General features: G+C 63.3%; 54 protein-coding genes and 3 pseudogenes. 32 read left to right on the top strand and 25 right to left on the bottom strand.

Annotation, left to right across the window (positions count from 1 at the left end):
* Positions 1-175: 175 nt before the first annotated feature.
* Entirely contained in the window at positions 176-541 is a 366-nt protein-coding gene (locus tag JT360_RS27415) for a winged helix-turn-helix transcriptional regulator (RefSeq protein WP_214475649.1), read from the bottom strand.
* Positions 542-653: 112 nt separating this feature from the next.
* On the opposite strand from JT360_RS27415, the gene JT360_RS27420 reads away from it, so the two are divergent.
* On the top strand, positions 654-1400 hold the full coding sequence (locus JT360_RS27420) for an SDR family NAD(P)-dependent oxidoreductase (RefSeq protein WP_214475651.1): 747 nt from the start codon (positions 654-656) through the stop codon (positions 1398-1400).
* Positions 1401-1960: 560 nt separating this feature from the next.
* Here JT360_RS27420 and JT360_RS27425 read toward each other — a convergent pair.
* The 3 genes from JT360_RS27425 to JT360_RS27435 all read right to left on the bottom strand — a co-directional run bounded on the left by JT360_RS27425 (position 1961) and on the right by JT360_RS27435 (position 4709).
* Positions 1961-2977 carry a zinc-dependent alcohol dehydrogenase family protein gene (locus JT360_RS27425; RefSeq protein ID WP_214475652.1) on the bottom strand — a complete coding sequence of 339 codons (1017 nt, stop codon included), beginning with the start codon at positions 2975-2977 and terminating at the stop codon, positions 1961-1963.
* A 78-nt stretch (positions 2978-3055) separates the two neighbouring features.
* Positions 3056-3526, bottom strand: a complete 471-nt coding sequence (locus tag JT360_RS27430) for a cyclophilin-like fold protein (protein ID WP_214475654.1) — start codon at positions 3524-3526, stop codon at positions 3056-3058.
* 4 nt (positions 3527-3530) lie between these two features.
* Positions 3531-4709 carry an MFS transporter gene (locus tag JT360_RS27435; protein ID WP_214475656.1) on the bottom strand — a complete coding sequence of 393 codons (1179 nt, stop codon included), beginning with the start codon at positions 4707-4709 and terminating at the stop codon, positions 3531-3533.
* Positions 4710-4871: 162 nt separating this feature from the next.
* Between JT360_RS27435 and JT360_RS27440 the strand changes: the two genes are divergently transcribed.
* Positions 4872-5765 carry a LysR family transcriptional regulator gene (locus JT360_RS27440; RefSeq protein WP_214475658.1) on the top strand — a complete coding sequence of 298 codons (894 nt, stop codon included), beginning with the start codon at positions 4872-4874 and terminating at the stop codon, positions 5763-5765.
* Positions 5766-5860: 95 nt separating this feature from the next.
* Here JT360_RS27440 and JT360_RS27445 read toward each other — a convergent pair whose 3' ends face one another.
* Both JT360_RS27445 and JT360_RS27450 read right to left on the bottom strand, forming a co-directional pair.
* Positions 5861-7120, bottom strand: a complete 1260-nt coding sequence (locus JT360_RS27445) for an RNA polymerase sigma factor (protein ID WP_214475660.1) — start codon at positions 7118-7120, stop codon at positions 5861-5863.
* Complete coding sequence (locus JT360_RS27450; RefSeq protein WP_214475662.1) at positions 7117-7521, bottom strand: YciI family protein; 405 nt, start codon at positions 7519-7521, stop codon at positions 7117-7119. Before JT360_RS27450 ends, JT360_RS27445 begins: the two co-directional genes overlap by 4 nt.
* A 234-nt stretch (positions 7522-7755) precedes the next feature.
* Between JT360_RS27450 and JT360_RS27455 the strand changes: the two genes are divergently transcribed.
* From JT360_RS27455 to JT360_RS27470, 4 genes are all read left to right on the top strand, one after another.
* A complete protein-coding gene (locus tag JT360_RS27455; RefSeq protein ID WP_214475740.1) occupies positions 7756-8634 on the top strand; it encodes a DMT family transporter in 879 nt (292 codons plus the stop codon).
* A gap of 367 nt (positions 8635-9001) precedes the next feature.
* Positions 9002-10426, top strand: a complete 1425-nt coding sequence (gene eglC / locus JT360_RS27460) for an endo-1,3-1,4-beta-glycanase EglC (protein WP_284731981.1) — start codon at positions 9002-9004, stop codon at positions 10424-10426.
* 47 nt (positions 10427-10473) lie between these two features.
* On the top strand, positions 10474-12231 hold the full coding sequence (locus tag JT360_RS27465; protein ID WP_214475664.1) for a type I secretion system permease/ATPase: 1758 nt from the start codon (positions 10474-10476) through the stop codon (positions 12229-12231).
* Between the two features lie 3 nt (positions 12232-12234).
* The gene (locus tag JT360_RS27470) at positions 12235-13554 is read left to right on the top strand and encodes an HlyD family type I secretion periplasmic adaptor subunit (protein ID WP_214475666.1); all 1320 of its coding nucleotides are present in this window, start codon (positions 12235-12237) and stop codon (positions 13552-13554) included.
* A 71-nt stretch (positions 13555-13625) separates the two neighbouring features.
* Here the strand turns inward: JT360_RS27470 and JT360_RS27475 are convergent, their stop codons facing one another.
* Positions 13626-14936: a hemolysin family protein gene (locus JT360_RS27475; protein ID WP_214475668.1), complete on the bottom strand. Its 1311-nt coding sequence runs from the start codon at positions 14934-14936 to the stop codon at positions 13626-13628.
* 75 nt (positions 14937-15011) lie between these two features.
* Positions 15012-15926 carry a LysR family transcriptional regulator gene (locus tag JT360_RS27480; protein ID WP_214475670.1) on the bottom strand — a complete coding sequence of 305 codons (915 nt, stop codon included), beginning with the start codon at positions 15924-15926 and terminating at the stop codon, positions 15012-15014.
* A 127-nt stretch (positions 15927-16053) separates the two neighbouring features.
* Here JT360_RS27480 and JT360_RS27485 point away from each other — a divergent pair, with 127 nt between their 5' ends.
* The gene (locus JT360_RS27485; RefSeq protein ID WP_214475672.1) at positions 16054-17076 is read left to right on the top strand and encodes a zinc-dependent alcohol dehydrogenase family protein; all 1023 of its coding nucleotides are present in this window, start codon (positions 16054-16056) and stop codon (positions 17074-17076) included.
* 18 nt (positions 17077-17094) lie between these two features.
* Here the strand turns inward: JT360_RS27485 and JT360_RS27490 are convergent.
* The 4 genes and pseudogenes from JT360_RS27490 to JT360_RS27505 all read right to left on the bottom strand — a co-directional run.
* A pseudogene (locus JT360_RS27490) lies at positions 17095-17793 on the bottom strand (LssY C-terminal domain-containing protein); the annotation flags it as partial.
* A 70-nt stretch (positions 17794-17863) separates the two neighbouring features.
* Complete coding sequence (locus JT360_RS27495; RefSeq protein ID WP_214475673.1) at positions 17864-18670, bottom strand: extensin-like domain-containing protein; 807 nt, start codon at positions 18668-18670, stop codon at positions 17864-17866.
* 197 nt (positions 18671-18867) lie between these two features.
* Positions 18868-19986, bottom strand: coding sequence for an extensin family protein (locus tag JT360_RS27500; RefSeq protein WP_250889120.1), 1119 nt, complete (start codon positions 19984-19986; stop codon positions 18868-18870).
* Positions 19987-20101: 115 nt separating this feature from the next.
* Complete coding sequence (locus JT360_RS27505) at positions 20102-20527, bottom strand: DUF3775 domain-containing protein (RefSeq protein ID WP_214475677.1); 426 nt, start codon at positions 20525-20527, stop codon at positions 20102-20104.
* Positions 20528-20706: 179 nt separating this feature from the next.
* On the opposite strand from JT360_RS27505, the gene JT360_RS27510 reads away from it, so the two are divergent.
* Positions 20707-21246, top strand: a complete 540-nt coding sequence (locus JT360_RS27510) for a tetratricopeptide repeat protein (RefSeq protein WP_214475679.1) — start codon at positions 20707-20709, stop codon at positions 21244-21246.
* 261 nt (positions 21247-21507) lie between these two features.
* Complete coding sequence (gene greA, locus JT360_RS27515) at positions 21508-21981, top strand: transcription elongation factor GreA (protein WP_214475681.1); 474 nt, start codon at positions 21508-21510, stop codon at positions 21979-21981.
* 247 nt (positions 21982-22228) lie between these two features.
* On the opposite strand, the gene waaC is transcribed toward greA, so the two are convergent.
* The 3 genes from waaC to rfaD are packed head-to-tail and all read right to left on the bottom strand — an operon-like array spanning position 22229 to position 25136.
* Positions 22229-23209, bottom strand: a complete 981-nt coding sequence (gene waaC / locus JT360_RS27520; protein WP_214475683.1) for a lipopolysaccharide heptosyltransferase I — start codon at positions 23207-23209, stop codon at positions 22229-22231.
* Positions 23206-24213, bottom strand: coding sequence for a lipopolysaccharide heptosyltransferase II (waaF, locus tag JT360_RS27525; protein ID WP_214475685.1), 1008 nt, complete (start codon positions 24211-24213; stop codon positions 23206-23208). The genes waaC and waaF overlap by 4 nt, the downstream gene beginning before the upstream one ends.
* Positions 24186-25136, bottom strand: a complete 951-nt coding sequence (rfaD, locus tag JT360_RS27530; RefSeq protein ID WP_214475687.1) for an ADP-glyceromanno-heptose 6-epimerase — start codon at positions 25134-25136, stop codon at positions 24186-24188. The genes waaF and rfaD overlap by 28 nt, the downstream gene beginning before the upstream one ends.
* 143 nt (positions 25137-25279) lie before the next feature.
* Between rfaD and JT360_RS27535 the strand changes: the two genes are divergently transcribed.
* The 4 genes from JT360_RS27535 to gmhB all read left to right on the top strand — a co-directional run bounded on the left by JT360_RS27535 (position 25280) and on the right by gmhB (position 28749).
* Positions 25280-25912, top strand: coding sequence for a LysE family translocator (locus tag JT360_RS27535; protein ID WP_214475689.1), 633 nt, complete (start codon positions 25280-25282; stop codon positions 25910-25912).
* Between the two features lie 117 nt (positions 25913-26029).
* Positions 26030-27523, top strand: coding sequence for a D-glycero-beta-D-manno-heptose-7-phosphate kinase (gene rfaE1 / locus JT360_RS27540; protein ID WP_214475691.1), 1494 nt, complete (start codon positions 26030-26032; stop codon positions 27521-27523).
* Between the two features lie 7 nt (positions 27524-27530).
* Entirely contained in the window at positions 27531-28103 is a 573-nt protein-coding gene (locus JT360_RS27545; RefSeq protein ID WP_214475692.1) for a D-sedoheptulose-7-phosphate isomerase, read from the top strand.
* Complete coding sequence (gmhB, locus tag JT360_RS27550) at positions 28096-28749, top strand: D-glycero-beta-D-manno-heptose 1,7-bisphosphate 7-phosphatase (protein WP_214475694.1); 654 nt, start codon at positions 28096-28098, stop codon at positions 28747-28749. Before JT360_RS27545 ends, gmhB begins: the two co-directional genes overlap by 8 nt.
* A gap of 15 nt (positions 28750-28764) precedes the next feature.
* On the opposite strand, the gene JT360_RS27555 is transcribed toward gmhB, so the two are convergent.
* Together JT360_RS27555 and JT360_RS27560 are read right to left on the bottom strand one after the other, a co-directional pair.
* Positions 28765-29559 (bottom strand): glycosyltransferase family 2 protein, encoded by a 795-nt coding sequence (locus JT360_RS27555; protein WP_214475696.1) that lies wholly within the window; start codon positions 29557-29559, stop codon positions 28765-28767.
* A 182-nt stretch (positions 29560-29741) separates the two neighbouring features.
* Positions 29742-30221 (bottom strand): Lrp/AsnC family transcriptional regulator, encoded by a 480-nt coding sequence (locus JT360_RS27560; RefSeq protein ID WP_214475698.1) that lies wholly within the window; start codon positions 30219-30221, stop codon positions 29742-29744.
* 261 nt (positions 30222-30482) lie between these two features.
* Here JT360_RS27560 and trxB point away from each other — a divergent pair, with 261 nt between their 5' ends.
* The gene (trxB, locus tag JT360_RS27565) at positions 30483-31457 is read left to right on the top strand and encodes a thioredoxin-disulfide reductase (protein ID WP_214475699.1); all 975 of its coding nucleotides are present in this window, start codon (positions 30483-30485) and stop codon (positions 31455-31457) included.
* 90 nt (positions 31458-31547) lie between these two features.
* Positions 31548-32444 (top strand): LysR family transcriptional regulator, encoded by an 897-nt coding sequence (locus JT360_RS27570; protein WP_013893578.1) that lies wholly within the window; start codon positions 31548-31550, stop codon positions 32442-32444.
* A gap of 295 nt (positions 32445-32739) precedes the next feature.
* Here JT360_RS27570 and JT360_RS27575 read toward each other — a convergent pair.
* Together JT360_RS27575 and JT360_RS27580 are read right to left on the bottom strand one after the other, a co-directional pair.
* Positions 32740-33247: pseudogene (locus tag JT360_RS27575) on the bottom strand (methyltransferase family protein).
* Positions 33248-34021: 774 nt separating this feature from the next.
* Positions 34022-36073 (bottom strand): elongation factor G, encoded by a 2052-nt coding sequence (locus JT360_RS27580; RefSeq protein ID WP_214475701.1) that lies wholly within the window; start codon positions 36071-36073, stop codon positions 34022-34024.
* A 325-nt stretch (positions 36074-36398) separates the two neighbouring features.
* Between JT360_RS27580 and JT360_RS27585 the strand changes: the two genes are divergently transcribed.
* Positions 36399-36794 carry a (R)-mandelonitrile lyase gene (locus JT360_RS27585; RefSeq protein WP_214475703.1) on the top strand — a complete coding sequence of 132 codons (396 nt, stop codon included), beginning with the start codon at positions 36399-36401 and terminating at the stop codon, positions 36792-36794.
* Positions 36795-36863: 69 nt separating this feature from the next.
* Here the strand turns inward: JT360_RS27585 and JT360_RS27590 are convergent, their stop codons facing one another.
* Complete coding sequence (locus tag JT360_RS27590) at positions 36864-38066, bottom strand: pyridoxal phosphate-dependent aminotransferase (RefSeq protein WP_214475705.1); 1203 nt, start codon at positions 38064-38066, stop codon at positions 36864-36866.
* Between the two features lie 217 nt (positions 38067-38283).
* Here JT360_RS27590 and JT360_RS27595 point away from each other — a divergent pair, with 217 nt between their 5' ends.
* The 3 genes from JT360_RS27595 (at position 38284) to JT360_RS27605 (ending at position 40742) form a co-directional block, all read left to right on the top strand.
* Positions 38284-39180: an EAL domain-containing protein gene (locus JT360_RS27595; protein WP_214475707.1), complete on the top strand. Its 897-nt coding sequence runs from the start codon at positions 38284-38286 to the stop codon at positions 39178-39180.
* Complete coding sequence (locus JT360_RS27600; protein WP_214475709.1) at positions 39177-40025, top strand: EAL domain-containing protein; 849 nt, start codon at positions 39177-39179, stop codon at positions 40023-40025. Before JT360_RS27595 ends, JT360_RS27600 begins: the two co-directional genes overlap by 4 nt.
* Before the next feature lie 108 nt (positions 40026-40133).
* Positions 40134-40742: a glutathione S-transferase family protein gene (locus JT360_RS27605; RefSeq protein WP_214475710.1), complete on the top strand. Its 609-nt coding sequence runs from the start codon at positions 40134-40136 to the stop codon at positions 40740-40742.
* A 97-nt stretch (positions 40743-40839) separates the two neighbouring features.
* Here the strand turns inward: JT360_RS27605 and JT360_RS33780 are convergent.
* From JT360_RS33780 to JT360_RS27615, 3 genes and pseudogenes are all read right to left on the bottom strand, one after another.
* Positions 40840-41082, bottom strand: a pseudogene (locus JT360_RS33780) (type II toxin-antitoxin system RelE family toxin); the annotation flags it as partial.
* Entirely contained in the window at positions 41079-41279 is a 201-nt protein-coding gene (locus tag JT360_RS27610) for a hypothetical protein (protein ID WP_214475712.1), read from the bottom strand. The pseudogene JT360_RS33780 and the gene JT360_RS27610, both read right to left, overlap by 4 nt.
* 270 nt (positions 41280-41549) lie before the next feature.
* Positions 41550-41762: a cold-shock protein gene (locus JT360_RS27615; RefSeq protein WP_010910991.1), complete on the bottom strand. Its 213-nt coding sequence runs from the start codon at positions 41760-41762 to the stop codon at positions 41550-41552.
* Positions 41763-42038: 276 nt separating this feature from the next.
* Here JT360_RS27615 and JT360_RS27620 point away from each other — a divergent pair, with 276 nt between their 5' ends.
* The gene (locus tag JT360_RS27620; protein WP_214475714.1) at positions 42039-42365 is read left to right on the top strand and encodes a hypothetical protein; all 327 of its coding nucleotides are present in this window, start codon (positions 42039-42041) and stop codon (positions 42363-42365) included.
* Between the two features lie 69 nt (positions 42366-42434).
* Here JT360_RS27620 and JT360_RS27625 read toward each other — a convergent pair whose 3' ends face one another.
* Positions 42435-43325: a LysR family transcriptional regulator gene (locus JT360_RS27625; RefSeq protein WP_214475716.1), complete on the bottom strand. Its 891-nt coding sequence runs from the start codon at positions 43323-43325 to the stop codon at positions 42435-42437.
* A gap of 166 nt (positions 43326-43491) precedes the next feature.
* Here JT360_RS27625 and JT360_RS27630 point away from each other — a divergent pair, with 166 nt between their 5' ends.
* Both JT360_RS27630 and JT360_RS27635 read left to right on the top strand, forming a co-directional pair.
* Positions 43492-44397, top strand: coding sequence for an MBL fold metallo-hydrolase (locus tag JT360_RS27630; protein ID WP_214475718.1), 906 nt, complete (start codon positions 43492-43494; stop codon positions 44395-44397).
* Between the two features lie 188 nt (positions 44398-44585).
* Positions 44586-45074, top strand: a complete 489-nt coding sequence (locus JT360_RS27635; RefSeq protein WP_214475720.1) for a nuclear transport factor 2 family protein — start codon at positions 44586-44588, stop codon at positions 45072-45074.
* A 24-nt stretch (positions 45075-45098) separates the two neighbouring features.
* Here the strand turns inward: JT360_RS27635 and JT360_RS27640 are convergent, their stop codons facing one another.
* Entirely contained in the window at positions 45099-45668 is a 570-nt protein-coding gene (locus tag JT360_RS27640; RefSeq protein WP_214475722.1) for a methylated-DNA--[protein]-cysteine S-methyltransferase, read from the bottom strand.
* Between the two features lie 180 nt (positions 45669-45848).
* On the opposite strand from JT360_RS27640, the gene JT360_RS27645 reads away from it, so the two are divergent.
* The 10 genes from JT360_RS27645 (at position 45849) to JT360_RS27690 (ending at position 54370) form a co-directional block, all read left to right on the top strand.
* The gene (locus JT360_RS27645) at positions 45849-46778 is read left to right on the top strand and encodes a lytic transglycosylase domain-containing protein (protein ID WP_214475723.1); all 930 of its coding nucleotides are present in this window, start codon (positions 45849-45851) and stop codon (positions 46776-46778) included.
* Positions 46779-46783: 5 nt separating this feature from the next.
* Positions 46784-47272, top strand: coding sequence for a GNAT family N-acetyltransferase (locus JT360_RS27650; RefSeq protein ID WP_214475725.1), 489 nt, complete (start codon positions 46784-46786; stop codon positions 47270-47272).
* 152 nt (positions 47273-47424) lie between these two features.
* Positions 47425-48693, top strand: coding sequence for an ABC transporter substrate-binding protein (locus JT360_RS27655; RefSeq protein ID WP_214475727.1), 1269 nt, complete (start codon positions 47425-47427; stop codon positions 48691-48693).
* 47 nt (positions 48694-48740) lie between these two features.
* Positions 48741-49655 carry a carbohydrate ABC transporter permease gene (locus tag JT360_RS27660; RefSeq protein ID WP_214475745.1) on the top strand — a complete coding sequence of 305 codons (915 nt, stop codon included), beginning with the start codon at positions 48741-48743 and terminating at the stop codon, positions 49653-49655.
* A gap of 1 nt (position 49656) precedes the next feature.
* A complete protein-coding gene (locus JT360_RS27665) occupies positions 49657-50481 on the top strand; it encodes a carbohydrate ABC transporter permease (protein ID WP_214475729.1) in 825 nt (274 codons plus the stop codon).
* 239 nt (positions 50482-50720) lie between these two features.
* A complete protein-coding gene (locus tag JT360_RS27670) occupies positions 50721-51284 on the top strand; it encodes a DUF4142 domain-containing protein (protein WP_214475731.1) in 564 nt (187 codons plus the stop codon).
* Between the two features lie 141 nt (positions 51285-51425).
* Positions 51426-52169, top strand: coding sequence for a DUF899 family protein (locus tag JT360_RS27675; protein WP_214475732.1), 744 nt, complete (start codon positions 51426-51428; stop codon positions 52167-52169).
* Positions 52170-52497: 328 nt separating this feature from the next.
* A complete protein-coding gene (locus JT360_RS27680) occupies positions 52498-52962 on the top strand; it encodes a cupin domain-containing protein (RefSeq protein ID WP_214475734.1) in 465 nt (154 codons plus the stop codon).
* Between the two features lie 145 nt (positions 52963-53107).
* On the top strand, positions 53108-53500 hold the full coding sequence (locus JT360_RS27685; protein WP_214475736.1) for a RidA family protein: 393 nt from the start codon (positions 53108-53110) through the stop codon (positions 53498-53500).
* A gap of 81 nt (positions 53501-53581) precedes the next feature.
* On the top strand, positions 53582-54370 hold the full coding sequence (locus tag JT360_RS27690) for a type I restriction enzyme HsdR N-terminal domain-containing protein (protein ID WP_214475737.1): 789 nt from the start codon (positions 53582-53584) through the stop codon (positions 54368-54370).
* Positions 54371-54473: the final 103 nt, after the last annotated feature.

The raw sequence follows: 54473 nt of genomic DNA on the forward strand, positions 1-54473 counted from the left end.
CACCAGACCGTCCGCTTCTGGAGAGCGATGGCAAGAAAGTGGACTTACGTGTGATTTGGAGACACGCGGCTACGGTTCAATCGTCCAGCCGGCCGGGAAAGATGCAGATAGGCACTATTCCCACGCTGTAGCCACCTCAGGCGCCCCATAGCTTGCCGTCAGGATACTCGGAAATTCAGGCGACCTTCTCCACCTCGGGAGTGCCGCGGCGTGACATGAGTTTCTCGACTTCGATCGTATGTTCCGTTCCCCAGACGCAGAGCGGCTTTAAGGCTTCGGCGAGAGTCTGACCGAACTCAGTAAGGGAATACTCGACTTTCGGCGGAATCTCCTTGAAGTCGAGCCGATCGACGATTCCATCAGCCTCAAGTTCCTTGAGTTGCTGAATGAGCATCTTGTCACTGACATTGCCGATGGCGCGCCTCAGGTCACCATAGCGTCGGGCTTCGTGGGCAAGGTGGAACAGGATCAAGGGCTTCCACTTGCCACCAATGACAGCCAACGCCGCGTCCAGGCCGCAGATGAAGCCAGATGTCGCCATTTCGTATGCTCCAATTAGTGCTCGCCAGCAGATACTTACTAAAAGGTGCATACTGGAAGAAAGAAAAGCAAGCCTCTAAGTCGAAGCGGTCATCATTTTCCAGGAGATAGAGATGGGCAGGCTTGAAGGTAAAATCGCCGTCATAACCGGTGGCAACAGTGGCATCGGTCTGGCCACCGCCAAACGGTTTGTGGCTGAAGGCGCCGAGGTTTTTGTTACCGGTCGTCGTCAGGAGGAACTGGACAGGGCGGTGGAGGAGATCGGCTCCGGAGTGACAGCGGTGCAGGGCGACGTTTCGCACCTGGATGATCTTGATCGGCTGTTCGACGGGGTGCGTTCGAAGAGCGGACGAATAGACGTTCTCTTCGCCAATGCCGGGCTCGGAACGCTGGCTGCGCTTGGCGCTATCGACGAAGCGTCGTTCGATTTAACGTTCGATGTCAACGTCAAAGGAACGCTATTCACGGTGCAAAAGGCGCTGCCGCTTATGCAGGCCGGCGGATCCATCATCCTCACCGGCTCGACCACCGGCTCGACGGGAACACCTGCATTCAGCGTCTACAGCGCGACCAAGGCTGCAATCCGCAATTTTGCCCGAAGCTGGGCGTTAGACCTGAGGGGGGCAGGCATCCGCGTGAACGTGCTCTCTCCCGGCGCCACTGAGACGCCTGGCCTTATGGGCCTGGCAAAGGCCGGAGAGGAGGATGCGTTGATGGAGGGCTTTGCCACGCAGATACCGCTCGGTCGTGTCGGGCACCCAGAGGAGACGGCGGCTGTGGCGCTCTTCCTTGCCTCGGACGAGAGCAGCTTCATGACCGGTAGCGAGGTCTTCGTTGACGGCGGAGCCGCACAAGTTTGACGGCCGATCGAACCTCGGCCCCGAGCTTTCTTGCTCGGGGCCTTTTCTCTGCTCCGCTACAGCTTGATGACGGACCGGCGGGATTCGAATGCGTACACCGAATAAGGGCTGGCACTTGGATGGCTCATAAGCAACGTCAACTTTTGGACGTTGGACAATGCAGCTTTGATGTCCGATTTGAAGGCGCAAAGCTGCCATTCCTTCCGCACGGGAAACTGAACGGATCCGCGTCAAACGGCGACCCATTGCCGGCGGATGATCCATGCTGATGTTGTGACCGCCAGGCTGGCTTCGCCCAGAGATCAAAAACCGATCTGTCATGTCGCGATTGACGAGGCCGATGTTGATGTCACGTGCTGGCATCAGCATCTTCGGCGCGATGGCAAAATCCAATCATTCAAATCTCCGGGCGGATATCGCCAACTGAAGGAACAGACCTGGCCCGGCGGTTCTCTTGCTAGGCAGGTATATGGTTGATTTGTTCCCGCCCATGAAACAGGCATCGCTCCTGATACGCTGAACGCGCACCGACGCCGAGGCGGTCGCCGGAAGCTGGTCGATCAGACGCGAAGCAGCGTCTTGATCGCGCGCCGCTCGTCCATCGCGCGGTAGCCTTCCGCGACCTCGGCCAGCGGCAATTGCAGATCGAAAACCTTGCCGGGCTTGATCTTGCCCTTCAGCACGCGATCCATCAGGTCGGGCAGGAACCGCCGCACGGGAGCCGGTCCGCCGAGCATGCGCTTTTGCCCAAAGAAGAGGCTCTGGCCATCGAAACTGACGCCATGCGGTACGCCGACATAACCGATCGTGCCGCCGGGGCGGGAGCAGGCCAGCGCCTGGTCGAATGACTCTTTCGTGCCGACGCATTCCAGAACCGAGTCCGCGCCGATGCCCTTGGTGAGGTCCTTGATGCGCGCCACGCCTTCTTCGCCGCGTTCGGGGACGATGTCGGTCGCGCCGAAGTCGCGGGCGAGTTTCTGGCGGCTCGCGTGGCGGCTCATGGCGATGATGCGCTCGGCGCCCATCTCGCTTGCCGCGAGAACGCCCATCAGCCCGACGGCGCCATCCCCGACCACGACGACAGTCGATCCTTCCCGCACCTCGGCTGCATCGGCGGCGTACCAGCCGGTGCCGAGCACATCCGACACGGCGAGCAGATCAGGCACGAGTTCGGCCGGCGGAACCTCGGCCGTGGCCACCAGCGTGCCGTCCGCCAGCGGGACGCGGGCATAGGGCGCCTGCGCGCCCGACATGAACTCGCGCTGCACACAGGAGGATTGGAAGCCGAAGCGGCAGTGCGGGCAGGTGTTGTCGGAGATGCAGAAGGAGCCAACGACGAACTGGCCGCAGCGGATTGTGCGCACCTCTGCGCCGACCTCGACGACGATGCCGCAATATTCGTGACCCATATGCATGGGACCGTCGACATTCTGGAGCCCTCGGTAGGGCCACAGATCCGATCCGCAGATGCAACTGGCCGACAGCTTGATGATGGCATCAGTCGGATGAATGATTTTGGGATCGGCGACTTCCTCGCAGCGGATGTCGCCGGGCTTGTGGAGAATGGTTGCCAGCATTTTGCTTTCCTTTCGTTTGATGTCTGGAAGAGGCGAGGCGCATGTGGCATGTGTGACCCGCGCCCACACCCGCGGCTGTCAGATGCGTTCGATGTGGAGCGGGAATTTGCCGGGCACGTGCAAGGCCCCGTGGCCGCCGTCGAAGCGGCCGAGCCTGATCAGCCCGGGATGCCGGTATTCGGCGTAGAACATCGCGAGATTGCCCCATGGGACGAAGTAACAGAGGTCGTAGGGCCGCTCGTTGCCGAAGGCGCCGCTTCCCTCCTCGGTGAGCTTGCGCGGCAGGTAGGCGATCTTTTCATTGTGGGCGTAGTTCTCGATGGTGAGATCGAGCGGCAGCATTGCGAAGAAATCGCGCGCCGACGGATTGTCGTAGAGGGTGGCGGTCATGGTCCGGCCGTCAAAGGTCATGGTGATCCTCATGTCGGTGGGCTCCTGGCTGGCTGGATCCTTGCGCTGCTGGCTGCTGGCGGGACGCGGCAAGACCGTCGCCGCGAGCGCGGCGCCGAGCAATGTCCTGCGGGTGAGCGGATTGCTTTGCGAAACCATGCCTTCATCCTTCCATTATACGCCATGCCGCCAGAGCGAGCACGGATGATCCGCACAGCAGGGCCGCACCGAACGCGAACGCGCCCCACCAGCCGATCGTGTCGAACAGCAGGCCGCCGATCGCGGCGCCGCCGGTGATGGCGAGCTGTATCGTGGCCACCTGAAGCCCGCCGCCGGCCTCGGCATCATGGGGCAGCATGCGGCTCAGCCATGTGCCCCAGCCGACCGGTGCGGCGGTGCCGAAGAAGCCCCAGGCGACGAGCAGCAGACATGCGGGGACCGGCATCGCTCCAAACCCTATGAGCCCGACCGCCAGGGCGGCCATGACCAGCGGGATGACGATCAGGATGCTGAACAGGCGGGTCTGCAGCAGCCAGCCGATGCACCAGGTGCCGAGCACGCCCGCCAGCCCCATCAGAAGCAGAATTGTCGAGAGCGCCGTTATCTCGACCTGGGTGACGTTTTCGAGGAACGGCCGCAAATAGGTGAAGAGCGCGAACTGTCCCATGAACAACATCATGACCGATGCCATGCCCATCGCGACCGGAGGGCGCATGAGCAGCGCCAATGGATTGCCTGAGCGCCTCCTTGCGCGGGAGGGAAGCGGCGGCAGGCTGATCCACTGCCAGACAAGCGCCAGCAGGCCGAGCGGGACGACGAGAAAGAAGGCGCCCCGCCAGCCCGCATAGGCGCCCAGGAAGCTTCCCAAAGGGGCCGCGATCGTGGCGGCGACGGCATTGCCGGCGTTCAGTATGGTAAGTCCCCTTGGCACCATGTCCTCGGATAAGAGCCGCATGATGATCGACGTCGACATCGACCAGAAACCACCGATCGCTATCCCCAGCAGCGCGCGGCCGACCATCAGGAATGCGTAGTTCGGGGCAAAGGTGACGGCTAGGCCGGAGACGATGAGGAGGACGGTGAATCCTGTCACGACGATGCGCCGGTCGATCCGGCGCGTGAGGCCGGCGACAAGCAGGCTGGTCAGCACCGCGAACGCGCCCGAGATCGATATGGCCTGGCCTGTCTGGCCTTCGGTGATGCCGAGATCCGTCGCGATTGGGGACAGGAGACTGACAGGCATGAATTCGGAGGCGATCAGGACGACCACGCACAGCGCCATCGAAAGCACCGCGCCCCATGCGCGCGCATCGACAAGCCGTGTGTCGTAGGTTGTTTCCATTGTCCGATATCCTTGCTGGGGCGACGCTTGCCCCAATGGCGGGTCATGACCGGTGGCCGCCGCCGCCATGCCGGGAAGATATCGCCGAGGGGCTTTTCTGATTAGTGGGGTTAATCCGCATGGACTTATCGACCTGTGATATGAATGAGTTTGGAGGCATCCATGCAGCGCGAAGACATGAAGGATTTGCTCTGGTTCCTGGCCGTCGCCAGAGAGCGGAGCTTCACCAAGGCGGCAGCCAAGCTCGGAACGTCGCAATCGACGCTCAGCCACACCATCAAGCAGATGGAAGCACGTCTTGGGGTGCGCCTGCTTACGCGCACCACGCGAAGCGTAGCGCCCACCGAGGCGGGCGAGAGGCTGTTCCGGTCTCTCGCGCCGCGCATCGAGGAAATCGAAGCCGACCTCGCGAGCCTGGTGGCGTTCCGCGACAAGCCCTCGGGAACGGTGCGCATAACGCTGTCGGATCATGCGCTGCAAATGACGGTCTGGCCAAAGCTGCGACCCGTCCTGCTCGACTATCCCGACCTGCGCGTCGAACTCTACAGCGACAACGGCATGAGAAACATCGTGGAGGAGCGCTTCGACGCCGGCGTGCGGCTCGGCGAAAGCATCGACAGGGACATGATCGCCGTCCGGATCGGCCCGGACTGGCGGCTCGTGGCCGTGGCGTCCCCCGATTACTTTCGACGCCGCCCCGCCCCGAAGGCGCCGCAGGACCTCGTCGGGCATGACTGCATCAACATGCGCCAGACCACGTTTGGCGGACTTTATGCCTGGGAATTCGCGAAGGACGGCCGCGACCTCAGGGTCCGGGTGGAAGGCCAACTCACCTTCAACTCGTCTATTGCCATGATCGACGCCGCTATCAGCGGCTATGGCATCGCCTATGTGCCGGAGAACCTCGTCAGCCATCACCTCTCGGAAGGGCGCCTGGAGCTGGCACTGGACGACTGGAGCCCGCCCTTCCCAGGCTATCACCTCTACTACCCAAGCAGGCGGCAGGTCTCTCCAGCGATGACGGTTATCGTCGATGCGCTTCGCCATCGCTCCTGAGGCCGGACCGAAGCATCATCAATCTGGGAATCGTTCGTCAACCATGGACCCGGAGGCGCCGTACCCGTGCTGCCGCTGGCGCTCAGGTGAAAGCGTCAGGAGCGGATGCCTGAGGGTGCGCCTGCGCGGGCGAGCAGCAGGGCGCGCTCCCTGTCATTGCCGGTCAGTTGCGCGGCCTGGCGGAACGCGGCGCGGGCTTCCGCCGGTCGTCCCAGTTTCTCCAGAAGGTCGCCGCGCACCGTGGGCAAGAGGTGCGAGTCCTTCAGGCGCGGCTCGTCTTGCAGCGCCTCGACGATGGCGAGGCCCTGCGCCGGTCCGAACGCCATGCCGACTGCCACCGCCCGGTTGATTTCGAAAATCGGCGAGGGGGCCGCCAAGGCAAGGGCCTGATAATAGGCTGATATCGCGACCCAGTCGGTGTCGGCGGCGGTCATCGCGCGGGCATGGCAGGCCGCGATCATCGCCTGCAGCAAATAGGCACCAGGTGTCGATGTCAGGCTCATGGCGCGGTTCAGGCCGTCGAGGCCGCGCCGGATAAGCGACCAGTCCCATCGGCTGCGGTCCTGGTCGAGCAGCAGGATCGGATCGCCCGCTTTGCCGGTGCGGGCGGCAAAGCGCGAGGCGTTGAATTCCATCAGCGACACCAGTCCCTGCACCTCGGGCTCGTCAGGCATCAGCGCCGCCAGTGAGCGGCCAAGGCGCAGCGCTTCGCCGCACAGATCGGGGCGCAGCCAGTCCGGCCCTGCGGTCGCCACATAGCCCTCGTTGAATGTGAGGTAGACCACCTCCAGCACGGCGGCGAGGCGTTCGCGCCGCTCCTCGCCGCGCGGCGTCTCGAATGGGATGCCGGTGTCGCGAAGCGTCCGCTTGGCGCGCACGATGCGCTGCGCGGCGGTGGCTTCGGGCACCAGGAAGGCGCGGGCGATCTCCGGCGTCGACAACCCGCCCAGCAGCCGCAGGGCCAGTGCCGCGCGCTGCTCGGCCGGCAATACGGGATGGCAAGCGGTGAAGATCAGCCGCAAAAGGTCATCGTCAATATCCTCGTCGAGTGCTGCCTCGATGTCGGGCACCTCGCGCTCCAGCTCGGCGAGGTCGATGGCGAGTTCTCGATGCTTGCCGTCGATCATGGTGGTGCGGCGCAGCCGGTCGAGCGCCCGGTTCCTGGCGACTTCAGTCAGCCAGGCGGCCGGGTTGCGCGGGATGCCGTCCCGGGGCCAGCGCTCCAGCGCCAGCAAGAAGGCATCGCCGGCGATCTCCTCGGCCAGCCCGACATCCCTCAAATAGCGGGCGAGCCTGGCGGTGAGCTTCGGCTGCTCGATCCGCCAGACCGCTTCGATGGTGGCTGTCGCCGTCAACCCTTCAGCTCGCCAAAACCTTCCGCCGCCTTCTGGACGTCCTCGGGGAAATCGCTCATCTCAAAGACGCGGCGGACCTCGATCACGTCATTCTCCCCGGCGGGGCAGCGGCGGGCCCATTCGATGGCCTCCTCACGAGAGCGTACGTCGATCACCCAATAGCCGCCAAGCACTTCCTTGACCTCCGCGAAAGGGCCGTCGGTGACGACGGGCTTGCCGCCCTTGAAGCTGACCCGCGCCCCCTCGGACGGCGGATGCAGCCCATCGAGCGCCAGCAGCACGCCAGCTTTCTTGAGCTCCTCATTGTATTTCATCATCCCCTCCACCGCCTCGGCGCCGAGCCTGACATCGGGCGCTGCCTCTGCGTAGCCGCCGGGTATCATCAGCATCATGAACCGCATTGTCTTTCTCCTTGGTTGGTTGGTTCGATCATACGACGAACGGGCAATGGCGGAATCGACAGACGCGGCAAAAAATAACACCAGGATCGCGCCACGGGCCGAAATCATTGGACCGCCATATGGACGGCGCTGCCATCTGGCCGCGACGACTTGCCCTGATATATCCGGCTGCAAATCCGTCACCTTGAGTAAGCCCGCGTGAAGTCATCCAGCCTGGCCGGCGCCGTTTCCCCTATGATGCCGGTGCTCGTCTGCGCGCTTGGCATCTTCCTTTTGTCCGGCATGGATGCGGCGATGAAGGTGCTGGTCATCGCGGTCGGCGTCTACAACACGGTGCTGTGGCGCAGCATGCTGGCGACCGTAGTCGCGGGCGCGGGCTGGCTGGCGGGGCCGCGCTCTGTTCCTGCCCCCTCGGTGCTGAGGCTGCATGCGCTGCGCGCGGTGGTTGTCGGCATGGTCCTGTTGTCTTTCTTCTGGGGTCTTGCGAGGCTGCCGCTCGCGGAGGCGATCGGGCTCAGTTTCGTGGCGCCGCTGTTTGCGCTCCTGCTGGCAGCGCTGCTTTTGGGCGAAAGGATACAGCGCAAGGCGATCTGGGCCTCGCTGGCCGGTATTGCCGGGGTCGCAATCATCGTGGGCGGACAGTTCGGCCAGAAAACCTATGCCGGGGATGCCCTGCTCGGCACGGCCGCGGTGCTCGTATCGACTGTGTTCTATGCCTACAATTTGATCCTTGCGCGGCAACAGGCGCTGGTGGCCAAGCCAGTCGAGATCATGCTGTTCCAGAACCTTTGCGTTGCGCTCACCCTCGGTCTTGCAGCCCCTTGGCTCGCCACTGCCCTGCCGGGCAATCTCTGGCTTCCCCTTGCCGGGGTGACGGCGCTGTCGCTCGCCGGCCAATTCCTGATGAGCTGGGCCTATGCGCGCGCCGAAGCGCAATATCTGATCCCGACGGAATACTCGGCCTTCATCTGGGCGATGGCGCTTGGTTTCTTTTTCTTCGACGAGGCGGTGACGTGGACCACGCTAGCGGGAGCCGGCCTCATCGTGGCGAGCTGCCTGATCGCCGCACGCTCGAATCCCAGACTTGCCGAACCGATCGAGGCCGCGGTTTGAGGGTGCGGGTTCTCGTGCCGACGGCCGAGATCGGACGATTGAGGGCTCGACCGAACAGCCCGCATTGAAATAGCCGCCGGAAGTCCGGTTTTGGGCTCGGCGCCCTTCATCTAAGTAGATCGTTTTGATGGTTAATATCTATATAAAAAGTTTATTAAACATTTCTCTGTTTGAGCGCTATTTTGTCGCGTTGTGCAACACTTTTGCCTCATATTCAGTATATGTCTTCCGAGTGATCGATGTTATGTTGGATTTTAGGATGGTCCGCCGGAACGATATCGATACTTGCAACGTTGCTAAGGAAGCTGGGCGCAGGAATTTGTATCGTTAATTTGGGTGGGCGCGGCACCGCGAGGAAGGATTTCTGATGAGCACCGTGGTGAACGCCAAAGGCATCCCGCTCCCCTACACGGGCACGTCCACGCATTGGTTCTCGGCAACCGGGTCCGGACCGGAACTGCACGGCACGTCTGGCAACGACTCCTTTTGGGGAGACGCCAGCGTCAATGTCACAATCTATGGCGGGGCGGGCGATGACTACTATCATCTCTATTCCACCAACAACAAGGTGGTCGAAAACCCCGGCGAAGGGGTCGACACGATCGACACCTGGATGAGCTACAAGCTCCCCGACAATTTCGAGAACCTCGTCGTCACCGGCGATAATCGCTATGCGTTCGGGAATGCGTTGGACAACATCATCAAGGGCGGCTCCGGCCATCAGACGCTGGATGGCGGCAAGGGCAATGATGTCCTGATCGGCGGCGGTGGCGCCGACACCTTCATCATCTCCAAGGGCAATGGAAGCGACCTGATCTTCGATTTCGATGCATCCGACACCGTCCGCCTCAACGGCTATGACTTCACGTCGTTCGACGCCGTGCGGGCGCACATGGTGCAGGTGGAATCGAACGTGATGCTGAACCTCGGATCGAACGAGATCCTGGTGTTCAAGAACACGACCATCGACAAGCTGCAGCCCACCCAGTTCGAACTGCCGATCGACAAGTCGGGAATGACGCTGTCCTTCTCCGACGACTTCAACACGCTGAGCCTCCACAACAGCCAGGGCGGAACATGGGATACCAACTTCTCGTGGGGAGCGCCGAACGGGAGCACGTTGACCGGCAATAGCGAGCTGCAGTGGTATATCGACGCCAATTACGGGCCGACGAGTTCCGTTCACCCGTTCAGCGTGCAAAACGGTGTCCTCACCATCACCGCGGCGCCGACCCCCGCAGACATCAAGCCCCTGATCAACAATTATGAATACACGTCGGGGTTGCTGACCACCCACGACACCTTCTCGCAGACCTATGGCTATTTCGAAATGCGGGCCGATCTGCCCGAGCACGCCGGCGCCTGGCCGGCGTTCTGGCTGCTGCCGGAAGACGGGTCGTGGCCGCCGGAACTGGATGTCATGGAAATGCGCGGGCAGGACCCGAACTCGTTGGTCATGACGGCGCATACGAATGAGACGGGAACGCACACCAAGGTCGCGTCGACGGTAAATGTCTCGGATACCGATGGCTTCCATACCTACGGTGTGCTGTGGACGCCGGACAAGCTAGTCTGGACTTATGACGGCGTGCAGGTCGCGCAAGCCGCGACGCCGTCCGACATGCACAAGCCCATGTATATGCTGGCAAATCTCGCGGTGGGTGGCTTTGCCGGCACGCCTCCGGATCATCTCGCCACGCCGGCGGAGATGAAGATCGACTATATCCACGCCTATACGCTGAACGAACTGCAGCTACACCCCCTGGACGTCGCGGGCGAGCACTCGGTCTAGGCGACGGCCTCGATGGGTGGGACCATGTGCCGTCAGGGAGTGCGTGAATGATCGGACAGTCGGGCCTGCGGGCGGTCTTGGGGCGCGCCATCGCCGATGTCGGCGTTTTCTCGTTGCTGATCAACATCCTGCTGCTGGTGATCCCGCTATATCTGTTGCAGGTCTATGACCGGGTCCTGCCTTCCTCCAGTGTCGAGACGCTGCTCTATTTGTCCGCCATCGCGGTTCTCGCGCTGGCTTTTCTCGGCTTGCTGGACGCGGTCCGCTCCATTTACACGCAACGCGTGGCAGCGACCGTCGACAGCAAACTGGGCGCGAAGACGTTCGCCACCTCGCTCGCGCCCAGTCATGCCGCCGCGGGCCTGTCGCCGTTGCGCGACCTCGCCTCGGTATGCGCCTTCATCAGGTCGCGCGGCGTGGCGGTCCTATTCGACCTGCCGTTTGCTCCCGTCTTCCTCGGCCTGCTCTACCTGATCCATCCGGTGCTGTTCTGGCTGACGCTGGCCGGCGCGGCGCTGCTGGTTGGACTGGTGGTGGCAACCCAGCTTGCCGTCGGCAGGAACGACGCCTTGTCATCGCAGCGTTCGGCTGTCGCCAGCCTGGCCGAACAGGCCTTTGCCCGCAATGCCGAGACGCTGCGGGCCATGGGCATGGTGGGGAACGCCGCGCGGGTGTGGCAAAGGCACGTCGCCGAGGCGCTGATCCTTCATGACCGTTCGTCGACAGCCAACGCGATTTTCAGCGGAACGTCTCGCGCCGTCCGCATGATGCTTCAGCTGGCCATATTGGGTGTCGGAGCATGGCTCGTCCTGCAAGGCAAGATGACGGCCGGGATGATCTTCGCGTCCTCCCTGGTGTCGTCCCGCGCGCTGCAGCCGCTCGACCAACTGATCGGCTCTTGGCGGCAGATCGTTGACGCCAGGCGATCCTGGAAACGGTTGGAGAAAGTGCTTTCGGCGCAGCCGCAACAGGCGCGGAAACTGGCTTTGCCGGATCCTTCGGGCGAGATCTCCGCGCAGGGCCTGATCTTGGTCGCGCCGAATGCAGCGGCCGGCACGGAACCGATCATCAGAAGGCTGAATTTCCAAATCGCCGCCGGCGAAGCGGTGGCGATCGTCGGCCCGAGCGGGGCCGGCAAATCAACGCTGGCGAGGTTGCTTGTCGGTGCGGTGCAACCGACCGGCGGCTCGGTCAGGATCGATGGCGCCGACCTCCGGACCTGGGACGAAAATCAACTCGGCAGGCATATCGGATACCTGGCGCAGGAGGTGGAGCTCTTTCCCGGATCGATCGCGGAAAATGTCGCCCGCTTCGACCCCGATGCGGATGACGCCTCGATCGTCGAGGCAGCAAGGCGGGCTGAGGCGCACGAGCTGATCCTGGCGCAGCCGGATGGCTACCAGACCGTGATAGGTCCCTCGGACAGAACGCTGTCGGGCGGCGAGCGCCAGAGGATCGGGCTGGCGCGCGCCTTCTACGGCGCTCCCAGAATTCTGGTCCTGGACGAGCCCAGCACGCATCTCGACGGCACGGGCGAAGCGGCGCTCGAAGCGGTGCTTTCCGCCGCGAAAGCGGCCGGCGTCACCATGATCGTGATCACGCATCGCCCATCGATTGCCGCGTCCTGCGACCGCGTGATGCTTCTGCGCAGCGGCGTGATCGAAGCCTTTGGCCCAAGCGGCGAGGTGTTGCGGCAGTCTGGGGCCGGCACGGGCGCCGGCAAGGGCCTTCCCAGGCAGAATCCGGCGGTGACAGCCTCGTTCGCCACGACCATCCGCACCCACAACATTCGCTTTGGATCATAGGCGATGAAAGCGCAAAGCCTCGCCTGGGAAGGCAACCCGCGCACCGACATAGGGCGCGTGGCATTCGTCGGATACGCGTCGATAGCGCTGCTGGTGGGTTGCTTTGGCTACTGGGCCGTCAGCGCGCCCCTGGCCGGAGCGGTGATGACGCAAGGCACGATCTCGGCGACGGGCGGAAACATCCTGATCCAGCATCGCGAGGGCGGTATCATCCAGCAATTGCTGGTCCATGAAGGCGATCGCGTGCAGCGGGCCCAGGATTTGATCGTACTGGATCCAACAGCCGCGCAGGCCGAGTTTAACCGGCTGACGAGACAGTCGATCGCGCTCAGAGCGGGTGCGGCGCGGCTGGAGGCGGAGCGCGACGGGTTGGACAGGCTGGCGCCGATCACCGAAGCGGCGCCGGCGCCATTCCAGCACGATTTCGAGATCCTGGTTCGAGAACAGCAGAAGGAATTCGACGCCAGGCTCGCCCGGTTCCGGTCGGAGCAATCGATCCTGGCGCAACGGGTTGCCATGCATCGGCAGTCGGTGGTGGGATTGCAGGCCCAGAAACAGGCCATTCAGCAGCAGGCTGAAGTCGTTAAGAAAGAACTCGGCATCAAGACCAGCCTGCTGGACAAAGGCCTCACCAATCGTACCGAATACTCGCAGCTTTTGCGCAGCGAGGCCGATCTCGTCGGGCAAGCCGGGGCGCTGGAGGCCAATCTCGCCGCGGCCAACACCCAGATCGTCGAAGCCCAGGTGCAGATCGAGCGCCTGACCACGCAGCGCGTGGAGGAGGCGCTGACCAAGCTGGACGAGGTTCGTTCCAACCTGGCCGATGTCGAGGAACAGATCAGGGCGGCCGAGGCGGTGCTGCGGCGGACGACGATCAAGGCGCCGGCGGCAGGCATAGTCGTCTCGTCGACCTATAATTCCAGAGGCAGCGTGATTGCCCCTGGCGAAAAGATCATGGAGATCCTGCCCACGGCAGAGGGCCTGATCGTGGATGCCAAGCTGCGGCCGAAAGACCTCGATCAGGTCCGCGTCGGCCAGCCGGCAAAACTGCGGCTGTCCGCCTTGAACATGCGGCTCACCCCCGAAGTGTCAGCCACCGTGACACAAATTTCGGCGGACCGTCTCATCGACGAGGCGACGCACGAGCCCTATTTCCGCGCCAGGCTGAAGATTACAGCCGACCTGCCGCCTGGCGTTAAGCCCGAGCAGCTCTATCCCGGAACGCCGGTCGAGGCGTTCATCAGCACCGGCGACCGGACTTTCTTCGAGTATCTGGCACGGCCGATGATCGATTCCTTCGCACGTGCCTTCACTGAACGGTAGTGATCGCGGGCGGGGGCGATGGCTCGACCCGCGGCCAATGACTGCCGGCGCCGAAAGCCGATACCGAACAATCAGCGCACCGCCTCGCGGTGAGTGCCGGGCAGGCGGGTGGCGATCAGCTTGTCGATGCGGCGGCCGTCGAGATCGACCACCTCGAAGCGCCAGCCTTGGGCGTCGACGCATTCGCCGGTCGCCGGCAAATGGTGCATGTGCGACAGCACATAGCCGGCGACGGTCTCGTAGTCGCGGTTTTCGGGCAGGTCGACGCCCAGGACCTCGGCCATCTCGTCGGCCTGCATGTAGCCGGCGAGCAGCCATGAGCCGTCCTCGCGCTTGACGGCGTTCTCCTCCTCGCCGGCATCGAGGTCCGAGCGGAACACGCCGGTGATGGCTTCCAGAATGTCGGCCGGCGTGACGATGCCTTCGAAATGGCCGTATTCGTCATGCACCAGCGCCATCGGCACGTCGGATTCCTTCAGCTTCTGCAGCACATCAAGCGCGTCTGCCTGATCATAGACGATCGGAGCGGCACGCACATGCTTGCGCGGGTCGAGCGTGCGGCCGGCCAGCAGTGCGGCCAGCACATCGCGCGTCTGGACGACGCCGATCATGACGTCGACGCCGCCGTCGCCCGCCGGCAGGCGTGAATGCTGGGTTTCCATCAAGAGTTTGCGGATCGTCGTGTCGTCGGACTGCAGATTGATCCAGTCGACCTCGGTGCGCGGCGTCATCACGGCGCGCACGGCGCGGTCGCCAAGCCGCATGACGCCGGCGATCATGCGCCGCTCGTCGGACTCGATGGTGCCGTGATGCTCGGCCTCGGCGACCAGCATCCTGATCTCCTCGTCGGTGACCTTGTCCTCGCTTTCGCCGTGCTGGCCAAGCAGCCACAATATGGCGCGACCGGAAATGTCGAGCAGGAACACCAAGGGGGCCGAGACGGTGGCCAGGATGGTCATCGCCGGCGCCGCGCGGGTGGCAACGCGCTCGGGATCGCGCAGCGCGATCTGCTTGGGCACCAGCTCGCCGACGATCAGCGAGAAATAGGTGATGATGGCGACGACGATGCCGACGCCGATCGGGTCGGCGACGCTTTCGCGGATGCCGGTCGAGGCCAGGTACACGGACAGCCGCTCGCCGAGCGTGGCGCCGGAGAAGGCACCGGAAAGCACGCCGACCAGCGTGATGCCAATCTGCACGGAGGACAGGAACTTGCCGGGGTTCGAGCCGAGCGCAAGGGCGCGTCCGGCGCCATTGACGCCGCGGTCGATCATCGCTTTCAGCCGCGCCGGGCGCGAGGAAACGATGGCGAGCTCGGACATCGACAAAAGGCCGTTCACGCAGATGAGGACGACCACGATAGCAATTTCAACGTATAACATGAGGCTCAATAGCATTGCGGCGGGCCGCTCGAAAATAGTCCGCCATCTTTTTTAGAAAGATGACAATCGCGTCTTTCAGGCACGGTTCCAGGCTGGCGCCGAAAAATGTTCGACGAGGGCGTCGACGACAACCCGCACCTTTGGCGTCAGTGCGCGCGTTACCGGCCAGACGGCGTGCGCGACAGTGTTTTCCACTGGGCAGTCAGACAGGACCATTTCCAAATCGCCACGCCTGAGGCTGTCGGCCGCCAGCCAGGTCGGCAGAAAGGCGATGCCGCAGCCGGCCAAAGCTGCGTCGAGCAGGGGCTCGCCATGGCCGAGGACAAGCCGCGCCCTGGGTATGAAGGAGCCGACATGGCCGTCGGCATGCCTGATGGTCCAGGGACGGACGATGCCGTCGCGACCGTAGCCGATAACGCTATGGCGGGCGAGATCCTCGACAGATTGCGGCCTGCCATGCGCTTCGAGATACGCGGGCGCGGCACAGATAGCCGAGCGCTGGGCATAGATGCGCCGCGCCGCAAGCGACAGGCTTTCGTCCAGTTCTCCCATGCGGATGGCGAGGTCGATACCTTCCTCGATCAGGTCGACGCGGCGGTCGTTGAAGGAGATTTCCATTGTCAGGTCCGGGAATTTCTTCGAGATTTCGAACAGGACCGGGGCGACGCAGCGGCGGCCGAAGGCGAGCGGCACGTCGATGCGCAGCCGGCCGGACGGGATCTGCCGGCGCGAGGCGAGCAGCGACTGCGCCGCTTCGATCTCGGTCAGCGCCCTGACGCAAGCCTCATAGTAGCTCACGCCTTCGCTGGTCGGACTGAGGCTGCGGGTGGTGCGGTTGAGCAGGCGGACGCCGAGCCGCTGCTCCAATTGGGCGACCGACTTGCCGATCGCCGACTTCGTCACATGCAACCGCTCGCCGGCGCCGGTGAAGCTGCCGGCCTCCACGGCCTGGACGAATGCGACGATGCCCTGCAGATCGGCCGATTCCATCATGTTTCCCAATTGTCGATCTATAGTTCTCAATCAGTCGCCAATTATGCCGCATAGAAGCCCTGTCTTCTATAGCGGAAAGGCTTAAATACCTCGCATGGCCATCAATCACGGAGTGCGAAGCGACATGAGCACCGAGATCAACAGATCCTGGCAGATGAGCGGTTTCGGCCTGTCCAGGCTGAGCCAGGTGACCGGCAAAATCCCCGAACCCGGGCCGCACGGTCTCCTGGTGCGGACCAAAGCCGTATCGCTGAACTACAAGGACAAGCTGATCGTGGACGGCACGCTGATCCCCGACCTTACCTTTCCCTTCGTGCCGACATCGGATGCGGTGGGCGAGGTGGTGGCTGTCGGCAATGCGGTCAGCCGCTTCCAGGTCGGGCAGCGTGTGCTCGGCCAGGTCATCGCCGATTGGCCGGATGGCGACGCGCCGCCCGTGTTGCACAAGCACACGCTCGGTTCCTCGCTGCCGGGCATGCTCTCCGATCATGTGGTCTTTGGCGAGGATGCTGCGGTGCTGGCGCCGCCATCGCTCAGCGACATCGAGGCGGCGACGCTGCCGATAGCGGCGCTGACGGCTTGGTTTGCGATGGCCGAGGCGACCAGGCCGGTGCCGGGCCAGACCATTCTCATCCAGGGCACCGGCGGCGTATCGCTGTTTGCGCTGCAATTCGCCAAGGCTTTTGGCTTGCGTGCCATCGTCACCTCGAGCAGCGACGAGAAGCTCGAGCGTGCAAAAGAGCTCGGCGCCTGGCAAGGGATCAACTATCGCAGGCAGCCGGCATGGGACGAGGCGGCGCGTGTGCTGACCGACGGGCGAGGTGTGAATCACATTCTGGAAATGGTCGGCGGCGACAATGCGCGGCGATCGCTCAACGCGCTTGGTGCCGACGGTCGGCTCTCGATCATTGGTCTTTTGGGTTCGATGGAACTCAGTTTCCCGATCCTTCCATTCATGCGCAACCGTATTGTCGTGCAGGGCCTGTCGATCGGCCATCGCCGTTCCTTCGAGCGGATGAACCAGGCAATCGAGGCGCTTGGCATCAAGCCCATCATCGACAAGGTCTTTGGTTTTGACGAAGTGCCGCGGGCCTTGCAGCATCTGGAGAAGGGGCCGTTCGGCAAGATCGTGATCACCACGACTTGATGCTGCGAGTGACAGCAGCTGCTTCAACACGCCGATGATTGCGTTGCCATCGGTGAAGTAGGGGTCGCCGCCGCCATTGCGGCCGGTCCTGGTGGCGCCGATGCCCGCCAGGTCGCTGGTCGAGATCAACTGGTCGGCGGCACGCAGATCGCCGATCAGAAAGTCACGCTCGGCATCGATGTCGGGGGCGATGTGGTGGGTGATCGCGCCGGTATCGTGGCTCAGCCCGACGCCGCGATCAAAGCTGGCGGAGCCCAGCCAAAGCGGCCGGCCATCGTCGCCGACCGTATCAGTCTTCCAGAAACGGACGTGGTGGCGCCGGTCGGCACTGTTGCCGGCCGGCTTTTCGAAGGCGAGATCCTGGGCGCGGCCCTCGAACAACAGGCGGCTCATCGGCGCATCGGGATAGGGCCGGGAAAACAAGACGCTTTCGCCGATATCGATGGCGGTTCTCAGGGTGATCGCGTCGGCGGTGTCCCAGCCGGCGACGGCGAAGGCGTGGACCACCTCCTTCTCCGTGCCGACAAGCCCAACATTGATCGGGTCGCCGGGAATGCCTTGCGGCGTGTGCGTCACCATCTCGAAGCGCTGGTCGCGAAAACCGCGCTCCCGGAATGTCCAGAATTCCGGCGCTGCGACATAGGCGAGCGCGACCCAGGCGGCCAGAAAGGCCGCTATCCAGATCGCAATGCGTCGCCGAATGCTTCGCAGGCTCATGTGCCGTCACCAGACCGTTCCGGCGTCATTCTATGCGGAGTCGTGTGCAGCTGGCAGAGGGTGCGGCATGCTATCGGCAGGCGCGATAGCCGTTCTTGCGGTTCTTGATGTCGAAGTGGAAATGATTGCGGTGGTCGTAATTGTAGCCGGGGCCGAGCACCGTGGTGAAATACTGGCAGCCGTCAGCACGCACATTGTTGAGGAAGCCGCGCGTGCGGAAGGCGAACAGTCCGGGCTTGCGCACGTCGATGTCGTCGCCATTGTTGAGCTCGATGCTCATGACATCGAGCGCATTGCCCTTGCCGTGCTCGGACAGCACGCCTTCGCCGGCGATGTTGCGGCAGGAATAGCTGGAGCCCTGGTGGATGGTCTTGACGCCGGAGAAGTAGCGCCAGCGGGCGGAAGGAACCAGTTCGTTCTTCGTCCAGGCGGCGAAGGTGGCGGCCATGTCGCAGGTCAGCGTCGCGGCGGGTTTCATCTGGATGCTGCCGATCGACGTGACCTTGACGGGATAGTCGATGCCGCACTGGCCTTCACGGATCGGCGCCAGGTCGGTGTAGGCGACATCGAGGCGTTTCAGCTGCTCGCGGCAATCGGTCTCGCTGGCCGGTATCTGCTCGACCGGCGACATCGGCTCATCCATGCGCGGATAGGCGGCCTGCGTCATGTAGGGATTGGACGGGACAAGCCTCTGCATGCCGGTGTACTGCGGAACGGCCGATGTCTGCGAGCCGACGTCGACGGCAGGCTGCAGCGACAATACGCTGCCGGTGTTGCAGGCCGAAACGGCCGCGAGGGCAAGGCCGGCGGCCAGTACCATCGCGGGTTTCGATCGGCGGGCAGTGGCGAGAAACACGGCGCGAAATTTGCCGGCCATTGGCGGAATCCTGATCCCGAACCTGATCCGATCAGGTTCTACCTTTGCCTGACCATGATCTTTCCGAAAACCGGTTCCCACTTTTCGGGATCATGGTCCGGATATCCGGCATTTTAACAATCAAGGGTAAAGGAAAACTCAGCACCGGCGTTCACGCCTGCGGCCGAATTGCGGCGGGGATCCTGCAACGACCAAGTCTATTGGCAGAACGTGCCGCCATGCCGGCGGGGCTCCAGGTCGAAATGGAAATGAAGTTCGTGATCGGGGTCGGCGCCAGGCCCGAGCACGGTCTTGAACGGCCCGCAGGCGGCCTTGCGGACGGCGTCGAGGAATTTGGCGTCCTTCTCCGGCGGCGATGGGCCGACCCCAATTGTACTGCCGTCCGAAAGCGTGAAACTGCCAATGTCGAGCGCGTTGCCGAAGGCGTGCTCCGACAATTTCCTGGTGCCGTTTCGGGGCCGGCAGATGAAGGCTGATGCCTGGCCGATCGATTTCAGGTTGGCGCCGAATTCGGCCTTCGCCGCCGGCTGGATGACGTCGGAGGCAAAACGCGCCGCCGCCTCGGCCATTGCACAGTTGAGCTCGGTGCCGGGGGCAATCGCGATCGACTTGCCAAGGCTCTTCAACACCAGGGGATAGGGGATCGAGCAGCCGATTTCGGGGTTGCTTTCCGCTTCGTGCTCCTCGAATTCGACGCCGAGCGCCTTCAGCCGCTCGCGGCAGGCAACTTCCTCCTCGGGCATCTTTTCGCCGGGCAGATCGGCCGAGCGCGGGTCGGGAAGCATGGTCTCGTCGCCGGCGTCAGCTGGTTTTTCCGGCGGCGTCGGCGCGACGGCCGGCGGCTCAACCACCGGTTCGGCGCTGTCGGGCCTTTGGGTCGGGATCGGCACCTCGGCTGGCGGCTCCGGCTCGCTTTCCTCAGCGGTTGACGGCACCGGGGCGGACGGTTCGGGACGCGCCGGCTCCTTCTGATGCGACTTTTCGTCGTTGGCTTGTTCAGATGCTCCACTGCTCCCTTGACCTTGCGTCTTCTGTTTTGCCGCCTTTGGAGCGTCCGCCGTCTTTGGAGCATCCGCAGGACGGGGTTCAGGCACCGGAACATCCGCAGGTGCAGGAACATCGGCAGGTGCAGGCGTCGGATTTCGCGTTTTCTGCCGTGCCTGCTTGCGTGCAAGGCGGTGTTGCCCGCGCGATTTCAGCGGCTGGTCGGCCCGCGGCGTCAGCGGCTGCCCGACCCGCGGTGTCAGCGCTCCGTGATATCTGTGATGTTTGGCGTCGGCCGGCGTCACCAGCAGGGCGGCGGCCGCCAAAGGCAACGCCAGTCTGCGAAACGGGGAAAAGCTCAGCGTTGCCATCGCTTCGAAACGGCGCGGGCGTGCCGAAGTTGCCTGGACCAATGCTTTGGAGCGATCACAATCGGTTACCTCCGCGTTACGCGCCGATCGCTTCGAGGCCTTCCTCCAGCCAGTCGGCGAGCAGCGGCATGCCGAGCAGGTATTTGGCCGTGCGCCTGTTGGCGCGTTCGCGCGCCGCCGTTACGGCGTCAGACCATTCCCTGGCGTCATAGTCGCCGCGACCGACCCAGGCCAGCGCGATCAACTCGGCGGCTTCATCGACATTGAGGTCGTTGATCAGCTCGCGCAGTTCCTCTTCGGTCAGATTTTCCGAACTTTCCTCGGCAAGGCCGTCATGATGATGATTGTCGTGCGTGTCGCCGTCGAACTCGACCTCGTGTTCGGCGCCGTCGGCATAATCCTCGTTGACGGCCGCGCTCAGCGCCTTGGCCTTGAGGATGAACAGGCGCACGGTGTCGGGGCCGATCGAAAGTTCCCAGTCCTTTTCAAGTCGTTGCTGCACGGGCCGTCTCCGAGCGCTACAATCAGGCCGATGATAGCCGATTTGCAGCATCCGTCACCTGATGTTCTCGGCCCTCGGATCAGGACCGCCGGCATGCTTTTCAGCGACAGTCATTTTTTCGGGATGAAACGCAAATTGTCCGGCGTTAGTGTTGCATTCCCACCCTCAAGGAGGCTTCGATGCATAAAAGAATGCTGATCCAGGCGGCGACCGCACTTGTCGCGCTGCAGTTCTTCGCAGTTCCCGTTTTTTCCGCCGGCAGCAGCAGTGGTGGCAGCGACGAGACCGTCACCCAGTGCAAGAAGGGGGAGGTCTGGGACAAGAAGAAGAAGAAGTGCGTCGTACCCCAGGAGGGCATGCTCGACGACGACAGCATCTATGATGCAGGCCATGCGCTGGCGATGGACGGCCGTTATGACGAGGCGATCGCCGTACTCACCCTTGCGGCCAACAAGCAGGATCCGCGCATCCTCAACTATCTCGGCTATTCGCACCGCCATTCCGGCCGCGTCACCGTCGGCCTCGGCTATTACGAGGAAGCGCTGCGCATCGACCCTAACTACACGCTGGTGCGCGAATATCTCGGCGAGGCGCATCTCCAGATCGGCGATCTGGCTGGCGCCCAGCAGCAGCTGATGGAAATCGAGAAGCGCACCGGCAAGGGATCACGCGAATACGGCATGCTTTCGGAGCAGATCGACCATTTCATGCGGAGCTGATCAGGCCTCCCAACATTTTCGAAGCGGCCGCGAGCGATCGCGGCCGCTTTTTTGTTGCCCGTGCCCCGGTTGATGAAAGCGGGGATGATTTTTGCAAAACCCGATTTTTGGGCGTGAAAAACGCGCCGAGATTGCTATATTGGGGGAAATTGCGGTGAAACGGTTCCGTTAGCCCGAGGCTGCCGGACCCGTTTTCTTTTTGTACCCGACGACAAGGCTTCCCCCGAAAACACGGGGGCGGCGCAGGAAAGGTTAGGCATCATGAACAAGGTCCCGATGACAGGCGAGGGGTTCACGTCATTGAAGGAGGAACTGCGTTGGCGCCAGCAGGAAGAGCGGCCGCGCATCATCGAGGCGATCTCAGAGGCGCGCTCGCATGGCGACCTGTCCGAAAATGCCGAATATCATGCCGCGAAAGAGGCGCAGAGCCTCAATGAAGGCCGCGTCAACGAGCTCGAGGACCTGATCGCGCGCGCCGAAGTGATCGACGTCACCAAGCTCAGCGGCGACAAGGTCAAGTTCGGCGCCACCGTCGTGCTGGTCGACGAGGATACCGAGGAAAAGAAGACCTACCAGATCGTCGGCGACCAGGAAGCCGACGTGAAGTCCGGCCGCATCTCGATCTCATCGCCGATCGCCCGCGCGCTGATCGGCAAAGAAGTCGGCGACGCTATCGAGGTCAATGCGCCTGGCGGAGCAAGGGGGTATGAGATCGTCCGGGTGCAGTTTATCTAGGAATTGAGGCGCCGGCTGCGGCTTTCAAGCCGAGGTTTGCGCCGCCCCTCATCGCCCTGCCGGGCACTTCTCCCCGTATAGTGACGGGGAGAAGGACGCAGTCGCCGATGATTTCGCCAATTTTCAACGTTGCAAGCAAGAGCGCCAGCATTGCGGCCAGCCCCTTCTCCCGTCACTATACGGGGAGAAGATGCCGGCAGGCGGATGAGGGGCAGCGCCAGCCTTTCCGTTGAACTGATTGGATAAATCAAGCCCCTCCGGCGCTGGCTCGACTGAGCTTCAGCAATCTCTCCGCCTCCGCCACCACCTCCGTCGGCGTCACACTCCCACCGGCTGACGCCAGCAGCGTCGAAGCATATTGCCCGCGAGGACCGGTCAAACCCGGCTCCGTCGCCAAAAACACCGCAACCGTCGGCAGGCCGAAGGCGCTGGCGAGATGGGTCAATCCGGTGTCGGCGCCGATCACCAGCGTCGAGCGGCCGAGGATGGCGGCGATGTCGGCCAGCGGTGACTTTGGCACCACGACCGTGGAGGGCACGGCCCTGGCGATCGCTTCGGCCGCGATCTTCTCACGCTCGTTCGACCAAGTGGTGACCGGCGTCACGCCACGCTCGACCAGCAAGCGGGCGGTTCCGATCCAGTCTTCGACAGGCCATTTCTTGTCCTCGCGGCTGGTGCCATGCAGCAGGAAGGCGGTTTTTCCGGTAATGCCGGCCAGACTTCCGGGCGGTGGCACGATGCCGGAGTTGAGTGTCGACAGGTCGGGCTGGTAGCCGAGCGCCAGCCCGAACAGCCGGCGCGTCCGCTCGATGGCGTGCAGGTCGCGCGGCACGGCGTAGGTGACGTCATAGAACAGCGTCGCCGAGGGTTCGCGCGCGCTCGACCGGTCGAAGCCGGCAATCGCCGCACCGGCCTGCCGCGCCACCAGGGCCGACTTCAGCAGGCCCTGTGCATCGATGACGAGGTCGTAGCGGCATTCGCGCAAGCTACGGCGCAGCGCGGTAGCTTCGCGCCAGGTGCCGCCATTGAACAGCGCCTTGCGCCAGCGCCGGATGGCGACCGTGTGGATCCTGCCGATCGCCGGGTGCAGCGCGACGATGCCGGCGAACGCCTCTTCGACGCACCAGTCGAAGGACACGTCCGGCCTGACGAGGCTGGCATCCTCGACGGCCGGAAACGTGTGGATGACATCGCCCATCGACGACGTCTTGACGATCAGGACCTTCATGCCGCCGCCGAAAGTTCCAGCAGGCGTTCCGCCGCTGCCGCAACCTGCCCCACTTCAAGTGTCTTCAGGCAATTGAGGTGGCCTAGCGGGCAGATTTTCTGGTGGCAGGGCGAGCAGGACAGGCCGAGCCAGACCAGTTCGCGGCGCTCAGCCAGCGGCGGCGTATTTTCAGGCGAGGTCGAACCATAGACGGCAACGATTGGCGTGCCGACTGCCGCCGCGACATGCATCAGCCCGCTGTCGTTGGAGACCGCAAGCCTTGCCGCCGCGATCAGGTCGATGGCGTCCTCCAGCCGCGTCTGGCCGGCGAGGTCGACCACGCCGGGGGCAAGCGCTGCGATCTCCGCCGTCACGTCGCGATCGTTCTTCGAGCCGAACAGGGCGACTTTCAAGCCTTTGGCCATGAATACGCGGGCAAGGCCGGCATAGCTTTCGCTCGGCCAGCGCTTGGCCGGGCCGAATTCGGCGCCAGGCATGAGGGCCGCGAATTTCTGCGGCGCCAGCCCGAGACGGTCGAGCAGGGCGGCCTGGTTGCTGGCGTCGACGGTCAGGTGAGGGGGGCGAAACCTGCCGCCTTGGGCGAGGCCGAAATAGGCCTGCGAGGTGCGCCGTTTCATGGCCTCCGGCAATGGTACGATATCGGTCAGCAGGCCGTAGCGCATTTCCCTGAGATGGCCGAAACGGCGCGGAATGCGGGCAAAGAAGGGGATCAGTGCCGATTTCCAGCTGCCCGGCAAGATGTAGGCCATGTCGTAGCGGCCGCGCAGCAGGCGGCCGAAGCGGCGGCGATGGGTGAATTCGAGCGCGCCGGGCTTCAACGGAAAGTCGATCTGCTGGCGGATTTCGGGCATGCGCTTGACCAGCGGGGCGGCCCAAGCCGGCGCCAGCACGTCGATGGCGGCGTTGGGATAGCGCTCCTTCAGCGCCGAAAACAGGCACTGCGCCATCACCATATCGCCCACCCAGCGTGGGCCGATCACGAGGATCGTTGGGCTTTCAGCCATTCGACATAGTCTCTGACGCCAGTTTCGACGCTCCGGAATTGGCCGTTATAACCGGCCGCGCGCAAACGCGACATATCAGCTTGCGTGAAGCTCTGGTAGCTGCCCTTGAGATGGTCGGGGAATTCGATGAACTCGATCTCGCCCTTGCCCAACGTGTCGATGACTGTTTCGGCGATGGCGCGGAAGGGCTGGGCGCGGCCGGTGCCGCAGTTGAAGATGCCGCTCGAACCGCGCTTCCACAGCCACAGATTGACATCGGCGACGTCGCCGACATGGATGAAGTCGCGACTCTGTTCGCCAGGGCCGAAGCCGCCATAGGCGCCGAACAGTTTCGGGTTCTGGCCCTGCTCGACCTGGTTGAACAGATGGAAGGCGACCGAGGCCATGGCGCCTTTGTGCGCCTCGCGCGGGCCATAGACGTTGAAGTAGCGCAGGCCCGCGACCTGCGAATGGTCACTATCGAAGACGGTGCGCCTGACATAGTCGTCGAAGAGTTTCTTCGAATAGGCGTAGACGTTGAGCGGCCGCTCGAGCGCCGGCTCTTCACGGAACTCCGATCCACCACCATAGACGGATGCGGAGGAGGCATAGAGGAAAGGCACGCGCAGCGCCTGGCAGGCATGCAGCAGCCGTTTCGAATAGGCGTAGTTCACCTCCATCATGAACTTGCCGTTCCATTCGGTGGTGGTCGAGCAGGCGCCCTGGTGGAAGACGGCTTCGATGCGGCCGAGCGAACCGGCTTCCATGCGTGGCAGAAAATCGTCCTTGTCGAGATAGTCGGCTATCTCCAGGTCGGCCAGGTTGGCTATCTTATGGCCGTCGGTGAGGTCGTCGACGACGAGGATGTCGTCATGGCCCTCGGCGTTGAGCGCGGCGACGATGTTGGAGCCGATCATGCCGGCGCCGCCCGTGACGATGATCATGAAGGCCTCTGGTTGCTTGCGATTCCGGTCCTTATAAGGGAGGCCAGCCGGGCTGTCGACAAAGCAGGTGCAGGCGTCACAGTGGCGCCGCAAAGCTGCCGCTTCAGTCGGTTCTCACCGCCTGGCGAGATCGTGAGGAAAAAATGCCGTCGACCGAACTGCTCATCGCGTTTTTCGCAACCACGGCGATCTTCGCCTATATCCCTGGTCCAGCCATGCTTTATGCCGCGGCGCAGACCATGGCGCGCGGGCGCTGGTCGGGGCTGACGGCGGCCCTTGGCATCCATCTCGGCGGCTATGTCCATGTCTTTGCAGCCGCCGCCGGCCTGTCGGTTCTGTTCCATGCCGTGCCGCCGCTCTACATGGCGGTCAAGCTGTTCGGCGCGCTCTATTTGATCTGGCTCGGCGTCTCGCTGTTCCGCAAGCGCGGGGAGGGCGACGTGGCGTTGCCCGCGATCGAGCGCAAATCGGCCCGTCGCGCGTTTTTCGAGAGCATCACCGTCGAGGTGCTCAATCCCAAGACCGCGATCTTCTTCATGGCGTTCCTGCCGCAGTTCATCGATGCCTCGGCGGCGCTCCCGGTCTGGCTGCAATTCGTGGTCTTGGGCACCATCGTCAATTTGATGTTCTCCTCGGCCGACATTGTCTGCGTGTTCCTGGCCGGCCTGGTGATCGGCCGGCTGCGGCGTTCGAGCCGGGCACAGCGGCTGATGCAGCGAGCGGGCGGCGCGGTGCTGGTCGGGCTCGGCGTCCACGTGGCGCTGCAGAAGAGCTGACACGGCGTGGCCGTTGCACCGGCTCGAATTGCGGTATATCGGCAGGCATGAACGACCGTTCCCTCCAACCGACCCCATATAGCCCGAGACGGTTCTTCCCAGCGCGTTGCCAGTGACATGACCAAGCACAATCCGCCTTCTCCCGAACCCTTGCACCGCGCCATTGCGCGCTTTGGCGACGTCGCCGTGCTGGTGGTCGGCGACATCATCCTCGACCGCTTCGTCAATGGCGTCATCGAGCGGATTTCGCCGGAAGCGCCGATTCCGGTGCTGCACGGGCGCGGCGAAACCTCGGCGATGGGCGGCGCCGGCAATGTCGTGGCCAACATCGTCTCGCTCGGCGCGCGTGCCATTCCGGTCTCGGTGCTCGGCACGGACGCGGCCGGCGACAGCCTGGTGTGTATGCTTGGCGAGCTTGGTGCCGAGACAGCGGGCCTGGCGCAGCAGCGCGGCCGCATGACCTCGTCGAAGAGCCGCTTTAGCGCCCTCAATCAGCAGGTGCTGCGTTTCGACGAGGAAGAGATCAAGCCGCTGGGCGAGACGGAACGGGCGGCGCTGATCCGGCATTTCCGCGCGGCACTCGCGGGGGCCGACATCGTCATACTGTCCGATTACGGCAAGGGCATCCTGCTCGACGGGGTCGCTGCCAAGCTGATCGCCATCTGCCGCGAGGCGGGCAAGCCGGTGCTGGTCGACCCCAAAGGCCGCGATTATGCCCGCTATGCCGGCGCGACCGCCATCACACCCAACCGCAAAGAGCTTGGCGAGGCCGTCGGCCATGCGGTGTTTGCCGATGACGAGATCGTCGCGGCCGCTCGCGAGCTGATCTCGGCGCATGGTTTCGAATTCGTCGTCGCCACCCGCAGCGAAAAGGGCATGAGCGTCGTCGGCCCGGATGAGGCGCGCCACATCGCCACCCAGGCGCGCGAAGTGTTCGATGTCTCGGGCGCCGGCGACACGGTGATCGCGACATTCGCGCTGGCACTCGCGTCGGGTGCCGATCCCGTCGCCGCGGCCTCGATCGCCAATGCCGCCGGCGGCGTCGTCGTCGGCAAGCGTGGCACCGCGCGGCTGACGGTCGAAGAGCTTACCGGCGCGCTGTTCCGCTCGCACGGACCGACCGCCCACAAGGACGCCATCCTCGATGCCGCATCGGCGGCGCGCATGGTCGCGGCCTGGAAGGAAGAGGGCCTGAGCGTCGGCTTCACCAATGGCTGCTTCGACATCCTGCATGCCGGCCATGTCAGCCTCTTGCATGCGGCGCGCAGCCAGTGCGACCGGCTGGTGCTCGGCCTCAACAGCGATGCCTCCGTGCGGCGGCTGAAAGGGCCGGGCCGCCCGGTCAACGATCAGCATGACCGTGCCTGCGTGCTCGCGGCGCTTGCCTCGGTCGATGCGGTCGTGGTGTTCGAGGAGGATACGCCGCTGGCGCTGATCGAGGCGCTTTTGCCCAATATATTGGTCAAGGGCGCGGATTATACGGTCGACACGGTGGTCGGCGCCGATGTGGTGCAGAAGGCCGGCGGGCGCGTCGTGCTGGTCGATCTCGTCGCTGGCAAGAGCACCACCGGGACCATCGGCAAATTGCGCGCGGGCGGCACGACGAACTGAGGGTTTCATGTCTGAACTGAACGACTATCTGGTCCGCTCGGCGGCCGCGATCACGGCGATGGTCGAGCGCGACCTGACCGGCGAGATGGAGCGCGCGGCGGACGCCGTGGTGACGGCGCTTTCGTCGGGCAAGGCCTTCCTGATCGCCGGCAATGGCGGCTCGGCCAGCGATGCAATCCACATCGCCGGCGAACTTGTCGGCCGCTTCCTCAAGGAGCGCAAGGCCTACAATGTCATCGCGTTGCCGGCCAATGCCGCGGTGCTGACCGCCTGGGGCAATGATTATGGTTTCGACACGGTGTTTTCACGCCAGGTCGAGGCGCATGGCTCGGCCGGCGGCGTGCTTCTGGCGATCTCGACCAGCGGCAATTCGCCGAGCATCCTCGCCGCCGCCGAACAGGCGCGGACGATGGACATGAGGGTGATCGGCCTGACCGGCGACACCGGCGGCAAGCTCAAGCCGCTGTGCGATATCCTGCTCAATGTGCCCTCGACCTCGACGCCGATCATCCAGCAGGGGCACCTCTGCCTTTACCATCATCTGTGCGAAGTGGTCGAAGCCCGCCTGCACAATGGCTGATGTTGGGGGGATGCCGCATCCGTTGATCGAGCCCGGATTGTGGGTCGAGCGGATCGGCGACCGGGTTTTCCCTCAGCACTTGCCGGCGCTGTTCCTCGACCGCGACGGCACCATCAATGTCGATACCGACTATCCCAGCGATCCGGCCGAGATCGAACTCAGGCCACAGATGCTGCCGGCGATCGCGGCCGCCAACCGGGCCGGGATCCCAGTCGTGGTGGTGACCAACCAGTCCGGCATCGCGCGCGGCTATTTCGGCTGGAGCGTCTTTGCGGCGGTCAACAGCCGCGTGCTCGACCTGTTGGGCGATCACGGCGTGTCCGTCGACATGGTGCTTGCCTGTGCCTACCACGAGGCGGGCCTCGGACCCCTGGCCATATCGGATCATCCGATGCGCAAGCCCAATCCGGGCATGCTGATCGAGGCGGGCAAACGCCTTGATCTCGATCTCCAGCGCTCCTTGATCGTCGGCGACAAGCTGGCCGACATGCAGGCGGGACGGCGCGCCGGCTTGGCACAGGGTTGGCTGGTGGACGGCGAGGCGGCGGCTCAGCCTGGCTTCGCCATCAGGCGCCTGGATGACGGCGATGACCTCGCCGGCCTGCTCCCCGCCATCGAAGCGCTCGGCAGGGACAACGGGTCGTGATCCAGGCCTTATGGCTCACACAGGATCGTTGTGCTCCGAGGCTTCGTAGAGCTTGGCCTCGGTAGCGAAGGAATAGATCATCACCGACATCGAGTAGACGAAACCGTGCCGGCCGCACAGGAAGTAGCGCTTGGCCAGGTAGAATTTCAGGAAGTTGCCAAACGGCGACAGCACCAGCCGCACCAGGCCGGCCTTCTTGCCCTTCTCGACCAGCGTGACGGCCTTGAGGCCGGAATAGGCGTTGGCCCGGGCAAGATCCTCTTCGACCGATATTTCGCGGCGATGCAGCAAGACACCGTCTTCGATCGTGCCGGTCTCGCCCGGCACGCCGAACGATTCGTGCACCCGCGCGGTGAGATCCATGGTGGCGCCTTCCCGGCGGAAAAGCCGCATCAGCCTGTTGTGCAGCACCCAGCGGTGCGCGTAGCCGTAGCCTTTCAGCCAATCGCGGCGGCGGATGTACCAGCCGCTGATCTTGTTGTCTGTCGCCTGCGTGGCGGCCACGATCGACTGCCGCAGCCGGTCGTCGACGCGCTCGTCCGGGTCGATCGAAAGACACCAGGGCTGATTGGCGTGGTCGAGCGCGAACTGCCGCTGACGGGGAAAACCCGGCCAGTCATTGTGCAGCAGCGTTATCGGGTAGCCCTTGGCGATATAGCTTTCCACGCATTCGACGGTGCCATCCGTCGAACCGGAATCGACGATGATGATCTCGGCGCAGAAGTCGATGCTTTCCAGGCACGGGCCGATCATGTCGGCCTCGTTCACGCAGATGATAAGCGCCGAAACCGGGCTTGCAAATCGAGTCATGGTCCCCTTCCCATGGCGGGCCGTCCCCGGAACAACGCTGCTTGCGCTCTCTGTTCAAGCGCAGTTGAGCGGCGAAGTCCGGCAGGCCGTCCAGCCTTGTACATCAGCGTCTGTCTGATACCAACGGGGCGCCGGTGTGGCGAAGGTAAGGAATTCGCCGGCGTACAGGCCTTCGCTCTGCCTCAGGGGTGTTCGAACGAGACCAGGCCTTCATCCTTGACCCGGCGGATGGTGAGAGCGGTGCGCACCGTGTCGACATTCGGGGTCGAGGTCAGCTCCTCGATGACGAATGTCTGGAAGGCGCCGAGGTCGCTTGCCACGCAGTGCAGCAGGAAATCGGATTCGCCCGAGACCATCCAGGCATCGCGAACGATCGGCCAGCCGCGCGTACGCTCGGCGAAGGTGCGCAGTTCGGCGTCGGCCTGGTGATGCAGGCCGACCAGGCAGAAGGCGACGACATCGAGGCCGAGCGCAGGGGCGTTGAGCAGCGCGCGATAGCCGCGGATGATGCCGGCTTCCTCCAGCCGCTTGACCCGGCGCAGGCAGGGCGGCGCCGAAATGCCGACGCGGTTCGACAGCTCGACATTGGTCATGCGCCCGTCCGCCTGCAACTCGCGCAGGATCTTCCAGTCGATGGCGTCGAGGTCGGCCTTGAGTGGCATTAGGGTTCTCGATGATCAGGGTGGCGCAAGAATCTTTCGCGATTTTGTAATTAAACGACTTTTGTGTCGACGCCAGCCCTCATCAACGCGATTTCAGAACGGTAACGAAAGCGGTCATCGCACGAATATGCATATGGGCCGAAGCTTTCCGGGGACGACGGCCCGTCCGTCTTGCTGGCGTGATTGGCAACCCTTACATTACGCGCGACATTCCACGTCCTTTCCAAGACACGTTCGTTGTCTGCCCCGCAGAGGCTTTAAATGACCACCAAGCACGCGCCCGTTCTCATCATCGGTTCCGGCCCGGCCGGCTACACGGCGGCGGTCTATGCCGCACGTGCCATGCTGAAGCCGATGCTGGTCGCCGGCCTGCAGCAAGGCGGCCAGCTGATGATCACTACCGATGTCGAAAACTATCCCGGCTTCGCCGATCCCATCCAGGGACCGTGGCTGATGGAACAGATGCTCAAGCAGGCCGAACATGTCGGCACCGACATCATCAACGACATCATCACCGAGGTCGACCTCAACGTGCGGCCGTTCCGCGCCAAGGGCGATTCGGGAACCACCTACACGGCCGATGCGCTGATCATCGCCACCGGCGCGCAGGCCAAGTGGCTGGGTATTCCGACCGAGCAGGATTTCATGGGCTTCGGCGTCTCGGCCTGCGCCACCTGCGATGGCTTCTTCTATCGCGGCAAGGATGTCGCGGTGGTCGGCGGCGGCAATTCGGCGGTGGAAGAGGCGCTCTATCTGTCGAACCTCGCCAAGAGCGTGACGGTCATCCATCGGCGCAGCGACTTCCGCGCCGAGCGTATCCTGCGTGAGCGGCTGCTGCAGAAAGACAATGTCCGCGTCATCTGGGACACGGTGGTCGACGAGATCACCGGGCGCCCCGGCAAGGCGCCTCTGCCGCCATCGGTAGAGGGGCTGAAGCTCAAGCATGCGGTGACCGGCGTTGAAACGCACCTCAAGGTCGACGGCGTGTTCGTGGCGATCGGTCACGCACCGGCGGTCGAACTGTTCGTCGGCAAGCTGAAGCAGAAGCCGAACGGCTATCTGTGGACGGCGCCGGATTCGACCCGCACCGACGTGCCTGGCGTGTTCGCTGCCGGCGACGTGACCGATGATATCTATCGCCAGGCGGTGACGGCGGCGGGGCTCGGCTGCATGGCCGCGCTGGAAGCGGAAAAATATCTGGCCGGCATCGAGGTGCATCGCGAAGCAGCGGAATAGGGGCCGCTGTCAACTGTTGGAAAAACGGCTTAGAAACGTCGTGTAAAAGCCTGATTTTTCATTCAGACGCCAAACAGAACGAGGGGAATCATGGCGTTGGACTGGGACAAGCTACGCGTGTTTCACGCTGCGGCGGAAGCGGGATCGTTTACGCATGCGGCCGAGACATTGCATCTGTCGCAATCGGCGATATCGCGGCAGGTCAGCGCGCTCGAGCATGACGTCGGCGTGCCGCTGTTCAACCGTCATGCCCGCGGCCTGGTGCTGACCGAACAGGGCGAGATGCTGTTCCGCACGGCGCACGACGTGCTGATGAAGCTCGAGACCATAAAATCGCGCCTGACCGAGACCAAGGACCGGCCCTCCGGCGTGCTCAGGGTGACGACGACCGTCGGTCTCGGCGCCGGCTGGCTGACCGAGCGGGTGCAGGAATTCATCGAACTCTACCCCGAAATCAGCCTGCAGCTGATCCTCGCCAATGAGGAGCTCGACCTCACCATGCGCCAGGCCGACTGCGCCATCCGGCTGCGCCAGCCGCAGCAGCCCGACCTGATCCAGCGCCGCCTGTTCACCGTGCATTTCCACCTCTACGCGGCACCTTCCTATGTCGCCAAGCACGGCAAGCCGGCCTCGGTCGCGGAGCTCAGAACCCATCGCATCGTCACCTTCGGCCTGCCGGTCCCCTCGCATCTGTCGGAGCTGAACTGGCTGGAGACGGTCGGCGATTTCGAGGGCGGCCAGCGCGTGCCGTCGCTGCAGATCAACGACATCCTGTCGATCAAGCGCGCGGTGCAGGGCGGCGCCGGCATCGCCATGCTGCCCGATTATGTGATCAGCAAGGACTCGGGCCTGGTGCAGCTGCTGCCGGAAACCGAGGTGCCGTCCTTCGACACTTATTTCGCCTATCCTGACGCGATGAAGAACCAGGCGAAGCTGCACGTCTTCCGCGACTTCATCATTGCCAAGGCGCGCAGCTGGTCCTTCTGAGGGCCATGTCGATTCAGCCGGTCTGCAAATGGTGGCTTCGGCTCCACAATGGCGCCGTCAGCCTTATAAGCGAGACGTGGACCACCAACCGCTGGGTGGCCCACTGCTGAATGGTGGCGGCATTTTTTTATATTAGCGGAACCTGATATTTGTCGGCTGGTTTCAATGAAGGCAGCGACCCCTCGCTGCTGGTCGGGGCTACCAAGCCTTGGCCGGGCCCGCATCGCCCCGCCAGTGGTGCGGGCCCACAGACCCCGGAGGGGATTTCCTCGCACGCGGGCATGTCCGTCCTCGCTCAGGGCTGGGTTCCCCGCCAGGGCGTCAGGCGCGGCAGCCAGCCCGGTACGTTGCGGCGGTAGGTTTCATATTCGGGGCCGTAGCGGCTGGCCAGCGTCGGCTCCTCGTAGAACTTGACGAAGGAGCCCATGGCGATCGCACCGATCATGGCATAGGCGACAAGCGTCCAGCTCGAGAACAATAGCGCCTGGCCGAGGATGATAGACAGCACGGCGACATACATGGGATTGCGGACATGGCGGTAGATGCCGCCGATCACCAGCTTCTCGGTCGGCGCGACCGGGGCTGGCGTGCCCAGCCCCTCCAGCGCGAAGCGGGCGAAGGGCGTGCAGCAGCACGGCGGCCGCGGCGACGATGATGACGCCGCCGGCCGGGACAAAGCCCGGCAAAGCAGACCATGGCAGGCCCCAGTGATCGCTGAGCAGCCAGGGGATCAGTCCGGCAACCACGCCAGGTGCCGCGATCAGGAAGATGCCGCTGCCGGCAAGCGCTGAAAAAGGACGCATTGGCCGTTCCTCGCCTGGCTGCCTCAGAATTAAACGGCCACTGCCTGATTCCAGGTCATCGGGTGTTTCCGATTTTTTGGAGCAAAATCGCCCGGGATTGACGTTTTCGCGACGACAATGACCCAGCAATGGGCTCGATTTCGACGATTTTTCTGGTCCTATTGGTGCCGGGGATGGGTTAGACCACAGCCTGCGTTTTTTTGCATGCGTGTGTTGCAAAATAGATGCTTGTTTCTTGGGCATGATGAGCACATATATAGATCATCTCCTGGGCGCGTTCTCCTCCCATTAGCGCCCTCGAGTGTTCCCCTCTGGAGGTTAGCCTTAACAGGCACTTCCAATCAAACTCAGCCGGATCTTCATTGATCCGGCTTTTTTGTTGCCCGGACCCTGCCGGAGCGACCGGGAAATTCACCAGAATTGCCGCGTAACAGTGTCATGTAACCTCTGGTAACATGACAAGGGCACCCTCGATCTGCTAAGTAGAACATAGGACGCGGTGTGGTTCGGACGGGAGATGGGGGCATCACTCGGACGACCCGGGCTCAGGCGGCTACCGCGTCCGAACCTTTTTTGCCGAAACTCGGCGACAGCAAATGCGGCGGACCTGCCGTTTCTCCTCCCATAAAAACGGTCCGCAAACAAAACGGCGTCCGGTCCCCCGGGCGTCGTTTTTGGTTCTTGCCCCCTCGAACTTTCGAGGGGGCGTTTGTTTTATGCATGGCGTTGTCCCAAAACCGCTGCGCACTTTTGGGCGACATGCATTGGACGGAATCACGCAGCCTTGCCATTGGTGTTCATCGCTTCGTCGGCAAGGCGGCCGGTGAGTTCGGCCATGTGGTCGAAGGCGGCACGGTAGCTGGCGACGCCTGAGGTGGCCGAACGCAACTCGATGATCAGGTCGCCGATCTCGGCTTGCGGCATGGTTGCCTCGACGACATCCCATCCCGGCCAGTCGGGCCGCGCGTCATAACCGAGGATCTGGCCGCGCCGCTGCGGGATCAGAGCGATGATCTTCGACGTCGCGTCCGACGGCGTGACGATCTCGACCTTCATCACCGGCTCCAGAAGCACCGGCGAGCAGGCGGCCATGCCTTCCTTCATTGCCAGCTTCGCCGCCATCTGGAAGGCCATGTCGGAGGAATCCACCGCATGGTAGGAGCCGTCCGACAGGTTGACGGCGACGTCGACCACCGGGAACCCGAGCGGGCCGGACTTCAGATAATCGCGTACGCCGGTTTCGACCGACTGGATGTAGGTTTTCGGCACGACGCCGCCGCTGATGGTGTCGGTGAACTGGAAGCCGGAGCCGCGCGGCAGCGGCTTGATCTCGATCACCACATCGCCGAACTGGCCATGGCCGCCCGACTGTTTCTTGTGACGGCCGCGCTGCTGCGTCGATTTGCGGATCGTCTCGCGATAGGGCACGGCCGGCGCATGGCCTTCGACCGGAATCTGGTTCTTGCCTTCCAGCCGCTCGCGCACGACGCGCAGATGCATCTCGCCATGGCCGGACAGCACCGTCTCGGCCGAGTCCTGGTTGTGGCGCAGGCTGAGCGAGGGGTCCTCCTCGGCCAGCCGCTGGATGGCGGCCGACATCTTCACCTCGTCCTTACGCTCCTTCGGTCGCAGCGCGAAGGCGAAGACCGGCTGCGGCGGCTCGACGTCGAACAGTTGTTTGGTGCCGCTCCTGGCCGAGGTCAGCGTCTGGCCGGTCTTGACGTCGTCCAGTTTTCCCAGCGCCACGGTGTCGCCGGCCTTGGCGGCAGTGAGCTTGAACTGGTCCTTGCCGAGCATCCTGTAGATGCCGGAAACCTTGGCCGTGTCGCCGCCGGGCAGCCAGAGTTCCAAGCCGTCGGCGACCTGGCCGGACAGGATGCGCGACACCGACAGCTTGCCGCCATGCGGCGTGTGGATGGTCTTCATCACCTGGATCACGGTGGCGTTGCCGTCGGTCGCGCCGAGGCGCTTGCGGGTCGCCTCGATATCGGGCGCGTCATGGCGGATCGTCTTCAGCAGGCGCAGCACGCCATTGCCCTTCTCGGCGGTGCCGATCAGCACTGGCGTCACGGCGCCGTCGCGCAGATCGGCCGCGAGGTCGTCGAAGATCGCATCCTTCGGCGGCTCGATCTCCTCGAGCAGCTGTTCCATCAACTGGTCGTCATGGTCGGCCAGGGTTTCCAGCATGGAAAAGCGCGCTTCCAATTCGCGCGCCTTGTCGTCGCCCGGTATCTCAGCCACCTCGCTTTCGGCATATTCGCGGTAGATGTAGGCGCGCTCCAGCGCCAGATCGATCGAGCCGATGACGACGCCGTCCTTGCGCAGCGGAATCTGGCGCAGCAAGAGCGGCACCGAGCTTGCCGGCTGCAGCATCTTCAGCGTGTCGCGCACGCCTGCGATCGCCTTGTCGACCTTGTTGAGGAAGAGGATGCGCGGCACGCCGAGCTCGTCGAGCTTGCGCATGATGAGCTGCAGGGCAGGGATCTTCTTTTCGTCGGGTTCGGCCACGACCACGGCGAGGTCGCAGGCGGCCAGTACCGGTTCGGCTTCGAAGGAGAATTCGATCGAGCCGGGGCAGTCGACGAAGGTGATCTGCTCGCCCATGAATTCGGTGGTTGCGATCGTCGCCTCGACGCTCATGGCGTGGGCGCGCGCCTCGGGCGAATGATCGGAAACGGTGTTGCCGGATGAAACGGGATTTTGTCGGGGAATGGCGCCCGTACGGGCCAATATGGCTTCGAGAAGTGTCGTCTTACCGCTTGCGAAGGGACCGACTATGGCAATGCATTTCGGTCCCGTGCGTCGTCCTCCGGCGCGAGTACCCATGACTGACCTCCACTCAGGCGTTTCCCGTGGGACCGACTGGCATGCATGGTTCAGGCGTGGTCAATCGGTCCTGAGCGGCGGCCGGCCTGTTCGACCGTCGCGGGCGGGGTTCTGTTCATGTCCACCTGCCCTGATGCATCGTCCCACTTGTTTGCTGGCAGGGCAAGGAAAATACAAATCGGCATGGACGGCACATCAGGCGGTATCAGCGAGGGTTCCATGCGCGGTTGCGCGGCGCCGGATATGGGAGGAAGGTGCGGTCCACACTCAATCACCAGGAGCGGGGTGGCTTTTGCCGCCCGCCATACGACCGAGGATCACCACGATGAAGATCATTGCCTGCGGCAGCGTGCCGACCATCATTGCGCCGGAAAAATATTTTTCCGGCCGGGTGCTGCAGACGCCGATCATCGAGGCGGAGGCGCCGGCGCGGTTGCGAGCCACGCTGGTCAGCTTCGAGCCCGGCGCGCGCACCCACTGGCACACGCATCCGCTTGGCCAGACACTCTATGTCACTTCGGGCGCCGGCCTTGCCCAGACATGGGATGGCCCGGTCCAGGAGATCAGGGCCGGCGACGTGATCTCGTTCGCGCCCGGCGAAAAGCACTGGCATGGTGCGGCGCCGAAATCGGCGATGACGCATATCGCCATGCAGGAAGCACTGGACGGTGTCCATGCCGACTGGTTGGAAGCGGTGACCGCCGAACAATATGGCGGCTGAGTGCCGGGCCCGGCTCACAAAAAACCCGGCGTCGAGCCGGGTTTTCGTTGGTTGCGATGACGCGCCCGATCAGGTCAGCGATGCGGTAAAGCGCTGGATGCGCGTGCAGGCTTCCTCCAGCAACGCCTCCGAAGTGGCGTAGGAGATGCGGAAGTTAGGGCCGAGACCGAAGGCCGAGCCGAACACCACCGCGACGCCTTCGGCTTCGAGCAATTCCGCTGAGAAGGCCTCGTCGGTGTCGATCACCTTGCCGGTTTTCGTCTTCTTGCCGATCAGCTGCGCGCAGGACGGATAGACATAGAAGGCACCTTCCGGCGACGGACAGGTAATGCCGCGCGCCTGGTTAAGCATCGAGACGACAAGATCGCGCCTGCCCTGGAAGATCGCCTTGTTCCTGGCGATGAAGTCCTGCGGGCCGTTGAGCGCTTCGACCGACGCCCACTGCGCGATGGTGCAGGCGCCCGAGGTCTGCTGGCCCTGGATCATGTCCATCGCCTTGATCAGCTGGACAGGCCCCGCGGCATAACCGATGCGCCAGCCGGTCATCGCATAGGCCTTCGACACGCCGTTCATGGTCAGCGTGCGCTCATAGAGCTTCGGCTCGACCTCGGCGATGGTCTTGAAGACGAAGTCGCCATAGGTCAGGTGCTCGTACATGTCGTCGGTCAGCGTCCAGACATGCGGATGCTTCAACAGCACATCGGCCAGCGCGCGCAGTTCAGCTTGCGTGTAGGCGGCGCCCGACGGGTTGGACGGCGAGTTCATCAGCAGCCATTTGGTCTTCGGCGTGATCGCCCTTTCGAGCACTTCAGCGGTCAATTTGAAGCCATTGTCGATCGAGGTGTCGGCAAACACCGACGTGCCGCCGCAGATCGCCACCATTTCGGGATAGCTGACCCAGTAGGGCCGCGGGATGATGACCTCGTCGCCGGGATTGAGCGTCGCCATGAAGGCGTTGAACAGGATCTGCTTGCCGCCGGTGCCGACGATGGTCTGCTCGGGTCTGTAGTCGAGATTGTTCTCGCGCTTGAACTTTTTCGCGATCGCCTCGCGCAGCGGCACGATGCCCGAAACCGGCGGGTATTTGGTCTCGCCGCGGCGGATCGCCTCGATCGCCGCATTCTTGATGTTGTCGGGCGTGTCGAAATCCGGTTCGCCGGCACCGAGGCCGATAATGTCGCGGCCGGCATTTTTCAGCTCGCGCGCTTTCTGCGTCACCGCGATGGTGGCGGAAGGTTTTACGCGCGAAAGGGTGTCGGCAAGAAAGGCCATGACCTTTTGTCTCTCCTGAGAGGATCGGCGCGGCCAGGAGCGGCCGCGGCGCTTCTCATGTCGCATGATTTCGCTCAGTGCAAGCATTGTTGGCTGATCCAGCCGTCAAGCCGCTGTGATCGGGACCCGTGATCGCAACACTAAATTCATTAACGGGCGGTAGAGGCTTGCATGGCAGGATCGCAATCCATTCCGCCAATTCGCGGAGCGAGGAACCGTGTCGCGCAGCATTGGGCTAGCCCATATCATCCGTCATGATGACGGCACCTCGACCGGTGTCTGGGGCATTTATACGCTGCAAAGTGCCTTCCAGCCGATCTTCGCCTTCAAGGAAGGCAAGCTGTCGATGGCCGCCTTCGAAGGGCTGATCCGGCCGTTTCGTGACGGCGAGCCGCAATCGCCGATGACGTTCTTCTCGACCTGCCCGGCCGCCGACCGGCTGCATATCGAGGCGCTGACCAGGACGCTGCACCTCCTCAATGCCGGCGTCTGCCTGCCGCAGGAAGCGTCGATCTTCATCAATTTCGACCCGTCGGTGTTCACCGAGCGGGCGGTCGCCGACAATTCCTTGCGCGAAATGCGGCTCGTGCTGCACCAGGCCGGCATCAATCCGGGCCGCGTCGTGTGCGAGGTGACGGAGCAGAGATCGGCATCGCAGGAGACCCTGCACAGCTTCGTCGCGGCATTGAAAGGCAATGGGTTTCGCATCGCCGTCGATGACTATGGCGCCGACGATTCCGACATCAACCGCATCAAGGAGCTGAGGCCCGACATCGTCAAGTTCGACGCCACCTGGATCACGCAGCTGATGGAATCCGGTGCCGGCTTCGCGCTCTTGACCACCATGGTGAAAAGCTTCGAGGAGCAAGGCATCCGCACGGTGTTCGAGGGCATCGAGGAGGGCTGGCAACTGGAACTGGCCGAGAAGTCCGGCGCTTCAATGGTCCAGGGTTTCGTGCTGGCGCGGCCGGAACTGGCGCCGACCAGTTTTCGCGTTCTCGGCAAAGTCACGCCGGAACCCGCCTGCGCCACGACTGGGACTGCGCCTGTTGCCACGGCCGCGCCGCAAACGGCGCGGCCGGCAAAAGCCTTCGGGCGCAGGGTTGCGCCATGAAGCCCGAGCGGCGGCGCGATGCCAGCAAAGCGATCTTCGCCGACGAGGTCGGCATCGAATATGGCATCCATGGCGATTTCCGACTGCGCAGCGCCTACCAGCCGATCTTCGTCCCGCTCGGCGGCACGCTGCACGCGGTGGCGGTCGAGGGCCTGATCGAGCCGCACCGTGCCGGCCGGGCAGGGTCGCCGCGGGCATTCTTCGAAAGCGTTGCTGCGCCGGACCGGCTGTTTGTCGAGACCATGTGCCGGATGCTGCATCTCAGGAATTTCCACAATATCGGCGTCGACGGGCTCGATCTGTTCTTCAACTACAATCCGATGATCAACGACCATGGCGAGCGGGCGCTGGCCGAGATCCGGCTGATGAGCCGGCATCTCAGCGAACTCGGCCTCGCGCCCGGCATGCTGGTCTGCGAGATCACCGAACAGGCGGCGGACGACGCGCTTCTCGCCCGGCTGGTGCGCGAAATGCGGCGCGACGGCATCCGCATCGCCATCGACGATTTCGGCACCGGCCACTCGACCGAGGAGCGGGTGAGCCTGCTCAAGCCCGATATCGTCAAGATCGATGGCGGCTGGTTCGCGGAGTTCTGCCGCCACGCCGCCGCCGAACGGTTCTTCCGCCCGCTGGTGTCCAGCCTGCACGACCGCGGCGCCAGGGTGCTGGTCGAAGGCATCGAGCAACCCGTCCATCTGCGCGTCGCGCTCGAGGGCGGCGTCGACCTGCTGCAGGGCTTTCTTCTGGCCCGGCCGGCGCTGGCCGGGACGATCTTCAATGAGGAGCCGCTGTCCGTCGACGCGCTGCTGGGCAGGGACAGCAAGGTCGTGCCGCTGTTTGGGTAGGACTTTGCATCAGCGGCGCTGATGGGTCGCGCCAAAACAAATCATTGGTTGAGCACGCCGCCGCTGCGATAATCGCCTTTGCAAGGCAGCGCTTCGGGAGACCGGCAAATGATACTTTACAGCATGATCGACAGCGGCAATTGCTACAAGCCGCGCCTGCTGATGGCCAAGCTTGGCCTCGCCTTCACCACGATCGAAGTGAGTTCGCATACCGGCGAGACGCGAAAAGCCGACTTTGTCGCCAAGAATCCGAACGCCATGGTGCCGCTGCTCGAGTTCGACGACGGCCGGCGGCTGGCCGAATCCAACGCCATCCTGCTCTATCTCGCCGAAGGCACGCGCTTCCTGCCGGCCGACAAATATGAGCGCGGGCTCGCCTATCAATGGCTGTTCTTCGAGCAATACAGCCACGAGCCCTACATCGCCGTGCGCAAGGCGCTGCTGACGTTTCCCGAACGCGCCGGGGATGCGACGCCGGAGCGGCTGGCGGTGACGCTGGAGCGCGGCAACAAGGCGCTCGGCGTGATGAACAAATATCTGGAAAACAACGCCTTCTTCGCCGGCAGTGTGTTCAGCGTCGCCGACATCGCGCTCTATGCCTATACACATACGGCGGAGCAGGGCGGCTTCCAGCTCGACGCCTATCCGGCGGTCGTGGCCTGGCTTGGCCGCGTGGAGGCCGATCCTGGGCATGTGCCGATCGGGTGGGTGGGGTAGCCTTGTCCCGGGCTAGTCGCCGCTTCGCGGCTCGTTCCGGATGGGGCGAACCAAAAGGCGGGACGGCCGGTCTGGCTTGCGGCCAAGAACCCGAGGGATGGTCGTAGTCGGCGTGAGTGCCGATCCAGAACCAGATCACATCTTCATTGTTGCGCATGGCAACAGCACGGTAGCTTTCGTCAACTCGCGCCGACCAATAGCGACCGACCTGTTTGAAATGCAACGAAGGATGAAAAGGATCAGAACGCAGTCTGGCAAAGCGCCTCTCCGCCTTTGCCTTGATCGACGATGGCAGCTTATCATAGGCCTCCCAGAATGATGGGGAGGCGACGTGGTTCACAGAGGCCGCGTCCGGCCAGCCCGATGGTCGGCCAGGGCCTGTTCGGCAAGCTTGTCCAACCGGCCCGCCTTCGCGTCGGCTTCCATCTGCCGGTCCCACATATCCGCCTGGAGCGTCTCGAACCAGGCGGCGAATGCCTTCAGTTCCTCGGGGCTCAGCGATGCGACGGATTTTTCGATCTGTTCAAGTTTGGTCATAGCCGAATGGTACCACTATTGGGCTAAAAGTACCACCGGTGGGATTATTGCGCCGGCCGCGGCGCCTAACCGCGGACAACAAAAAGGCGGGATAAATCCCGCCTTCCCATTTTCGGTAGCCTGATCGGGAGCGTCCGGTCCGGGCTGGCAGCTATCTGCTGTTCCAGCTTCTCGGGTCATTCGCTCCGGCGCGCTTCTCGCGCGACCGTCAGTACATCCGTGACTTGCCGCGCGCCCCGGACTCTCGCCCGGCGCGCGCCATTCGCAAAATCAGGCTGCCTTGCTCAGAGATCCAGCGGACGACTTGCCAGTGCGGCGGTCCTGCTCGATCTCGAAGTTGATCTTCTGGCCTTCGACCAGGGTCGACAGTCCAGCGCGCTCGACAGCGGAGATGTGGACGAAAACGTCCGCGCCGCCCGCGTCAGGCTGGATGAAGCCGAAGCCCTTGGTGGCGTTGAACCACTTGACCGTTCCAGTTGCCATTTTAGATAGTCCTTCAACATTTGCTTTAGTTTGACCAGACCGAAGTCCAGCCGGTGTGCATCGAGATTTTGGAGATAGACGTCAGCAAACGCGAAGATCGCGAGGCCCGGATCGATCGGCCGAAATATCAATGGGGCTGATATAGGCTGCTTTCGTTCGAAAAACAAGACTGCGTGAAAAAGCCGTGATCGGGGTCACCCAATAGCCGCCCCAATCCAGTGAAACCGTTGCGACAGATCGCGCCGTCCCTGGGCGGCGGATCAGGGGGAGAGGACCATGAAAACCATTGTGCTTGCCGCCTGCCTGACGCTGGTGGCCGCCGAGGCGCAGGCGATCTCGCGCTACGATCCGACGCATATGAGCTGCGGCAAGGTGAAGTCGACGATCGCGCGGCAGGGCGCCGTTATCCTGCGCTACCAGTCGACGCGGGTGCCCGGGCTGCCGCTCTATGATCGCTATGTCCAGAGCCAGCAGTTCTGCACCATGGGCGAGGTGAGGACGCGCGCCTATGTGCCGAGCGCCGACACCAAGTCCTGCCCGGTCTATATCTGCAAGCGACCGGACAATGAGCATTTTCGCCGGCGGTTCTTCCACAACAACTAGGCCACACATCGACTGCACCGGGAGCCTTCGCTCAGCTGAACAACTGCACCTCTCGGCGGCAATGCGCTTTCATTCGCGGATCTGTTCCATGAGCATGGACACGAACCGCGTCACCTTTTGCGGGCGAAAGCGCGCGGCTGGGTAGACCACGTGAATGCCCCCGGAGGGCAGCGCCCAGTCAGGGAGCATATGGACGAGACGACCCTGCGATAGATAGTCAGCGACCAGATAGTCCGGCAGAACCGCCAGTCCGCCGCCGGCGAGCGTCGCTTCGAGGACGGCCGGTGTCGAGTTGATGGAGAACGTCTCGCGCATGGTGACGGTCCGCCGCTCGAAATCGCCTCGGGTGAAGCTCCAGGTGAACGGCTTGCGAAGGACGGAATTGGCAACGAGCGGCATAGAAGCAAGATCTTCCGGTTCGTCCACCGTGACCTTGGCGGCGAAATCCCGCGAAGCGACCAGGATCTGCCGGAAGGTGCCGATGCGGCGCGCCTGCAGACTGGAGTCTTCCAGCCAGCCGACCCGGATGGACAGGTCTATCTTGCTGCCGATCAAGTCAATTATGGCATCGGAAATGAACAGTTCGACGCCGCAGGCCGGAAATTTCTGCCGAAAACGGGCGGCGATCGGGGCCAACACGATCGCGCCATAGTCATTGGACGCGGAAACGCGCAGCACACCGGCCACTTCGGTGTTGCCCTCGCCGACCTCAGCGACTGCCTCCTCAACGTCCCGCAGGATCATGACGCAACGTGCATGCAGAAGGCGGCCTGCTTCGGTCGGCTCGAGCCTCCGCGTCGTGCGCACCAGAAGCGTGGTCTGCAGTTCGGCTTCAAGGCGGGCGACCTGTTGGCTGACGACCGCTTTCGTGATGCCAAGCCGCTCGGCTGCTCGGGTAAACGAACCCGCGTCGATGACGGTGGAAAAATAGGCGAGGCGGTTGAGGTTGATCGGTTCCACGGGGACGCCTTCGGTTTATTGTAAGCTTACAGCATACAGTTTGTATTATTATAGGTAATTTATCAATTAATCCAGCGGAGCTACTTTCCCGCTGTTCTCTCAATCAGCGGCGGACCCGCGGATTGCCACCGCGACCTGATCCCATTCCATTCGAAGGAGCTATTCCATGTTCACAACAAGAAGACAGATCATGAAGACCTCATTGGCCATCGGCGCAACCGCCGTCTTCGCATCCGCCGAGCGCGGCCAGGCCGCGGGCAGCAAGCTTGACTGGAAACATTTCCCGGCCGGTCCGAACGGCTTCTTCCGCGCGCCGGTGCTGCTGTCCGGCCCGAGCGAGGCCCTGCTGATCGATGGCGGTTTCACCTATCCGGACGGCAAGGCGCTCGCCGAAGCCATCAAGGCCACCGGCAAAAAGCTGACCACCATCTATGTCAGCCAGTCCGATCCCGATTATTACTTCAGCCTGAAGCCGGTGCGGGAAGCCTTCCCGGAGGCAAGGGTGATCGCTGCTTCAGCCACGCTCCAAGCCATCAAGGACAGTGTGGAGAAGAAGCTCGCGGTCTGGGGTCCGCAATTGAAAGAAAATGGCCCTCAGGCGCTGACCGACATCGTCTTGCCCGAGGCGTTCGACGATGCAACGCTCACGATCGACGGCGAGACGATCGAGATCGTCAATGCGGAAGATGGACTCGCCAATCGCCGGTACCTGTTCGTGCCGTCGCTCAACGCCGTGTTCGGCGGCGTGATGATCTTCGCGGGTGTTCATGTCTGGACCGCCGACACGCAGACCAGGGAAAGCCGTGCCGCCTGGATCAAGACACTGGATGCGGTTGCAGCGCGCCACCCCGCCGTCGTGGTGCCTGGCCATATGACCCCCGATGCCGCGACAGGTCCATCGGCCGTGGAATTCACCAAATCCTATCTCCGCGCCTTCGAGGAAGAGCTGAACAAGGCGGCCAACAGCGCAGCGCTAAAGGCGGCCATGGAGGCCCGCTTTCCAGGTCTCGGCATGGGCGTCGCCCTCGATATCGGATCCAAGGTCGCCAAGGGTGAGATGAAGTGGGGCTGACGTGGCACCGAACCTCGAATTGATCCGCCGGACTGTCGAGGGAACCTCCGAGGAGAACGGCGGCGATCTTGCAGCCGTTCTTTCCCCGACATCGAATGAACCGAGGCGGAGGCATCCCCCTGCGCAGGCGTCGATACGGTCCCGGCGCGCGCCTTGATCTGACATCCACACAATCCACGGAGCCATACATGTTGCGCCTTGAATCCTTCGCGGCGGCCACTTTCGCCGTCGTGGTTCTCACTGTCGCCGCACATGCGGGAAACGCCAAGCCAGCCAAGGAGGCGGTTCGACAGCATCAACTGACCCAGGAAAACAGGGCGCTTGTCCTGAAGGCCTATCAGGCGCTGTTCGGCGACCATGACCTTACCGCGCTCGATCGCTATTGGGCGGGCAACTATATCCAGCACAACCCGACGATGACCGACGGTCGCGACTCGGTCAGACAGCTTCTCGAAACAATGGGTGTTGCCCATTGGCCAAAACAGAAGGTGGATTTCAAGCGGGTGATCGCCGAAGGCGACCTTGTCATGACGGAGGTCGTCCAGCCGAAGATGGGCGACACGCCGGAGACCGTCATCGTGGATATTTTCCGCGTCGATGGTGGCAAGATCGCCGAGCATTGGGACGTGATGCAGCCGGTGCCGGCCAATCCGGCGAACAAGCGACCAATGTACTGATCCAGGCGCTCCCCAGCCGCCGGTTCAAAACCCGAAGGAAACCTGCGCAGGCGGCGGCGGGCCGACGCGCACGCCTTCCATGGCCAGCATCTTCTCCTTGGTGACCGAACCGCCGGGCGCCGAGAAGCCGCCGATCTTGCCGCCTGCGGCAAGGATGCGGTGGCAGGGGATGATCAGCGGCACCGGATTGGCGCCAAGGGCAGCACCGGTTTCGCGCGGCAGGCCGGCATGGCCGGCGCGCTTGGCCAGTTCGCCATAGGTTGTGGTTTCGCCATAGCTGAGTTTTCGCGCCGCGTCATAGATGGCGAGGCGGAAGTCGTCGATGCCGTCGAGATCGACCGGCACGCCGAAGAAATCGACGTCCTCGCCCGCCGCGTAGGCCTTGATCGAAGCGATGAGGTCGACCACCCATGGCGGCTGGGCCGTGGAGGCGGAAACGCCGGGATGGCGCATCAGCCGCCGCTCCACCGCTTCGCGGCTGCGTTCGGGCAGGCAGAGCCGGATGAGGCCCTTTTCGCTCCAGGCGATGCCCATGAAACCGATCACTGTTTCTAACACTGCGTGGCCGGCTGTGATCGAAGATGTCGTTTCCATGATGCGCTCCTTTCCGCAAAGCGGCGAACTCCGGGATTCCTGCCGGTACATATCAGGAACAATATGGCATCGGAGCCCAGCTCTCGCCACCCGAAAACCACCAGATGGCCCCGATTGCTACCCAAGAATCGCTGGTGTAAGGAAATTCTTAACACCCGACAAACCGGACCCGAGCGCGGCTTGCCAGCAAAACAAACCCTTATCGCGATCGGCGTGATCGTGGCGGCGGCTGGCATCAGCGGCTGCACCTCGACCTCGCAGATGAAAGCCGCGCCCTCGCTGACCGAAACCGCTGATGTCGCGGGCAGCGATGCCGGCTTCACGGTACCGCTGCCGGAGACGGTGTCGGTGCTGCCGCAATCCTCGGGCATCGCTCCCGTCCAAACGGCCGAATTGACGCCTGGCCCGACCGCCGCGCCGCTCGACGCCGCCGCCCAGCCGACCGCGGCGACCGCTGCCTTCGCCGGGGCGACGCCTGCGTCGCCCGCTGTCATGACCGCCAATGCCTGGCAGGCGCCGCCGCCCACCAAGGCGGGTCAGCCGGTCAAGGCGGCCGAGACATATACGACCGCCGGGCTTGTCGTGCCCGCGGTCGCCAAGGGCGGCCAGAAAATGCCCGGCGTGCAGCAGGCGGCTTATATCGTGCCGCAGAATCCGGCTGCACTGGTGCAGTTTCCGTCCGCGCCACTTACCCCGGCTGCCCCGGAAGAAGACCACGCCACCGGCATGCGCGGCGATGTCGACCGGCTGATCCTCAAATATGCCGCCCTCTATCAGGTGCCGGTGGATCTGGTGCGGCATGTCGTCAACCGCGAAAGCACCTACAATCCCAAGGCCTACAACAATGGCCATTGGGGGCTGATGCAGATCAAGCACGCGACGGCGCGCGGCATGGGCTATGACGGGCCGGCCAGGGGCCTGTTCGACGCCGAGACCAACCTCAAATACGCGGTCAAATATCTGCGTGGCGCCTGGCTGGTGGCCGGCGGCAACGCCAAGAAGGCCGACTGGCTTTACCAGACCGGATACTATTTCGACGCCAAGCGCAAAGGCCTGCTCGAGGCGACGGGCCTCGGCACCGACCGCAAGCGCCCGCAGCCCGACGCCTGAGCGCGATGCCCGAACCGCGCCCGCCGGCCCTCAACGACATCCGGCTGCGCAAGATCCTCGACGAGACGCTCGTTGCACCGCACTGGCCGGATGGTTTCACCATGCGCTCTTTCGAGCCTGGTGACGCGCTGCCCCTGCACGCGCTGCTCGGCGAAGTGTTCGACGACGGCACTGACGGCCCATTTGACGAATGGTGGCCGCGCATCTCGGGCGACCCCGAATTCGACCCGGCGCTATGCTTCCTCGTCATCGACGCCAAGGGCCGGCTGGCGGCCGCGGCGCTGTGCTGGACGAGGGGGTTCATCAAGGATCTCGCCGTTCATCCCGAGGCGCGCGGCAAGGGCATCGGCGAAGCGCTGATGTGGCATGCCTTTACCACCTTTCGCGAACGCGGTGCCGACCGTGTCGACTTGAAGACCAACACGGTCGAGAACGCCGCCGCCGTGCGGCTCTATGAGCGGCTGGGGATGATGCCCGTCGCCTGGGAAGGCTGAGGCCGCTCCGGGCGCGGACCGGTCCATCGCCGATCACCGGCGTGGCTTGGGAACCCAGGGCGCCGCTCCGCATTCAATGAACGGTGGAGGGATCCGACGAGCTTCCGGCGCGTGGAAAGTCTGCGCCGCCGATCCAGAGGAGATCCACCGCCATGAAGCTCATTCACGCATTTGCGGTGCTTGCGGCTGCGGCGATGATGATGGCCGCGCCGGCACGGGCCGTCGAGTTGTCGATCGTGTCGGGCGACACCGGCAACGGCATCAAGGTGCTGCGTGAAATCCTCGACCGCTACGAGAAAGACAGCGGCAACAAGGTCAGCATCGTGGTCATGCCGACGTCCGGGACCGACCAGTTCGGCCAGTATCGGCTGTGGCTTGCCGCGGGAAACAGCGACATCGACGTCTACCAGACCGATGTGATCTGGGCGCCGCAGCTCGCCAGCCAGCTCGTCGACCTGACCGCTGCGACCAGGGATGTCGTGGCCGGGCATTTCCCCTCGATCATCCAGTCGCAGACCGTCAACGGCAAGCTCGTCGCTCTGCCGATCTTCACCGACGCGCCGGCGCTCTACTACCGCAAGGACCTCCTCGACAAATACGGTGCCAAGGTGCCGGCCAGCTGGAAGGAGCTGGGCGACACCGCCAAGCTGGTCATGGACAAGGAGCGTGCGGCCGGCAATCGGGATATCTGGGGCTTCGTCTTCCAAGGCAATGCCTATGAGGGGCTGACCTGCGACGCGCTCGAATGGGTGATGTCGAATGGCGGCGGCCAGATCATCGAGCCGGACGGCACGATCTCCATCAACAACCGACAAGCGGCGGCGGCGCTCGACATGGTCAAGGGCTGGGTCGGGACCATCGCGCCGCCCGGCGTGCTCGCCTATCAGGAAGAGGAATCGCGCGGCGTCTGGCAGACCGGCAATGCGGTGTTCATGCGCAATTGGCCCTATGCCTATGCGCTCGGCAACAGCGAGGGATCGCCGATCAAGGGCAAGTTCGACGTGGCGCCGCTGCCGGCCGGCACGGGCGAAAGCGCCCGGCCGGTCGCGACGCTCGGCGGCTGGAACCTCGCGGTCTCCAAATATTCGAAGCACCCGGATGCCGCGATCGAACTGGTCAAGTTCATCGCCTCGCCCGCAATGCAGAAATACCGCGCGCTCAAGACATCCAACCTGCCGACCATACAGGCGCTTTATGACGATGCCGACATCGCCAGGAAACAGCCGATCATTCCGCGCTGGAAGCAGATCTTTCTCAACGCGGTGCCGCGTCCCTCAGCCGCGACCAGGATCAAATACAACGAGGCGTCGAGCCAGTTCTGGAATGCCGTTCACAACATGCTGTCGGGCGACGGCACCGCCGCCGGCAATCTGGCCGATCTCGAAGCGATGCTGACCAAGCTGAAGGGCCGCGGCTGGTGAGCGGGGAATTGGCGGGCGCCACCGCCCACCGCACGCGCTCGCAGCTGATGCGCCAGCGCGTGCGCTCGGCGTGGCTGTTCCTGGCGCCGATGCTTCTGGTGCTGGCCGCCGCCGCCGGCTGGCCACTCGCGCGCACGGTCTATTTCAGCTTCACCGACGCCTCGTTGGCCGATCTCGACGCGCGCCAGTGGGTCGGCTTCGCCAACTATTTCTCGGTGCTCCGCATGCCGAGCGGCCGCGTCCTCTACGATGGTCTGCTCGTCGACCCGGTGTGGTGGAGCGCGGTCTGGAACACTGTGCGGTTCACGGCGGTTTCGGTGACCTGCGAGACCATCCTCGGCATGATCGTCGCGCTCGTGCTCAATGCCGAATTCCCAGGCCGCGGCATCGTCCGGGCGGCGATCCTCATCCCCTGGGCGATCCCGACCATCGTCTCGGCCAAGATGTGGCAGTGGATGCTGAACGACCAGTTCGGCATCATCAATGTCGTGCTGCTCAACCTCGGCCTGATCGACGCCAAGATCGCCTGGACGGCCAGCGCCGAAACCGCGATGGCGGCGGTGCTGATCGTCGACATCTGGAAGTCGACGCCGTTCATGGCGCTGCTGATCCTTGCCGCGCTGCAGATGCTGCCGCGCGAGATCATCGAGGTGGCCAAGCTCGACGGCGCCAATCCCTGGCAGATCTTCTGGCGGGTGACCTTGCCGCTGATCCGCCCGGCGGTGATGGTGGCGGTGATCTTCCGCGCCCTCGATGCGCTGCGCATCTTCGACTTGATCTATGTGCTGACGCCCAACAATGTGCACACCAAGTCGATGTCGGTGTTCGCCCGCGAGAACCTGTTCGAGTTCGACAAGTTCGCCTATGGCTCGGCCGCCTCGACGCTGCTCTTCCTGATCCTGGCCCTGCTGACCATTGCCACCATCCGGATCGGCCGCTTAAGCCTGGACGGAGACCGCTGAGATGTGGCTCCTGAAGCGCACGGCCTTCTATCTGCTGGTCGCGGGAATCGTCTTCGTCGCGGTGTTCCCGTTCTACTACGCCATCGTCACCAGCCTGAAATCGGGCACCGAGCTGTTCCAGACCGACCTCTGGCCGAAAACGTTCAGTCTCGGCAACTACCGCAACGTGCTGACCGAAGGCAGTTTCGCGCGCAATTTGGTGAATTCGCTGTTCGTCTCGGGCGCGGTCGTCCTGGTCTCGCTGCTGCTCGGCGTCACCGCGGCCTACGCGCTGGCGCGGGTCCGCTTTCGCGGCCGCTCGGCGCTGCTGTTCGCCATCCTGTCGGTCTCGATGTTCCCGCAGGTGGCGGTGCTGGCCGGGCTGTTCGAACTGGTGCGCATGTTCGGCCTCTACAATTCGCTCTTCGCGCTGATCTTCTCCTACATGATCTTCACGCTGCCGTTCACCGTCTGGGTGCTGACCGCCTTCGTGCGCGACCTGCCGGTCGAGGTCGAGGAGGCAGCGATCCTCGACGGCGCGACGCCTTGGATCATCATCACGCGGATCTTCCTGCCGCTGATGTGGCCGGCGCTGGCGACCACCGGGCTGCTCGCCTTCATCGGTGCGTGGAACGAGTTCCTGTTTGCCCTGACCTTCACCTCCAACAACGCGCAGCGCACCGTGCCGGTGGCAATCGCGCTGCTGTCCGGCAACTCGCAGTTCGAGATCCCCTGGGGCAACATCATGGCCGCATCGGTGATCGTCACGGTGCCGCTGGTGGTGCTGGTGCTGATCTTCCAGCGCAAGATCGTCTCCGGCCTCACCGCAGGTGGGGTCAAGGGGTGAGGAGCGGTCGGCGAAGCCGATCAATCGACAACGATTTGTCGATTGAAGCGACGAACGGTGAGAACCCGGTCTGCCCTTCTGGCGGATTGAAACGTCCAGTGGACGTTTCAAAGGGTTCGAACGCCCGAAGGGCAGGGAGCCATAGCGAAGGGCCGGGGTAGCGCTAGCTATCAGGCGCAACCGGGCGGCACGTGCGGCGTTGAGGTGGCAGAGGGACCATTCCGGACCGGAGATTTCAGATGAAAACGCTTCTGACCGCGACCGCCGCAGCCTTGCTGGCCTGCGCGCCTGTCGCTCTTGCGCAATCGAACGGCACCAAATCCAACCAGGTCGCGCCGATGGTGGCCGACAACAAGGTCGACACCCAGACCTTCGTCACGACCGTGCCCAACGCCAACGAGTTTGAAATCCAGTCGAGCAAGCTGGCCGAGCAGAAATCCGCATCGGCCGACGTCAAGGCCTTCGCAAGCCAGATGATCAAGGACCACACCAAGGCCGGCGACGATTTCAAGACGGCACTCAGCCAGGGCCAGACCACCGCCTCGATCAAGCCGGCCGGACCGGCGCTGCAGCCCAAGGAGCAGCGGATGCTCGACGAATTGAAAGGCGCCAGCGGCAAGGACTTCGACGCCAAATACATCATGATGCAGACCGAGGCGCACAAGCAGGCGGTGGCGCTGTTCAGCACCTATGCAAAGTCAGGCGACGACCCGACGATGAAGGAGTTCGCCAAAAAGACGCTGCCGATGCTGAAGATGCACGAGAAGCACGTGAAGGAACTGGGCGCCGCGCATCAGGGATGACGGCTTTGCCGGTCAGATATCCGGCCCAGATACATGGTATCCCGCCCTGTGCAAAATGTCGGAAGCGAACGCAGCCAAACGTCCTTGGGTCGTAAGAGAAACCGCGCCGGGACGCCGGCGCGACGACGCAAGGAGCCGATCATGATCACCTTTCCCAATGAATCCGCCAGATACCGCACCGCGCGCGAAAAGCTGCTGAAGAAGGAAATCGAACTGCGCCGCGCCATGGAGGCAGTCGCCGAGGCGCGGCGCGCGCTGCCGCCGGGCGGGCTGATCCGCCAGGATTATGTTTTCGATGGGCTCGATGCCGATGGCAGGCCGGCTGATATAAAGCTGTCAGAGCTGTTCGCGCCGGGCAAGGATTTGCTGATCCTCTACCAGATGATGTTTCCGCGCCATCCCCAGGAAACGCGCGATGTCGCCACCAGCGGTGGCACCGCGAAGCTTGCCCGACCTGACCAGCCATGCCCGTCCTGCACGGCGCTGCTCGACCAGTTCGACGGCGCGGTAGGGCATCTCCAGGCCGCCGGTTTCAACTTCGCCGTGGTGGCGAAAACCGCGCTGGAAAACCTCATCACGCTCGGCCGCGATCGCGGCTGGAAGAACATGCGGCTAGTCTCGTCGGCCAATAACAGCTTCAAGCGCGACTACAATGCCGAGGATGCCGACGGCGCGCAGATCCCGCTGCTCTCGGTGTTCCATCGCGACGCCGACGGGATCAGGCATTTCTGGTCGTCCGAACTCGGCTTCGCGCCGCCCGAACCCGGCCAGGACCCGCGCGCCATCGGCACCTGCGAGATCCTGTGGAACCTGATGGATTTCACGCCGGAAGGTAGGGCGGATTGGCACGAGCAGCTGCAGTATGGGGAGGGGTGTTGCCGGTAGGAGGGCCTGCGGTGCATGGGGGACCCGCGAACGGTCCGAAGTCAGCGCCCTACGGCGCCCCCCTCTGTCCTGCCGGACATCTCCCCCTCAAGGGGGGAGATTGGATGTCGCGACGGCCTTCGCCAATTTTCAGCGTTGCAAGAAAGGAGCCGGCCTCAAAGCTGCCAATCTCCCCACCCGTGGGGGAGATGTCCGGCAGGACAGAGGGGGCGCCGTAGAGCGCGACGGCGGATGCTTCCGCTCTTTGGCGAACCCGGTGCCGCAAGGTGGCTCTGCGCCCACACCGGCCCTGGTCTAGACTGCCGCCATCAATTCGAGGAACCCAGCCATGCCCAAACTCGACCTCGCATCCGTGCCCGTCCGCAAAGGCTCCGGCTACCCCGCGCCCTTCGACGCCCCTTGCGCCACCCGCACGCGGCGGCGCCTTGGCGATGCCGGCGGGCTCACCGATTTCGGCGTCAACCCGATGAGGCTGCCGCCCGGCGGCTGGTCGAGCCAGCGCCACTGGCACAGCCATGAGGACGAACTCGTCTATATGCTGGAAGGCGAGCTGACGCTGGTCGAGGATGGCGGCGAGACGCTGCTCAGGGCCGGCGACTGCGCGACCTTCGCCAAGAACAGCGGCAACGGCCATCACATTATCAACCGGTCATCGGTTACGGCTGTTTACCTCGAGGTCGGCTCGCGCAATCCGGACGATGTCATCACCTGCTCCGACATCGACATGATGAGCCCGAGCTCCGACGGACGGTTTTTGCATAAGGACGGCAGGCCCTATCCGGGGCAGGGATGAGGGCAATCGCATATGTTGGAGCCAGCGGGGAGCGCCCTACGAGATTTCCCAAGACAACAACGAGTTCCGGTCCTGGATCAGGGCTCAGGGCTGGCGTTCGTGCGATAGCGCGATAAGCTCTCCGCAACCAAAGGGAGGTATCGCCATGAAGAAGGAAGTCATCGAGGTGCCGGTGCTGTCGGCCGCCGTCCGCGCCCTGGGCGTGCCGCTGTCGCTGGTGACCAAGGCCGCCGGGCAGGTCTTCGTGTCCGGCATGCCGCCGCTCGATATCTCGACCGGCAGACTGGTCAGGGGCGACATCGAAACGCAGACCGAGGCATCGCTGAAGGCGCTGAAACACTGCCTGGAAGCGGCCGGCACCTCGCTGGACAATGTGGTGATGGTGCGCATCTACGCCGTCAATTCCGGTTTCTACAATGCGATCAACCGGGTCTATGCCAGGTATTTTTCGGTGAACCCGCCGGCGCGGAGTTTTGTGCCGGTGGCGTCTTGGCCGATGGAGTTTGATATCGAGATTGAGTGCGTGGCGGTGGCGTGAGTAGTCGCGAAACGTAAGTTTTTACTTGTCTTTCAAGTAAACTCGTCCTCAACTCCCGTCGGGGATAGGGAGGGTGAGTCATTGAACAAATTACCGAAGAAATTCGTCGAACGGGTTGCGTCGAGTCTCAAGAAGTATCAGCGGATTACGCTGGCTCAGCAAAAATCCGATGTCGCGGAGGCTGACACGGTTACCTTGGTCAAGGACATCCTGGCTGATGTCTTTGGTTACGACAAATATGACGAACTGACGTCCGAACATCAGATCAAGGCGACGTACTGTGACCTCGCGATCAAGATCGCGGGAAAACTGCGATTGCTTGTCGAGGTGAAATCAGCAGGCAGCAGCTTGGCCGATAATCACCTGAGGCAGGTTATTGATTATGGAGCTCACCAAGGCATTCACTGGGTGATCCTGACCAATGCGATCGAGTGGCGCCTGATCCGGATTTATGTGGCCAACCAGATCAGCCACGAAGAAGTCTGCCGCATTGTCCTTGCCGAGATGAATCCCAAGAATGAGGACCATCTGCAGTGCCTTTTCCTATACGCCAAGGAAGGGCTGACGACCGATGCGATGGATGCCTTTCATCAGCAGGCCCAGCTGTTCAACAAGTTTACGGTTTCGGCGATCATCCGGTCTGAAGCAGTGATTTCGGTGGTGCGCCGCGAAATCCGAAAGCTTTTTCCCGACATAAAGGTCGGCAACGAGAACCTATCTCTGTTGGTCGAAAATGAAGTGATCAAGCGGGACACGATCGAAGGCGACAAAGCGAAGGAAGCGGTCGCCAGGATGCGGAAGGCTACGAATAAGCTGGAAAGAGCTAAGAACAAGGCCACGAAAGTGGTCGTCGCCGATGTCGCGAGCTAAGCTCCAAAAAAGCAGCCAGAAGGTTGTCGGTTACTCGCTTGATTGGATTGGCGATAGCCTGACTCTGTCAGTCCAATTTGAGAGGTGGCGCTGCCCCTCATCT

This window comes from Mesorhizobium sp. dw_380, from assembly GCF_018588885.1.
GTDB lineage: Bacteria > Pseudomonadota > Alphaproteobacteria > Rhizobiales > Rhizobiaceae > Mesorhizobium.

Bases quoted from the DNA above. Each gene is read 5' to 3' on its own strand.
- JT360_RS27665 (WP_214475729.1), top strand. From the start codon at position 49,657: ATGTGGCTCCTGAAGCGCACGGCCTTCTATCTGCTGGTCGCGGGAATC.
- JT360_RS27510 (WP_214475679.1), top strand. From the start codon at position 20,707: ATGCATAAAAGAATGCTGATCCAGGCGGCGACCGCACTTGTCGCGCTG.
- JT360_RS27440 (WP_214475658.1), top strand. From the start codon at position 4,872: ATGCAGCGCGAAGACATGAAGGATTTGCTCTGGTTCCTGGCCGTCGCC.
- JT360_RS27475 (WP_214475668.1), bottom strand. From the start codon at position 14,936: ATGTTATACGTTGAAATTGCTATCGTGGTCGTCCTCATCTGCGTGAAC.
- JT360_RS27415 (WP_214475649.1), bottom strand. From the start codon at position 541: ATGGCGACATCTGGCTTCATCTGCGGCCTGGACGCGGCGTTGGCTGTC.
- JT360_RS27420 (WP_214475651.1), top strand. From the start codon at position 654: ATGGGCAGGCTTGAAGGTAAAATCGCCGTCATAACCGGTGGCAACAGT.
- greA (WP_214475681.1), top strand. From the start codon at position 21,508: ATGAACAAGGTCCCGATGACAGGCGAGGGGTTCACGTCATTGAAGGAG.
- JT360_RS27660 (WP_214475745.1), top strand. From the start codon at position 48,741: ATGCGCCAGCGCGTGCGCTCGGCGTGGCTGTTCCTGGCGCCGATGCTT.
- eglC (WP_284731981.1), top strand. From the start codon at position 9,002: ATGAGCACCGTGGTGAACGCCAAAGGCATCCCGCTCCCCTACACGGGC.
- trxB (WP_214475699.1), top strand. From the start codon at position 30,483: ATGACCACCAAGCACGCGCCCGTTCTCATCATCGGTTCCGGCCCGGCC.
- JT360_RS27605 (WP_214475710.1), top strand. From the start codon at position 40,134: ATGATACTTTACAGCATGATCGACAGCGGCAATTGCTACAAGCCGCGC.
- waaC (WP_214475683.1), bottom strand. From the start codon at position 23,209: ATGAAGGTCCTGATCGTCAAGACGTCGTCGATGGGCGATGTCATCCAC.
- JT360_RS27485 (WP_214475672.1), top strand. From the start codon at position 16,054: ATGAGCACCGAGATCAACAGATCCTGGCAGATGAGCGGTTTCGGCCTG.
- waaF (WP_214475685.1), bottom strand. From the start codon at position 24,213: ATGGCTGAAAGCCCAACGATCCTCGTGATCGGCCCACGCTGGGTGGGC.
- JT360_RS27570 (WP_013893578.1), top strand. From the start codon at position 31,548: ATGGCGTTGGACTGGGACAAGCTACGCGTGTTTCACGCTGCGGCGGAA.
- JT360_RS27465 (WP_214475664.1), top strand. From the start codon at position 10,474: ATGATCGGACAGTCGGGCCTGCGGGCGGTCTTGGGGCGCGCCATCGCC.
- JT360_RS27685 (WP_214475736.1), top strand. From the start codon at position 53,108: ATGAAGAAGGAAGTCATCGAGGTGCCGGTGCTGTCGGCCGCCGTCCGC.
- JT360_RS27455 (WP_214475740.1), top strand. From the start codon at position 7,756: ATGATGCCGGTGCTCGTCTGCGCGCTTGGCATCTTCCTTTTGTCCGGC.
- JT360_RS27585 (WP_214475703.1), top strand. From the start codon at position 36,399: ATGAAGATCATTGCCTGCGGCAGCGTGCCGACCATCATTGCGCCGGAA.
- JT360_RS27495 (WP_214475673.1), bottom strand. From the start codon at position 18,670: ATGGCCGGCAAATTTCGCGCCGTGTTTCTCGCCACTGCCCGCCGATCG.
- JT360_RS27630 (WP_214475718.1), top strand. From the start codon at position 43,492: ATGTTCACAACAAGAAGACAGATCATGAAGACCTCATTGGCCATCGGC.
- JT360_RS27620 (WP_214475714.1), top strand. From the start codon at position 42,039: ATGAAAACCATTGTGCTTGCCGCCTGCCTGACGCTGGTGGCCGCCGAG.
- JT360_RS27430 (WP_214475654.1), bottom strand. From the start codon at position 3,526: ATGGTTTCGCAAAGCAATCCGCTCACCCGCAGGACATTGCTCGGCGCC.
- JT360_RS27655 (WP_214475727.1), top strand. From the start codon at position 47,425: ATGAAGCTCATTCACGCATTTGCGGTGCTTGCGGCTGCGGCGATGATG.
- JT360_RS27640 (WP_214475722.1), bottom strand. From the start codon at position 45,668: ATGGAAACGACATCTTCGATCACAGCCGGCCACGCAGTGTTAGAAACA.
- JT360_RS27470 (WP_214475666.1), top strand. From the start codon at position 12,235: ATGAAAGCGCAAAGCCTCGCCTGGGAAGGCAACCCGCGCACCGACATA.
- JT360_RS27555 (WP_214475696.1), bottom strand. From the start codon at position 29,559: ATGACTCGATTTGCAAGCCCGGTTTCGGCGCTTATCATCTGCGTGAAC.
- rfaE1 (WP_214475691.1), top strand. From the start codon at position 26,030: ATGACCAAGCACAATCCGCCTTCTCCCGAACCCTTGCACCGCGCCATT.
- JT360_RS27480 (WP_214475670.1), bottom strand. From the start codon at position 15,926: ATGGAATCGGCCGATCTGCAGGGCATCGTCGCATTCGTCCAGGCCGTG.
- JT360_RS27675 (WP_214475732.1), top strand. From the start codon at position 51,426: ATGATCACCTTTCCCAATGAATCCGCCAGATACCGCACCGCGCGCGAA.
- JT360_RS27435 (WP_214475656.1), bottom strand. From the start codon at position 4,709: ATGGAAACAACCTACGACACACGGCTTGTCGATGCGCGCGCATGGGGC.
- gmhB (WP_214475694.1), top strand. From the start codon at position 28,096: ATGGCTGATGTTGGGGGGATGCCGCATCCGTTGATCGAGCCCGGATTG.
- rfaD (WP_214475687.1), bottom strand. From the start codon at position 25,136: ATGATCATCGTCACGGGCGGCGCCGGCATGATCGGCTCCAACATCGTC.
- JT360_RS27680 (WP_214475734.1), top strand. From the start codon at position 52,498: ATGCCCAAACTCGACCTCGCATCCGTGCCCGTCCGCAAAGGCTCCGGC.
- JT360_RS27545 (WP_214475692.1), top strand. From the start codon at position 27,531: ATGTCTGAACTGAACGACTATCTGGTCCGCTCGGCGGCCGCGATCACG.
- JT360_RS27615 (WP_010910991.1), bottom strand. From the start codon at position 41,762: ATGGCAACTGGAACGGTCAAGTGGTTCAACGCCACCAAGGGCTTCGGC.
- JT360_RS27590 (WP_214475705.1), bottom strand. From the start codon at position 38,066: ATGGCCTTTCTTGCCGACACCCTTTCGCGCGTAAAACCTTCCGCCACC.
- JT360_RS27560 (WP_214475698.1), bottom strand. From the start codon at position 30,221: ATGCCACTCAAGGCCGACCTCGACGCCATCGACTGGAAGATCCTGCGC.
- JT360_RS27425 (WP_214475652.1), bottom strand. From the start codon at position 2,977: ATGCTGGCAACCATTCTCCACAAGCCCGGCGACATCCGCTGCGAGGAA.
- JT360_RS27450 (WP_214475662.1), bottom strand. From the start codon at position 7,521: ATGCGGTTCATGATGCTGATGATACCCGGCGGCTACGCAGAGGCAGCG.
- JT360_RS27635 (WP_214475720.1), top strand. From the start codon at position 44,586: ATGTTGCGCCTTGAATCCTTCGCGGCGGCCACTTTCGCCGTCGTGGTT.
- JT360_RS27610 (WP_214475712.1), bottom strand. From the start codon at position 41,279: ATGACCAAACTTGAACAGATCGAAAAATCCGTCGCATCGCTGAGCCCC.
- JT360_RS27650 (WP_214475725.1), top strand. From the start codon at position 46,784: ATGCCCGAACCGCGCCCGCCGGCCCTCAACGACATCCGGCTGCGCAAG.
- JT360_RS27535 (WP_214475689.1), top strand. From the start codon at position 25,280: ATGCCGTCGACCGAACTGCTCATCGCGTTTTTCGCAACCACGGCGATC.
- JT360_RS27580 (WP_214475701.1), bottom strand. From the start codon at position 36,073: ATGGGTACTCGCGCCGGAGGACGACGCACGGGACCGAAATGCATTGCC.
- JT360_RS27600 (WP_214475709.1), top strand. From the start codon at position 39,177: ATGAAGCCCGAGCGGCGGCGCGATGCCAGCAAAGCGATCTTCGCCGAC.
- JT360_RS27670 (WP_214475731.1), top strand. From the start codon at position 50,721: ATGAAAACGCTTCTGACCGCGACCGCCGCAGCCTTGCTGGCCTGCGCG.